Below are 57,060 nucleotides of genomic sequence, written 5' to 3' on the forward strand. Positions count from 1 at the left end.
ATCGCAAGGAATTCCGCGGCGGCGTGGCCGTGTCCTGGAGCCGGATGCCCTGGACGCTGGGATGCTGCTCCATGTGGACCGAGCAGAGCCGCAAGACGCACTACAAGACATTGTGCGCGGTGGACAACCGGATCGTCCTGGCCGGCGAACATGCCTCCTATATCGGCTGCTGGCAGGAAGGCGCGATCCTGTCCTCGCTCGACGCCATCACCCGTCTGCACAAACGCGCGCTGGGAGCTGCCTGATGCGTCCCGCTTTCCTTCTGCTGGCCGGCCTTGTCGCCGGCACGACCCTCGCCACCCAGGCGCGCGCCGACAGCGCCAGCGCCGTCGTCGGCCGCCTGCAGCCCCTGACCGACGGGGCCGCGATCTACCAGCACGTCTGCCAGGGGTGCCATATGCCCGACGGCCATGGCGCGATGGGATCGGGGGCGCGCTTTCCGGCCCTGGCCGGCAACGCCAAGCTGGTCAGCGCGGATTATCCGGCCTACGTCATCCTCAACGGGTTCGGCGGCATGCCGTCGTTCGCCGGGCTGCTGACCGACAAGCAGGTGGCGGACGTCGTGAATTATGTCCGCACGCATTTCGGCAATCACTACACCGACGCCCTGAAGCCCGCTGACGTCGCCGCGCAGCGCCCGACCATCACCCCCGAAGAGGAATAAGAACATGACGACATGCAAAATCGTTCGCGGCGCCGCGCTGGCGGCGCTTCTGGGCACGGCCGCGCTGTCCTCGGCCCGGGCCGAAGGGGTGGTGCGCCATGTCGATCCGGCGAGCCATTTCCCCATCGCCACGGCAATCGAGGTGCCCCCCGGGGCGACCACCATCTATCTGAGCGGCATGGGCGCCCCGCCGGCCGACAAATCGGCCAAGCCCAACACGCTGGCCGCCTATGGCGACACCGAAACCCAGGTCCGTGCGTCGCTGCTGCGTATCCAGGGCGCACTGGCGAAGCTGAAGCTGACCCTGGGCGACGTCGTGCAGATGCATATCTACATGGTGGCCGATCCCAAGCTGGGGAAGATCGACTTCCCGGGCATGATGAAGGCCTATACCGAGTTCTTCGGCACGCCGGCGCAGCCCAGGCTGCCGACCCGCTCGGCCTTCGAGGTCGCGCATCTGGCGAATCCGGGCTGGCTTGTGGAAATCGAGGTCACGGCGGTTCGCGCCCCGTAAGCCTGGCGCAAGCGGTTCCAGCCCCGGCCGGCAGGCGTGTCCCTGCCGGCCGGGCAGGTCGGTCGATCCGGCCGCCGAACATCGAATTATGTCTGGCGGTATGCAACCTTATGTTGATGCGATGCATTAGGGCGGCGGGATAATCGCCGAGGAGACCGTCGGGTGACGGATCTGGTTTCGCGCGCTGCCGCATTCGCGGCCGCGGCACATTTCAGCGTTGGTCAACGCCGGAAATACACGAATAAGCCCTTTATCGTGCATCCGCAGCGCGTTGCCGAACTGGTTGCCGACACCGGCGCGCGCGACGAAGTCGTGGCGGCCGCGTGGCTGCATGACGTGGTCGAGGACACGAACATCACGATGGCTGAGATCAAGGCCGTGTTCGGCGCCGAGATCGCGAATCTGGTGGATATGGTGACGGATGTCGTCCCGCCGGAAGAAGGGGCGCGTGCGTGGTGCCTGAACCGGGACCATCTGGCCCAGGCCTCGGCCGAGGCGCAGACGATCGGCATCGCCAGCCTGATGGACAATGCCGAGCTGATCGCCCGATACGAAGCCGATCAGGTGCAGCGTCATCTGCATGAAAAACTGGAATTCCTGCGGGTTCTGGGCAAGGGCGACGCGGGGCTGTACATGCAGGCGGCCCTGATCGTGGCCTGAGAACCCGACAGGAAACGCGCTGGCGGCGATCCGACGCGCGCTTCCTGCGTTCCGCTCTTGCTCGCCAGCCCACATTTCCGGTCAGGCTCTGACGCAATGCGCCGGTGCCGCAGGCGTGACGGCGCGGGCTGCCGGACGCGCGCAACTTTCCATGCCGGACGATGTTGACGTTCTCATCCCCCAACGGGAGGTCTCGTCATGCAAACAGATGAAAGCGTCAAGCCGGATCGGCCGTCCCTCTCGCGGGACCGCGATCGAACGTGCGCCCCGATCGGCTATCCGCCGGTCGCGGATTCCCTGTGTTTCGAAACCGTGCCCCTGGGCATCCCTCGTTCTCACGACGCACCGCCGTCGTCGTAATGATGTCCTCCCGGACCCGATCGCAGGGCAATCGGGTCCGGGACAAGGGGCCGGATGACAAGGATCTGGATCGCCGTCACAAGAGCGTGTGCGATGCGGTACGATAGGGCTGTCGCGTGCGCTGTATTGCAGGGTCAGAATGCTCCGTAATAAAATGAGATAAATCCTTGTGAAATTTTTATTGGATGTGGCGCGGATCACGCCGGTCCGGACGCCGGAATAATCATCTCTTTTGATGACGTTCTGGCGAGAGTGATGTGTTTGATGAAGCAGATCAGAAAAGCGTCTGTTGCATACTTGAACCTTTATTCCGCCTTTGACGATGTTCCGATGTTGCCTTCCTGTTCCAGGTTTTTGTGAAATCGGCAGGGCCATGGAGTTCCGGACCCTCCGGGACAGGAGCCTTCCGAAGGCAGATCCGTTCCACTACGTGGAGGCCGTCTCCGGGCCGTCATGGCGTAGTCCGCAGCGTTGGTTCAGCCACGATTGGAACGAGGACGGATTTGCGTGACATCGGCCGCACGCCCGACGGATGCGCGCGGGTGCCGGCTGGACCACCTGCGCGACCGACCCGTTTCCGTCCGTGGTCGCGACATATTTTATTCTCTTGACGGAATGGGGTGGGACCTGTTCACGATTCGAAGACGCATGTGATTGACGGAGCACGGATGCTGGCAGGTGGACGGATGACGCGGCATGGCGGGTCGCATCCGGGGCGACCGGGTGTCCGATAGACCGGCCGGTACGGCGATGGCTCGCACCGCGACAGGCGACCGGACCTGCCGGACAAGGGCCGGCCATGCGGGACTGGCCCTGCTGCCTGTCCTGGCCCTGACAGGATGCGGGGGCGGCGCCGCGCCGCTTCTGATTATTTTCGGCGCGTTTTTCCCGGCATGGATCTTTTGCGCCGTGCTGGGCCTGCTGGGCGGGGCAATGCTGCGCCTGGTGCTGGGGCGGCTGGGCGTGCATGCCTATATCCGCCTGCCGGGGTTGTTCTATGCGGCCTGTATGGTGCTGCTGGGGGTATCTGCCTGGCTGGCCTGGTATGGCGGGGCGGCCGCATGACGCCCGAACAGCAGCGGCGATATGAGGCCACCCGGCCCTATGCGCTGGGTCTGCTGGTGCTGGTCCTGCTGGCTGCCTGCCTGACGGTCTGGCTGGCCTGGCAGCGCAACCGCGATTATGCCCGATCCGAGGCGGTGTCGATCGACGCCGAGATCGTGAACATGGCGCCGGAGGTGCCGGGGCGTATCGTCAGCCTTCCGGTCCACACCAATCAGCATGTCCGCAAGGGCGACATCCTGTTCCAGATCGATCCCGAACCCTATCAGATCCGGGTGCGTCAGGCGCAGGCAATGCGCGATGCGGCGGCGGCGCGGCTGGACCAGCGGCGAAGGATCGTGAATGGCGAGGCCGCGAACGCCGATGTCGCGCGGCGGCAGGTGACGCGCGCGCAGGCCAATCTGGATCTGGCGCGGATGACCGTCGCCCGGCTGCGGCCTTTGCTGGGCAAGGGCTATGTCACCGCACAGGCGGTCGATCAGGCCGAAACCGCCCGGCGCGACGCCGAAGTCAGCCTGGCGCAGGCCGAAAGCCAGGCCAGGAGCCTGACGGACAATCTGGGCTCGACCGATGCGGCCGAAGCCGACGACCGGCTGGCGCAGGCGCAGCTTGACCAGGCCCGCCGCGACCTGCGTGAAACCACGGTCCGCGCGCCCTGCGACGGCATCGTCGACGGGTTGAGGACATCGGTCGGCCAGTATGTCGTGACCGGCGTGGCGCTGTTCGCCCTGATCGACAGCGAACAGTGGTATGCCGAGGCCAATCTGCGCGAAACCGACCTGGCGCGGGTTCGTGCGGGCATGCGCGCGACGGTCTGGGTGATGCAGGACCGGACCATTGCGATACGCGGCGAGGTGGACAGCATTGGCGCCGGGGTGCAGGACACCGGCAACATCACCCTGCAGGGCCGCCTGCCGGTGGTGGAGCGCGACCTGAACTGGGTCCGCATCGCCCAGCGTTTCCCGGTGCGGATTCGCCTGCTGGACCCGCCGCAGGCGCTGATGCGCGTCGGGGCATCGGCCGTCGTGGTGATGGATGGGCCGTCATGAGGCGTCGCCTGACGATGACGTCGCGCCTGACGGACCTGCCCCTGTGGTATCGTTTCTATCTGGAACTGCTGCCGTTCCCCGGACGGGCGCGCGCGGCGCTGCTGGTAGCGGCGACCTGCGCGGTCGTGATCGTGCTGTGCGATTCCATCCACTCCATCCTGCCGGCCTACTCGCTGTACATGGTGTTCTTCTGCTGGCAGGAATCGTCGGCCAAATCAGTGGCGATGGCGGGCCTGCTGATCGTCGTCAGCACCATCTGCCTGCTTGGCGCGGGGAATCTGCTGTCGATCCTGGTCGCAGGTTCCGCCGGGTTTCGGATCGGCTGCATCGTCGGGCTGACATTCTGCGGCTTCTTCCTGGCCCGGACGACGAAGCTGGGGCCGGTCGCTTCGGTGATCGCGTTCTTCGAGGTCTATACCCTTAGCCTGATCGACATCCTGCCCGATCCCGCGCTGATAACCCGCATCTACTTCTGGGTGTGGGTGATGATCGTCGTGCCGATGCTGGTGAGCATCGCCGGCAATCTTCTGGCGGGTGAACGACCGTTCGATCTGTTGCGGGACCGGCTGGCCCAGCGGCTGCAGGCCGTGGCGGCAATGGCCGCGCAGCCCGACGTCGGCGGACGGGCGCTGCTGGCGCAACTGGTGCGCGAGGGCGACGAGGCGCTTCTCGATTTCCATAAGCAGGCGACACGGCGGATGGGTGCCGTCCGGGGCGAGGCCTACGGGCAAGCCATCGCGCTGACCGGTCGCCTGGCGACGGTGATGCTGGCCTTGCCCGACGATGCGCGCACGGCGGACGGGCTGGCGGCGCCGCTGGACCGGCTGGCCGCCTGGTGCCGGTCTCTGGCGGCCAGCCTGGGGTCCGGCGACCTGGACGGCGGGCGATTGGACAGCATGCCGGGGATGGTTCCGGCGGCCCTCGCGCCGCCGTTCGGCAGCATCGTAGTCGAGGCAGGGGACATCCTGCGCCGCATCGCCATGGCATTGTCCGGCGACAGGCCGGCCGGGGCCGAAGGCGCACCGCCGCCGCGCGCGCCCGCCGCACCATTCCTGCGTGCCGATGCGTTTTCGAATCCCGACCATGTGCGTTTCGGCCTGAAAGCCACCCTTGCGGTCCTGATCTGCTACGGCACGTTTCGCATTCTGGACTGGAACGATATTTCAACCGCGCTGGTCACCTGCTTCTTTGTGGCGCTCGGCACGCTGGAGGAGACGGTCCACAAGGCGACGCTGAGGATCGGTGGCGCAGTGCTGGGGGGCGGGGCCGGAATTCTGTCCATCCTGTTCCTGATGCCGGCCATGACGGATATCGGCCACCTGGCGCTGCTGATCTTTGCCGGCAGCCTGGTCGCGGGCTGGATTTCGGTGGGTTCGGAACGGATTTCGTATTTCGGATGGCAGGCGGCGCTGGCGTTCTTCATCGTGCTGCTCAGCACCTCGGTCCTGCATCCCGGTGCGGGGCCGACGCTGGACATGCAGACCGCGCGGGACCGCGTGCTGGGGATTGTGCTGGGCAATGTGGTCATGGCCGTCGTGTTCGCGACCATCTGGCCCGTCAGCATCGCCGCCACGGTCGACGATGCGCTGACGCGCGCGCGCGACGCGCTGGCCGAACTGATCGCGTCCGCGCCCGGCGATGAGGATGCCGGTGCCATCGGGGCCTCGCGCCGGTTGCGCGCGGCCCTGGCGGCGGCGAACCGCGCGGCGGATTATCTGTCCTTTCGTCCGCGCGATGTCAGGACGTCGCGTGCGGACGACCGGGCGCTGCGGGTGCTGGAGGCCATCGAAAGCCTGTGGGTTTCCGCGACGGTGCTCGACGGATTGCCGCGTGACCCGGACGGCGCGGGGCGGCCGCTGGCGGCCGCCATGGCCGACGCCGTCCGACGGGGCGGCGGCGCGATCGTCGAGGCGCTGGACCTGTTGCGGGCCGAGCAGGCGATCCGGGGTGACGCCGGCGGACAGGCCCGCCTGTACTGGCATGGGCGCATGGCGCGGGGGCTGGAGGCGCTGGGGATGGCGGAGCGATGAGGCGCGGCGTCCCTTCGCCTGCGTCGGCGCTGGCGTCCATGCTGGCGGTCGGCCTGCTTGCCGGCGGCTGCGCCAGGCCGGCGCCCGACGCTCCGGCCTGGCAGCCCCCCGCGCCGGCGCCGCCCTTGGCCGGCCTGGCGAGGCGGGACACGGGGGACATGGTGCGGATGGCAACGGCACGCGCCGCACCGGGCGAGGGAAATCGCCTGGTCGCGGGCCATGTGTATGACCTGACCGAGCTGATCGACCTGGCCGAAGCGACGAGCCCGCGCACGCGCGGCGCATGGAACCGGGCGCGGAACGCCGCGCAAGGGATCGGGCTGGCGCGTGCGCTGTATCTGCCGCACCTCGCGCTGTCGGTCATGGCGGGGTACCAGACGGCGGCGGTGCCGCTGCCGGCCTATCTGACGGCGGGCCAGGGATGGTTCACGCTGCAGACCGCCGAAATCATCCCGATGCTGACGGTGAACTGGCTGCTGTTCGATTTCGGCAAGCGCGATGCCGAGATGGAGGTGGCGCGGCAACTTGCCTTCGCCTCGGATGCCGGCTTTACCGGGGAACATCAGCGCCTGATGTTCGATGTCTGCCGCACCTATTTCCAGCTCAGCGCCGCGCGCGAGAGGACGCGCGCCGCCGGGCAGGCCGTGGCGGATGCCACGATCGTCGAGACGGCGGCGCGGGCGCGGCAGGGTCAGGGCATCGCGACGTCGATCGAGGTCGCGCAGGCGGTCCAGGCGACGGCCCAGGCCCGTTTCGCCCTGGTCGGGGCGCAGGGGCAGGAAAGCACCGCCTATACCGACCTGCTGCACGCGGCCGGGCTGCCGTATGACACGATGATCGCGGTGCGCGATGCGGCGGATCGTCCGCTGCCATCGGGTGTGGACCAGAACCTGGACCGGCTGGTGCAGAAGGCGGTGGTGATGCGGCCGGACGTCCAGGCGTCGCTGGCGTCGGTGCGGGCCAGCCAGGCCCGGGTGCGTTCCGCCCAGGCCGATTTCCGGCCCAGGATCTTCATGACCGGCAATGTGGCAGGCAATATCGGCTGGTTTTCCGCCCGCCTGCACGGCAACGCCGCGAACGCGCTGGCCGCCCAGGGGCTGTCGCCGTCGGTGCCCGATTACACGATGTCCCAACCCATGGCTGGGGTGATGATGGGGCTTTCGGTCCCGCTTTACGATGGCGGGATGCGGCGCAGCCAACTGGCCTCGGCCCGCGCGCAAGCGGATTCGGCGGCGGCGGACCTGGAGCAGATGCGGCAGAACGCGGCGCAGGAGGTCGTCGGCAGCTATAATGCGTTGCGCACCGGCCTGGCCGCCTTCCGTGCAGCCGAGGCCCTGCTGCGGGCGGCGACCGTGACGCATGACGCCGCCCTGGATGTCTATCGCCACGGTCTGGGCACCATGCAGGATGTGGCGATGGCCACCACCGGGCTGGAAACCGCGCGGCAGGACCGTGCCGATTCTCATGCCGCGGCGTTGACCGCGGCGGCGGCCCTGGCCTTCGCGACCGGCGCTCTGGGGTCGGCGTCGGCCGCCCCTATGGCGCCCGACCCGGCGCCATAGGGGCAGCGCCCCCTGTCGGCCCCCTACAGCGACGCCCGGTCCAGTTCGGGCGTCGTCTGCCGGGTGTGTGGGGCGGCATCCTTTGCCGCCCGCCGCCAGCGGTGCAGCGTGGCCTCGGTATAGCCGTTGGGTTGCACGGCGCCCTTGAACACCAGGTCGGAGGCGGCGCGGAAGGCCGGCCCGGTCATGTTGCGCGACAGGGGGCGATAGCCGGCCTCGTCCCGGTTCTGGTCGTCGACGATGCTGGACATGCGCGCCATCGACGCCCGCACATCGTCCTCCGAGACGACGGCGTGACGCAGCCAGTTCGCCACATGCTGCGAGGAAATACGCAGGGTCGCCCGATCTTCCATCAGCCCGACATCATGCAGGTCCGGCACCTTGGAGCAGCCGATGCCCATGTCCACCCAGCGCACGACATAGCCCAGGATGCCTTGTATGTTGTTGTCCAGTTCCTCGCGGATTTCGGCGGCCGACCAGTCGGGCGTCCGGGCCAGCGGCAGGGTCAGCAACGGTTCGATCGGCGCCGGCGGCACGGTTTGCAGACGCGCCTGGACCGCGGCGACATCGGTGAAATGATAATGCAGCGCGTGCAGCGTCGCCGCCGTGGGCGAGGGCACCCATGCCGTGTTGGCGCCGGCGCGGGGATGCGCCGATTTCTGCGCCATCATGTCGGCCATGCGGTCGGGCATCGCCCACATGCCCTTGCCGATCTGGGCCTTTCCCTTCAGGCCGCAGGCCAGGCCGATGGCCACGTTGCGCTGCTCGTAGGCCGCCATCCAGGGTTCGGCACGCATGTCGGCCTTACGCACGACGGGGCCGGCCTGCATGCAGTAATGGATTTCGTCGCCGGTCCGGTCCAGGAAGCCGGTATTGATGAAGACCACCCGTTCGCGGGCGGCATGGATGCAGGCGGCCAGGTTGGCGCTGGTGCGCCGTTCCTCGTCCATGATGCCCATCTTGATGGTGTTCGGCGCCAGGTCCAGCAGGCGTTCGACCCGTGCGAACAGGGCGTTCGACAGGGCGACTTCCTCCGGCCCATGCATCTTCGGCTTGACGATATAGATCGACCCCGCCCGGCTGTTGGTCGTCCGCGACCCGCCGCGCAGATCATGCAGGCCGATGGCCGCGGTGATCGCCGCGTCCAGTACGCCTTCGGGCACCGGATGGTCGGCCTGGTCCAGGACCGCGTCGGTGAACATGTGATGGCCCACGTTGCGGATCAGCATCAGGCTGCGTCCGGGCAGCGCCAGTGTCGTGCCATCGGGCGCGGTATAATGGCGATCGGGGGCCAGGCGCCGTTCCAGCAGGCGGCCGCCCTTGCGGAACGAGGCCGTGAGCGTGCCCTGCATCAGGCCCAGCCAGTTGCGATAGACCAGGATCTTGTCCTCGACATCCACGGCCGCGACGCTGTCCTCGCAATCCATGATGGTGCTGAGCGCGGATTCGGCGATGACGTCCGACACGCCGGCGCGGTCGCGGCTGCCGATCGCCGAGGAGCGGTCGAAGCACAGTTCGATATGCAGCCCGTTATTGCGGAGCAGGACGACGCGCGGCGCGTGGGCGGGACCCGAGAACCCGGCGAATTGCGCCGGTACGCGCAACCCGGCGGGGGCGGAGCCGTCCCCGAAATCGGCGACCAGCCCGCCGTCCGTGACGTGATAGCGCGTCACGTCCGCGTGGTTGCCGCGCGCCAGGGGCATGATCTCGTCCAGCAGCAGCCTGACGCGACGGATCACCAGGTCTCCGCGTGCGGTGTCGAAGGCGGCGCCGGGAATGCAGCCGCCGGTGTACGGTTCGGCGTCCGTGCCGTACAGCGCGTCATACAGGCTGCCCCACCGTGCGTTGGCGGCATTCAGGGCGTAGCGGGCGTTGGTGACCGGCACCACAAGCTGCGGGCCGGCGATCCGTGCGATCTCGTCATCGACATGCGTGGTCGTGATCGAGAAAGCCTTCGGTTCCTTCGCGATATATCCGACATCGTGCAAGGTCTTGATCTGCGCCCCGATGTCGCCCGGGTCATGCCCGGGCGATGTCAGGATCTGGTCCACGGCCTGCTGCATCAGGCGTCGCCGCGCCAGTGCGTTCAGGATCTTCGGCGTGAAGGTGGCGACGATTTCGGAAAATCCGGTCCAGAAACGGGTGGCGTCGACACCCGTGCCGGGCAGGACCTCCTGCGTGACGAAATCGTCAAGGGCGTGGTCGATACGCAGTTGGCCGATCGTGCGACGGGACATGATGTTTCCCCCAAAAACGTTAGTCTGGACAGTGATTTTCCGAACGTGAAAAGATCAGGCGGGTGCGGTGTTCTTGTCGAACGACACATCGGCGTGGAACTGGTCGGTTTCCGTCGAGCCCGCCATGGCGGCGGTGGAGGTATGCCCACCCCCCGCCACGGTCGCGACGGCGTCGAACCAGCCCGTGCCGACCTCGCGCTGGTGGCGCGTGGCGGTGTAGCCGTCGACCTCGGCCCCGAACTCGGCTTCCTGCAGTTCGGAATAGGCCGCCATGCCGCGTTCCGCGTAGCCGTGCGCCAGCTTGAACATCGAATAGTTCAGGCTGTGGAAGCCGGCCAGCGTCACGAACTGGAACCGGTAGCCCATCGCGCCGATGGTGCGCTGGAATTCGGCGATTTCGCGCGGCGACAGCTTCTTCTTCCAATTGAAGGAGGGCGAGCAGTTATAGGCCAGCATCTTGCCCGGATACTGCTTGTGGATGGCTTCGGCGAACTGCTCGGCCTCCTTCAGGTTGGGCTCCGACGTCTCCCACCACAGCAGGTCGGCATAGGGGGCGTAGGCCAGCGAGCGGGCGATGGCGTAGTCCACGCCCAGGCCCTCGCGGATGCGGAAGAAGCCTTCGCGGGTGCGCTCGCCGGTCAGGAACGGCCGGTCGCGTTCGTCGATGTCCGACGTCAGCAACTGCGCCGCGTGGCTGTCGGTGCGGCAGATCAGCACGGTGGGCACGCCTTCGACATCCGCCGCCAGGCGCGCCGCGTTCAGCGAGCGGATATGCTGGCTGATCGGGATCAGCACCTTGCCGCCCAGATGGCCGCATTTCTTCTCCGACGCCAGTTGGTCCTCGAAATGCACGCCGGCGGCGCCCGCCGCGATCATCGCGCGCATCAGTTCGAAGACGTTCAGCGGGCCGCCGAACCCGGCCTCGGCGTCCGCCACGATCGGGGCCATCCAGTACTGGCCGCGATCGCCTTCCTGGGTCGCGATCTCGTCACAGCGGCGCAGCGCATTGTTGATGCGGCGCACGACGTTGGGCACCGAATTGACCGGATACAGCGACTGGTCGGGATACATCTCGCCCGCCAGGTTGGCGTCGGCCGCGACCTGCCAGCCGGACAGGTAGATGGCCTTCAGCCCGGCCTTGACCTGCTGCATCGCCTGGTTGCCGGTCAGCGCGCCCAGCGCGTTGATGTAGGGCTCGGTCTTCAGCAGGTGCCACAGGCGCGCGGCCCCCATTTCGGCCAGGGTATGGCGGATGCGGAACGAGCCGGACAACCGCGCCACGTCGCGCGCGTCATGGTCGCGCTGGATGCCGGCGAAGCGTTCCGGATCGTTCATGAAGGTTTCGATGGATTCGATGGACATTGACGGACCCCCTTCTTCGATCGTCTTGTTTCATCAGTTAAGGGGGATGCGCTAATATGCGCCATATAAAAGAGGATAGGCGAAGATGAATGCTGTAAATGGTTTTACAAGTCGTTTTGTGTATTTGTAAAACGAGGAAAAATCATGGCCCCTACGCGCATCGGCCGCATCATCCGGCGGCTGCGGACCGAACGGTCGCTGTCCCAGCAGGGACTGGCCACGCGGCTTGGCATATCGTCCAGTTATCTCAACCTGATCGAGCATGACCAGCGCAGCGTGACGGCGTCGCTGCTGATAAAGCTGACGCGGGCGCTGGACGTATCGATCGAAACCCTGTCGGGCGTTGACGAACATCGGCTGGAAGGCCTGTTGCACGAGGCCCTGTGCGACCCGCTGCTGGGCGCGCATGGGGTGCCGGCGCAGGAAATCGCCGTCCTGGCGGCGCAGCCCGACGCCGCGCGGGCGGTCCTGACGCTGCATCAGGCGTTCCGGGCGGCCCATCACGACGCGACGCGCCTGATGCTGCCCACCGGCACGCGCGTGATCCTGCCGCAGGAGGAGGCGCGTCTGGTCTATGACGAGCGCCTGAACTACTTTTCCGAGCTGGAGGAGGCCGCCGAACGGGTGCGTACGGACATGGCGCATGGCGCGCGCCTGCCCGACGCCGATGCGCTGCCGCCGTCGGAAAGCAACCATATGATCGCGACCCGGCTGCGCCGGCATCATGGAATCGTGGTGCGGATCGCGGCCCTGGACGGGGCGTTCCGGCGCTACGATCCCGACAGCCGCCTGCTGCTGCTGTCCGACCTGCTGCCGCGGGAAAGCCGTGGATTCCAGCTTGCGTTCCAGCTGATGCTGATCGAGGGCCGCGACAGCGTGGAGCGCCTGCTGCACGACATCGCGCCCAGCAGCGAGGAGGCACGCCTGTTTATCCGCATCGGCCTGGTGAACTATGCCGCCGCCGCGCTGCTGATGCCGTATTCGGCCTTCCTGTCGGCCGCGACCGCGTTGCGCTACGACCTCGATATCCTGTCCGCCCGCTTCGGAGTGTCGTACCAGCAGGCGGCGCAACGGCTGTCGACCCTGCAGAAGCCCGGCGAACGCGGCGTGCCGTTTTTCTTCGTGCGGACCGATCCGGCGGGCAACATCACCAAGAGTTTTTCCGCCTGCGGTTTTCCGGTGCCGCGCCAGGGAAATTCCTGCCCGCAATGGAACGCCAATACCTGCTTTTCCACGCCCGGCGTCACCCAGGCGCAGGTGGCGCAGTTCACCGACGGCCGGACGTTCCTGTGCTTCTCGCGCACGGTCACGGGCATTTCAACCGGATGGAACGATATCCGCCCGGTGCATGCCATCGCCATGGGATGCGACATCACCCGGGCCGGCGAGATCGTCTATTCCGATCGGCTGAATCTTCAGGCCCCGGCCATACCTGTTGGAATTTCCTGTCATTTGTGCGAATGGACCGAATGCCGGTCGCGTGCGTTCCCCCCTTTGCATCACCGCCTGGCGCCGGACATCAATCGCCGGGATTCGCTTCCGTTCACCTTCACCCCGGTGCCGTCGTCCGGTTCGGGGGATAGCTGATCCCCAAAGCCGGCATGGGAATAAGGCTCGTGTCACGGGGACGAAGCCGTTATATTCGCCAGTGGAAAAGACGCCCAAGAAATCGGATTTCATACCGATCAACCCATACGGATTGAACAGGCCGTGTCAGAATCATCAATTTTCCCCGCTCCCCCATCCTTCGCGGCGCAGGCCGCCGTGGATTCCGCCCGCCTGCGCCAGATGAAGGATGATGCGCTGCATCATCCGGAACGGTTCTGGCTGGAACAGGCCGGACGCATCGCGTGGGCCTCGTTTCCCACCATCGCGTCGTCCTCGTCATTCGAGGGCGACATCGCGATCCGCTGGTTCGCGGACGGCAGGCTCAATGCCAGCGTCACCTGCCTCGACCGCCATCTGGCCGAACGCGGCGACCAGGTCGCGCTGGTCTGGCAGGGCCAGGACGAGGGGCAGGTCGAACGGCTGACCTACCGGGCGCTGCATGAACGGGTCTGCCGGATGGCCAACGTGCTGCGCGACCTGGGCGTGGGGCGCGGCGACCGGGTGGCGATCCATCTGCCGATGGTCGTCGAAGGCGTGGTCGCGATGCTGGCCTGCGCGCGGATCGGCGCGGTTCACGTCGTCCTGTTCGGCGGCTTCTCGGCCGAAGGGCTGGCGGACCGGCTGGTGAACAGCGGCGCCGTCGTCGTCCTGACCGCGGACGAAGGGCGCCGGGGCGGCAAGCGCATCCCCCTGAAGCCGACGATGGACGAGGCCCTGGAGCGCGCCACGGGGCATGATGTGCGGCATGTGCTGGTCCTGGCCGTGACGGGCGCCGAAACGCCGATGCGCGCCGGGCGCGACCTGGCGCTGGCCCCCCTGCTGGCGGCGGCGGCGGCCGACTGCGCGCCCGCCATCATGGAGGCCGAGGCCCCGCTGTTCGTCCTGTATACCTCGGGCAGCACCGGCAAGCCCAAGGGCATGGTCCATACCACCGGCGGCTACATGGTGTGGGCGTCCTACACCCATGCCCTGGTCTTCGACCACAAGCCGGGCGACATCTTCTGGTGCACGGCGGACATCAGCTGGATCACCGGCCACACCTACGTGGTCTACGGACCGCTGGCGAACGGCGGTACCGTGGTCCTGTTCGAGGGGCTGCCGTCCCACCCCGCGCCGGGGCGGTGGTGGGAGGTGATCGACACGCACAAGGTCACGACATTCTATACCGCGCCCACCGCGATCCGCGCCCTGATGCGCGAGGGCGACGATGTCGTCGCCCGATATGCCCTGTCCAGCCTGCGCCTGCTGGGCAGCGTGGGCGAACCGATCAGCGCCGACGCCTGGCTGTGGTTCCACGATGTGGTCGGCCGGGGCCGCTGCCCGGTCGTCGATACCTGGTGGCAGACCGAAACGGGCGGCATCCTGATCGCCCCGGTCCCGGCGGCCGTGCCGCAGAAGCCCGGTTCGGCGACGTTGCCGCTGCCGGGCGTGGAGTGCGTGCTGCTGGACGACAAGGGCCGCATCGTCACGGGCGAAGGCGAGGGCTGCCTGTGCATCGCCCGGTCGTGGCCGGGGCAGGCCCGGACCATCTGGGGCGACCATGCGCGCTTTCGCCAGACCTATTTCTCGTTCCATGAAGGCTATTATTTTTCCGGCGACGGGGCGCGGCGGGACGCGGACGGCTATTACTGGATCACCGGCCGCATCGACGACGTCATCAACGTGTCCGGCCATCGCATCGGCACGGCGGAGGTCGAGGACGTGGTCGCGACCGATCATCGTTTCGCCGAGTGCGCCGCAGTGGGCGTGCCCCACGACCTGAAGGGCCAGGGGCTGGTCGTCTTCGTCGTGCCGCGCGGCGGGGCGGACCCGGCCCTGGCGCAGGAAGCCGCCCTGGTCATCAGCCGCGGGATCGGGCGATACGCGGCCCCCGAACAGGTCTATGTCGTGCCGGACCTGCCCAAGACGCGATCGGGCAAGATCGTCAGGCGCCTGCTACGCAAGATCGCCAGCAACGAACTGGACGCGCTGGGCGACCTGTCGACACTGGCCGACGCTACGATCGTCGAGCGGCTGATCGTGGATGTCGCGGTTGTTGAACAGACTGGCGCAGTACCGTAACGTTTCCCCGGCAATTGACAGGGGGCGAGCAGATGGCCGGACTTTCGCGGCGGCCCGGATCGACCGATCCGGGCAGGCTCAAGACTCGTCATGTCTCGATGATCGCGTTCGGCGGCATCGTCGGCGCGGGCCTGTTCGTGGGCAGCAGCGTGGCCGTGGCGGGGGCCGGGCCCGCCGTCCTGCTGGGCTACATGGCGACCGGCGCGCTGGTCATGGTCGTGCTGCGCGCGCTGGGCGAGATGCTGCTGGCCGTGCCGGGCCGGGGGTCGTTCATCGACTATATCCGGCTGGGCAACGGCGAATGGGCCGGGTTCCTCAGCGGCTGGCTGTACTGGTTCTACTGGGTCATCGTCATCGGCAGCGAGGCGATCGCGGGGGCCATCCTGCTGCGGGACTGGGTGCCGCTGCCGATCTGGATGCTGGCGGTGCTGCTGGTGCTGATGGTCAAGCTCATCAACATGATATCGGTCGATCTGTTCGGCGAATGCGAATTCTGGCTGGCGGCGGTCAAGCTGGTCTGCGTCGTGGGGTTCATCGGGACCAGCCTGCTGTTCGTCCTGCACGGGCTGGGCCACGCCCCCCATGTGATGGCGAACCTGACGGCGCATGGCGGCCCGATGCCGCATGGCGCGCTGGCGATCGTGGGCATGATTCCGACGATCCTGTTCTCGATGATGGGGTCGGAAACGGCGACCGTCGCGGCCGCCGAGACCGAAGACGCCGAGTCCAATATCGCACGGGTCACCCGCACCACCGCCATGCGGATCTCGCTGTTCTATGTCAGCTCGATCGGGCTGATCCTGTGTTCGGTGCCCTGGACGGATATCCTGCCGGGACACTCGCCCTTCGTGACGGCGATGGTGGCGATGGGCATCCCCGGAGCAGCGTTGATTATCCAGTTGGTGGTCTTCAGCGCGATCTTTTCCTGCCTCAATTCCAGCATCTACATCACCTCGCGGGTGCTGCTGGGGCTGGCGGCGGCGGGGGAGGCCCCGCGCTGGTTCGGCGGGGTGTCGGCGCAGGGGGTGCCGACGCGCGCCGTCGTCGTCAGCAGCCTCTCCGGGCTGCTGGTCGCGTTTTCGTCCATCCTGGCGCCGAATACGATCTTCGCCTTCCTGCTGGGCGCCAGTGGGGCGGTGATCCTGCTGGTCTATATGCTGATCGTCACCGCGCATCTTGCGGTGCGGGGCAGGCTGGAACGGGCGGGCCATCGGTTCGCATTTCCCACGCTGCCGTTCTTTCCCTGGCTCAATTACCTCGTGGTGGCGGGGATGGGCGGAATCTACAGCGCCATGCTGCTGGACGTGCGGCAAAGGGCGACCGCCCTGTCCAGCCTGGGCTGCGCCCTGTTCGTGCTGGCGCTGTACGGCGTCCGGCGCTACGTGGCGCTGCGTCGGTCGCGGGACGCCGAGCCCGCGACAGGCGCGGTGCTGGAACCGCGGCAGGTCTGAGACGCTTCGTGTCCACGGCCGCATACCCCCTGTCCGCCGGGGACGCGGGGGCGGACGCTTTCGGGATTGTCCGATGATCTGTTCCAGCCGATTGACCGGATGTGCGGCGCTTCTCCTCGGCATCCTGGCCGCCCCGCCCGCATGGGCGCGGATGGTTGCAAAGCCGGTGGGCTGGGCGCTGGACGGGATGCGGTTCCAGAGCGTCCTGGTCTATGACGACGCGGTCGCGACAAGGCGTCCGGGCCTGGTCATGGTGCCCAACTGGCATGGTGTGAATGCGATCGCCATCGACAAGGCCAAAATGATCGCGGGGCGGGATTACGTCATCCTGCTGACCGACATGTACGGGGCGACGATCCGCCCGGCCGATGACGGGCAGGCGATGGCGGCGGTGAAACCCCTGCTGTCCGATCGCGTGCTGATGCGCGCGCGCGTCCGGCGGGCGCTGGATGAACTGAGGTCCCAGGCCGCGACGGCGCCGATCGACATGTCCCGCCTGGCCGCCATCGGCTTCTGCTTCGGCGGGGCCGCCGTGCTGGATCTGGCGCGCAGCGGGGCGGACGTGAAGGCGGTCGTGTCGTTCCACGGAAACCTGACGACGGACGACCCGGCGCTGGCCCGGCACATCAGGGCGGACGTGCTGGTCATGAACGGCGCCGACGACGCGACGACATCCCCCGACTTCGGCGCCTTCCTGGACGAGATGCGGCAGACGCCCACGGACTGGCAGTTTGTGGTGATCGGCCATGCGGTGCATTGTTTCACCGAGACCGAGGCGACCGCCCCGACCGGCATGTGCCGCTATGACGCCAGGGCGGCGGCGCGGTCCTACGCCCTGATGCGGCAATGGCTGGCCGCGCGCTTTACGCGCGCCCCCTGATCCGGGCCGGCTCGCCCCCGGCGATGGAGGACGAGAACATGAACCATATCTGCATCCAGCCTTCCCGCGTCGCGATCGTGACCGGCGGCGCCTCGGGGATCGGGCTGGCGGCCTGCCGGGCCTTTGCCGGCCTGGGGCTTTCGGTCGTCGTCGCGGATGTGAACGCCGAGGGGCTGGCCCGCGCGGTCGAGGACATCGCGGCGGCGTCGCCCCGCGGGCGCGACGCGGTGCGCGGCCTGCGGTGCGACGTGACGGTGCGCGAGGATCTGCAGATGCTGGAGGCCGAAGCCCGCGACGCCTTCGGCCGGGTCGATATCCTGATGGCCAACGCGGCAGTGCAGCCGGGCAGCGATATCCTGGGGCCCGATGACGCCTGGGACCGGATTCTGGACACCAACCTGCATGGCGTGATCCGCACGGTGCAGGCGGTCCTTCCGGGCATGATCGCGGACGGGCATCCGGGGCTGGTGATCGTCACCGGGTCCAAGCAGGGGATCACGACCCCGCCGGGCGATCCGGCCTATAACGTCGCCAAGGCCGGGGTGAAGGCCTTCGCCGAAGCGGTGCAGCACGACCTGCGGAATCGACCGGGATGCCGGATTTCCGCACATCTGCTGATTCCGGGCTTCGTCTTCACGCCGCTGACGGCCAACGGCCGGACCGAAAGGCCCGCCGGGGCGTGGACCCCCGCCCAGACGGTCGATTTCATGATGCAGGGACTGGCGCGGGGCGATTTCTACATTCTCTGTCCCGACAACGAGGTGACGCGACAGGTGGATGAACGCCGGATGCTCTGGGCCGCGAGCGACATCATCGAGAACCGCCCGCCACTGTCGCGCTGGCATCCGGACTATGCGGATCGGTTCGAGGCATTCCTGCGGGGCGCCGGCTGACGGACGTGAGGGATACGCCCCCCATGGTCCCTGCGCGCATCCTGCGTGCCGTTGTCGCCGGGATGGCGATCTGCGGCATGGCGGCGCAGGCGCCGGCCGCCTGGGCGCAGACGGGATGTGGCCCCGGTGCGTTCGGCTGTGCGCCCAACCCGGCCGACCGCGCCCGGATACGCATGCAGTTGCAGACCGAGATCCAGCAGCGGCAATTTTCTGCCCGCCAGCGGGGCCTGGAACAGGTGGAACGGGATCGCGCCCGGCTCGACCAACTGGGGCAGCAGCCGGCGGGGCCGCCCGGTTCGCCCGCCGAAATGGAGCGGCAACGACAGGCGCAGGCCCTGCGCGAGGATATCGACCGGCAGACGGCCGCCACGCGCGGCCTGTACCAGGCGCAGCCGATGGGGCCGGGGGCATGGAGCATCCGGAACCCGCAGGGCGTGCCGCAGGCGACCTGTCGCGAGGTCGGGCGTGTCCTGGTGTGCTGAGCGCTCGCGGCCGTCGTCAGCTTGACGGGGCCGCCCGGCCGAGCGTGCGGAAATCCACCATCCGGCCGGCGTCCTCGTCCCAGATCCGGTGGCTCCAGACCTCGGCCCAACTGTCCCGCAGGCCCAGCGTCTTCACGTTGTGGAAGACCGGGTTGGCGTGATGGCATGCCTCCAGCAGGTAATTGGGGATGCCGGGGGCGGCATGATGCACATGATGGTAGCCGATCGAGGCGGAAAACCATTGCAGGACGTGCGGAAGCTTGAACAGCGAGCAGCCGGTCAGCGCCGCGTCGAAGGAATTCCAGGTGGCGTCGGCCTCCCAATGCACGCCCTCGAACTTGTGCTGCACCAGGAACAGCCAGATGCCGAAGACGCTGGCCGGGTAGATCACCAGCACCGAGACCATCAGCATGGTCGCATATCCCACCACATGGCCGAGGGTGGCGTAGATCAGCAGGATCGCGACATTGGTCAGGTGCACGCCCAGACGCTCGCGCCACCAGCCCTTCGGGGTGTCGAACGGATAGCGGTAAACAAGGAAGAAGATGATGGGCGGCATGACGAACATCGACAGGAACGGCTGGCTGGCGATGCGGTAGGACAGTTTCTGCATCGTCGACATGGCGCGATATTCCGCCACGGTGATGCAGTCGGAATAGATGTTCGACATCTTTCCCCTGCTGGCGATGTTGTTCCACGATCCATGATGGATCCCGTGGTGACGTCGCCAGTGGTCGTAGGGGGTCAGCGTCAGCACCGAGCACAGCCGGCCGGCCCAGTCATTGGCCCAGGCCGTGCGAAAGAGCGACCCGTGCCCGAAATCATGCTGCAGGACGAATGTCCTGACCGACAGGCCGGACGCTATCGGCGCCAGCAGCAGGACGCTGTAATGCCCATGGTAAATTCCGACGTAAATCAGTGCGTAACATAATAAAAGAAGGAAAATTGTCGTCGAAACCTGCAAAAAACTGCGAATAGTGTCAGATCTCTGAAAATTTTTTATGGATTTCAAGGCGGTATGATTGGATGACACGGTGGCTCCACGAAAATGGCGTGCTTTCAATGATTGTTGGTTAGAGATTGTCATGAAGTGTTTCAAGTTATTATCCATCGTTGACACAATTTAATAAAAATTCTCTATCATTGTTTCGATATGTTATTTGTAACAAAAATTTCTTTAAATCGTGATCTTCGTAGTCCCATCGCCGTTCGACCGAACCTCGCGCGTCACCTGTTCCTTTGTTTCCAAGATCCTGTGCCGGCCCGCATGGTTCGCAGGATGCGCCCGGTGGGATATCCACGGACCGGCCAGGCGCCGTGCGGCGCCGTTTCCCGAAGGATCATCGCATGCTGTTCACGCCCTATCGGCTGGGTCTTCTCGATCTTCCCAACCGCATCGTCATGCCGCCGATGACACGCTCCCGCGCGGGGCAGGGCGACGTCGCGACCAGCCTGATGGCGGACTACTATGCCCAGCGCGCCTCGGCCGGCCTGATCGTCAGCGAGGGGACGCAGATCAGCCCGCAGGGCCAGGGCTATGCCTGGACACCGGGGATCTACAGCCCCGCGCAGATTGCCGGCTGGCGGCGGGTGACCGACGCGGTCCACGCGCGCGGCGGGCGGATCTTCGCCCAGTTGTGGCATGTCGGGCGGGTATCGCACGTGGCGTTGCAGCCGGGCGGGGGCGCGCCGGTGTCGTCCTCGCCGCTGCTGGCCGAGGGGGTGAAGGTGTTCATAGACCCCGACCGGCGCGGACCGGAGGCCGGCGTCGGCGAAATGGTGCAGCATTCCGCCCCCAGGGCGCTGACCGTGGCGGAAATCGCAGGCGTCGTGCAGGAATTCGCCCAGGCGGCGCGCAATGCGCTGGAAGCCGGCTTCGACGGGGTCGAACTTCATGCCGCCAACGGCTACCTGATTAACCAGTTCATCGATTCGCAGGCCAATACCCGGACCGACGCCTATGGCGGGTCGCTGTCGAACCGCCTGCGTTTCCTGCGCGAGGTCACCCAGGCCGTGGCCGAAATCGTGGGCGGGGAGCGTATCGGCGTGCGGCTGGCGCCGCTGACCACCTTGCAGGGGGCGGTGGACGACACCCCGCAGGCGACCTACCTGGCCGCCGCCCGGGTGCTGGACGAGATCGGTGTCGCCTACCTCCATGTCGCCGAGGCCGACTGGGACGATGCGCCCCATATGCCGCCGGCCTTCAAGGAGGCGCTGCGCCTCGTCTATGGCGGCACGCTGGTCTATGCCGGGAAATATACCCTGGCCCGCGCCGAGGATGCCCTTCGCCGGGGCTGGGCCGACCTGATCGGCTTCGGCCGTCCGTTCATCGCCAATCCCGACCTGCCGGCGCGGCTGCAACGCGGCCTGGGGTTGACCGAACCGGACGCCAGCCGGTTCTTCGGCGGCGCGGGGGCGGGGTATGTCGATTATCCGGTCGCCGGCTGATCGCAGGCGCATAAGGAGGAACGCATGAACGATATCCGAACACGGCGCGTGCATCCGGGCGTGCTGGCGCTGGCCGTCACGTCCTTCGCCATCGGCGTCGCCGAATTCGTGGTGGTGGGCATCCTGCCCGCCATCGCGGGCGACCTGAAGGTGTCGCTGGACCGGGCGGGCGAACTGGTCGGGCTGTATGCGCTGGCCCTGGCCGTGGGGACGCCGCTGGTCGTGCTGGCGCTGGCGCGCTTTCCGCGCAAGCCGGTGCTGCTGGGGCTGGTCGCGGTGTTCCTGGCGGGCAATCTGCTGTCGGCGATGTCGGTCGATTATGCCTCGCTGCTGGTGGGGCGGATGGTCACCGCCGTGGCGCATGGCAGCTTCTTCGCCATCGGCGCGACGGTCGCGGCCGGGCTGGCGCCGCGCGACCAGGCCAGCCGGGCGATCGCCATCATGTTTTCCGGCCTGACCCTGGCGATGGTGATCGGCGTGCCGCTGGGCAGCATCCTGGGCAACGGGATGGGGTGGCGCCTGCCGTTCTTCGCGGTCGCGGCCCTGGCGGCGCTGGCCCTGGCGGCGACGGCGTGGTGGCTGCCGTCGATGCCGGCGCCGCGCGTCGGGCGGATGTCCGCCCAGCTTGCGGCGCTGGGCCAGCCGTCGATCCTGGCGATGATGTGTGTGACCGTCCTGGGGTTCGGCTCCAGCTTCGCGGCCTTCACTTTCATCACGCCGATCCTGACCGGGCTGACCGGCTTTTCCTCGACGACGGCCAGCGTGCTGCTGGTGGTGTTCGGCGCCGCGACCCTGGTGGGCAATCTGGCCGGCGGCCGGTTCGCCTCATCGTTGGGGTGGCAGCCGGCATTGCGCCTGCTGTTCGCGTTGCTGGGGGCGGCGCTGGCGGTCATCGGCCTGACCCTGTCCTATCCGCTGCCCATGGTCGTCATGCTGTTCATCTGGGGCGTGCTGGCGTTCGGCATGTCGCCCGGCGTGCAGGCCGCCATGCTGGAAACGGCGGAACGCGATGCCCCGCAGGCGGTGGATTTTGCCTCCGGCCTCAATATCTCGTCATTCAATCTGGGCATTTCGCTGGGCGAGACGGTCGGCGGCGCGCTGGTGGCGCACGGGCATCTGGGCCTGACGCCCTGGGCCGGCGTCGTCAGCGTCGTCGCCGCGCAGGCGCCGCTGGCCTGGATGGGAGCCAGGGCGCGGCGCGCGGGGGCGATCGGGGATATGGCATAGATCGGATCGCAGCGGGGCATCGTGACAGGGCGGATCGTTCCATGCCATTTCGGATGGACGATGATGGCAACCGATCGGCCCCGGAAGGTGCATATCTTGAGTCTGCTCCGGAAACGTTTTCTCGCCCTGTCCCTGACCACCGCGCTGGCCGCCGCGCCGGCGTTCGGCCGGCCCGCCCAGGCCGAGGCCCCCCAGCCCCGGCAACTGGCGCTGCCCGAGTCCGTTCCCGCCCCGCGTGACGTGCCGTTCGGCGGGACCATCAGGCTGGACGTCGATGCGACGGACCTAATGCGGCACATCTTCACCGTCCGTGAAACGGTGCCGGTGCCCGACGCCCTGGCCGCGACGGGCGGGGACCTGACCCTGCTCTATCCGATGTGGCTGCCGGGCAATCATTCGCCGACCGGGACGCTTGACCAGTTCGGCGGCCTGACCGTGCAGGCCGGCGGCGCGCCGGTCGAATGGACGCGCGACACGGTGACGGTCAGCGCCTTCCACCTGAAGGTGCCCAAGGGGGCGCATGCGCTGGATGTCCGCTTCCAGTTGCTGTCCCCGGTCTCGCCCGAGGAAGGGCGCGTGGTCATGACGCCGGACATGCTCAACGTCCAGTGGAATGCGCTGGCGCTGTACCCGGCGGGATATTTCACGCGGCGGATCACGGTGCAGGCCGATTTGCGCCTGCCGGCGGGCTGGCAGTACGGCACGGCGTTGCGCGCACACGGGGCGACGGGCGGCGCGGTTGTCGCGTTCGATGCGGTGCCGTTCAACACGCTGGTGGATTCGCCTTTGTTCGCCGGACGGTATTTCCGCCGCATCGACCTGGCGCCCGGCGCCGCCGCGCCGGTGACGCTCAACCTGGTGGCGGACAAGCCGGCGGAACTGGCGGCGACCGACGCGCAGATCAGGGCCCATCAGGCGCTGGTGACGCAGGCCGGGTTGCTGTATGGCGCGCACCATTACGATCATTACGACTTCCTGCTGGCCCTGACCAATGAACTGGGCCGCATCGGCCTGGAACATCACCGGTCGAGCGAGAACAGCGGCCCGCGCGGCTATTTCACCGACTGGGACAAGACGTTCGCCGCGCGCGACCTGCTGGCGCACGAATATACCCATTCCTGGAACGGCAAGTACCGCCGCCCGGCCGATCTGTGGGCGCCGGATTTCAACACGCCGCAACGTGGGTCGGGCCTGTGGGTCTATGAGGGGCAGACCCAGTACTGGGGCTATGTCCTGGCGGCGCGGTCCGGCCTGATGACCGCCCCGCAGGTGGTCGAGGCGCTGGCCGGGGTCGCGGCGACGTACGACATGCGGCAGGGCCGGACCTGGCGTCCGTTGCAGGACACGACGAACGACCCGGTCATTGCCCGGCGTTCCCCCCTGTCGTGGCGAAGCTGGCAGCGGAGCGAGGATTATTATTCCGAAGGGCAGCTTGTCTGGCTGGATGCCGACACGCTGATCCGCAAGCTGTCGGGCGATACGCGGTCGCTGGACGATTTCGCGCGCCATTTCTTCGGCGGCGACGACGGCAGCTTCGGGACCAGCACCTACGGTTTCGACGATGTCGTGCACGCCTTGAACGACATCCAGCCATACGACTGGGCTGCGTTCCTGCACCAGCGCCTGGACCGGACGTCGACGCACGCGCCGCTGGACGGGTTTGCGCGCGCGGGCTACCGCCTGGTCTATACCGACAGGCCGAACGACTATCTGACGTCCTATGCCGCCATTCGGCATGTGACGGATTTCAGCTTCTCGCTCGGGTTCATGCTGGGCAAGGGCGGCAGCGTGGCGAATGTCGAATGGGGCAGCCCGGCCTGGCGGGCGGGCATGACGCGGGACGAGCAGCTTGTCGCGGTGAACGGCGAGGCCTATGACCCCGACGTGCTGAAGGATGCGGTCGTCGCGGCGCAGGCCAGGGACGCGGCGCCGCTGACGGTGCTGATGCGCGCGGGCGATCGCTACCTGACGCTTTCCATCCCGTATCATGCCGGCCTGCGCTATCCGCATCTGGAACGGGTTGCCGGCACGCCGGACATGCTGGCGGCCATCCTGACGCCGCGCCACTGAGGGCCGGGAGCGGATTACGGCGTTCCGTGCGGGAGAAAGCCATGACAGCGGTGCGGTCGGTGTGTAGGGTCCGCGCATGACCAAGATGGACGGACCCCACCCCCAGGATGCCTCGTCACGCCCGGAACATGTCGCCGAGCGTGCCTTCTTCGCCACGCGCTGGCTGGCGGCCCCGCTCTATCTCGGCCTGGCGGTCGGGCTGATCGTCATCCCGGTCAAGTTCTTCCAGTTGGCCTGGGGGTTGCTGGCCCATGTGTTCGTCCTGCAATTCGACGATGTATTCGTCGGAATCCTTGATCTGATCGATCTGGTGATGCTGGCGAACCTGCTGCTGATCGTCATGTTCTCGGGCTACGAGAATTTCGTGTCGCGGCTGGATATCCGCGAACATCCCGATTTTCCAAGCTGGATCGGGCATGTCACCTTCGGCGATATCAAGCTGAAGCTGATGGCGTCCATCGTCGCCATGTCCGGGATTCATCTGCTGGCCGACTTCATCCGGGTCGATGCCATGACCAACCGCGCGCTGGCCTGGACCGTCGGGATCCATCTGGCCTTCGTCGCCTCGGGCGTGCTGCTGTCGGTGATGGACCGCCTGATGGAGCCGGGCGGGGGACATCCCGCCTCGGCCACCGATCACTAGGGTCCGTTTCGAGTCCGGTGATGCGGATCGGGCTGGGAATGGTCATCCTGTGTGCCGACCTGGCCGGAACGGTGGTGTTCGCCGCCGAGGGCGCGATGGCGGCGATGATGCGGGGGCTGGATCTGTTCGGGATCATGGTCGTGGCATTCGTCGTGGCGCTGGGCGGCGGCATGATTCGGGATGTGCTGATCGGCGCCGTCCCGCCCAGCGCCATCCGCGACTGGCGTTATCCGGTGCTGGCGTTCCTGACGGGCCTGGGGGTGTTCGCCTGCCGCCGCATGCTGCATGTCGCGCCCGGCGGGCATGTGCTGGCGGTGCTGGACGCGGCAGGCCTGTCGCTGTTTGCCGTGGCCGGGGCGGAAAAGGCGTTGTCGCATGGAATCGGGCCGCTGGCGGCGGCCCTGATGGGCATGCTGACCGGGGTGGGCGGCGGCGTGATGCGTGACGTCCTGCTGGCGCGGGTGCCGCTGATCCTGGTGTCCGACATCTATGCCACGGCGGCGCTGGCCGGGGCGTCGGTGGTGGTCGCCGGGCGGCGGCTGGCCCTGCCGGCGGCGGCGGTTGCCGGTGCGGGCGCGATGACCTGTTTCTGCCTGCGGCTTGCGGCCCTGCGCTATGGCTGGCGGCTGCCTGGGGGAATGTAATGACAAAAAGTCGGAACCGCCCTATACTATGGATTGGTAGCATACCAGACATAGTATGGTAGTATACCTGACATAGTAACAGAGGCAGAACGACTATGAAGCTGAGCGCCAGAAACCAGATCGCCGGAAAGGTCGTGACCGTGGAAAAAGGTCAGACCACAGGCCACGTTCACATTGACGTGGGTGGGGGGATCATCATCACCTCCTCGATCACGAACGAAGCGATTGACGAACTGGCCCTGAAGGCCGGCGATGACGCCGTCGCCATCATCAAGGCGTCCGACGTTCTGGTCGGCAAATAAGCGGCATGCGCCCGATCGCGCATTGGGCGCTGGTTGCCGCGTTGTCCCTGTCCGCCGGGACGACATGCCCATCCGCGCGTGCGCGCGCGGATGGGCTGGTCGTTCGCGACACGGCTGGGGTGGCGCATCGCCTGAGCATGGCGGACCTTGCCGCCCTGCCGGTGGTCCGCATCACGGTGCCGCCGGGCAAGGACCACACTGCGCCGCGCGGGTTCGAGGGACCGCTGCTCTGGTCGGTGCTGTCCCGCGCCGGGGTGGTCGGCGGCCCGCCACGCGACCTGGCGGCGCGTGCGATCCTGCTGGAAGGGGCGGACCGCTATCGCGCGGCCCTGGCGATGGGCGAGGTCGCGCCCGATTTCGAGGGCAAGCAGGTCATCCTGGCCCAACGCATGGACGGCGCCGACCTCGGCCCGGCCCATCTGAGGATCGTGGTGCCGGGCGACCGGCGCGGGGCCCGTGGGGTGCATGATCTGACAGGGATTTCGATTGTCGTCCTTTCGCCCGACGCGGCGCAATAACGGGTGTGCGATGCATAGACGCTCATTCCTGCTGGGGGCGTTGGCCGGGGGGATGCCGGCCGTCATCCTGGCCCGTGCCGAAGGGGCGGAAACGGTCAGCGTGCTGTATGCGGGCTCGCTGCTGAGCCTGATGGAAAAGGGCATCGGCCCGGCCTTCGATGCGCGGGGCGACGGCGCCTTCGTGGGATATGCCGGCGGGTCGGGTGCATTGGCGAACCAGATCCGCGGCGGATTGCGCCGCGCCGACATTTTCATCAGCGCCAGCCCGAAGCTGAACGACACGCTGGGCGCCGGGCATGGCGATCGGGTCCGCTGGTATATCGAATTCGCCCGTTCGCCCCTGATGATCGGCTACGACCCGCGCAGCCGCTTCGCCGCCGACCTGAAAACCCGTCCATGGCACGAGGTCCTGCAACTGCCCGGACTCCGCATCGGCCGGACCGACCCGGTGCTGGACCCCAAGGGGGCGTTGACGGTGCAGATGCTGCAACGGGCGGAGGCGGCGTACCATCTGCCCGGCCTGGCGTCCCGGGTGCTGGGCGCGCCCGATAATCCGCAGCAGGTCCGGCCGGAGGAAAGCCTGGTCGGCCGCCTGCAATCGGGTCAGGTCGATGTCGGTTTCTTCTACGCCACGGAAACCGCCGACCTGCATATTCCCGCCATCGCCCTGCCGCCCGACATCGTGGTGGCGGCGCATTATACGGTCACGATCCTGCGCGATGCGCCCAACCCGGCGGGGGCCGAACGATTCGTCGCCTTCCTGCTGGGCCGGGAAGGGCGCGCGATCCAGCGCCGGCATGGGCTGGACACGGTGGGGCCGACCCTGACCGGCGACGCCGCTGCCCTGCCGGACCTGCTGCGTCCGTTCGTCGCCCCCGGTAAATGAGGCGTACGCCCGGGGCGATCCGGATTCTGGGCGGTGTCCTGACCCTGTATCTGCTGGCGCCGTTCGTGGCGGGCCTGTCGCGGATGGGCGACGCGGACTGGCGCGGCGTCGACCGGGCGGCCCTGCTGCACGCGGCGGGCGTGTCGGTGGCCAGCGCCACGGCCGCGACCGCGCTGGTTGCCGTGGCGGGCGTCCCGCTGGGCTATGTCCTGGCGCGCGGGCGCGGCTGGCGGGTGGCGGTGCTGGGGGGCGTGGTGCAGTGGCCGCTGGCCCTGCCGCCGCTGGCCAGCGGTATCCTGCTGCTGTTCCTGCTGGGCTATAACGGGGTGCTGGGCGGGCTGACGCATGGCGCGCTGACCGAATCCTTCGCCGGAATCGTGCTGGCCGAGGCTTTCGTCGCGGCGCCCTTCCTGATCGTCGCGGCCCGCTCGGCCTTCGCGGCGGTCGACCCGGCGCTGGAAGATGTCGCGGCGACCCTGGGGTACGGCCCCGGCGCGGTGTTCCGCCGCATCGGCCTGCCCGTGGCCCGGCGCGCCATCCTGGCCGGGCTGCTGCTGGCGTGGCTGCGTGCGTTCGGCGAATTCGGGGCGACGATGATGGTCGCCTACCATCCGTATTCGCTGCCGGTCTTCACCTATGTCGCCTTCGGGGGCGCGGGGCTACCGGCCATGCTGCCGGTGCTGGCGCCCACCCTGGCGGTGGCCGCCACCGTCCTGGTGCTGGGGCAGGTCGTGGCCGTGCCGCGCCGCCGTGGGCGCGCACCGTCACGCGATGTGCTGCCGCCTGTCGCGGCCGGCCCGGCAGCCACGGGGCCGGGGCGGACATTGGTGCTGGACCTGCGCCAGAACCTGGAGGGTTTCACCTTGCGGGTGGAGTACCGCACCCAGGCCCGGCGGCTGGCGATCCTTGGCGCCTCCGGGTCGGGCAAGTCCATGAGCCTGCGTACCATCGCGGGGCTGGAGCGCGGGGCGGGCTCGGTCGTCCGGTGCGATGGCCGCGATCTGGCCGCCCTGCCGCCCGAGGCGCGCGGCATCGCCTATGTCCCGCAGGGGTATGCCCTGCCGCCGCATCTGACGGTGGCCGAGCAGGTGCGCTTCGCGGTGGACAGCAATCCGGCGCTGGTGGCGCACTGGGTGGCGGCGTTCGGGCTGGCGGACCTGTCGCGACGCTACCCGCATGAACTGTCGCCCGGCCAGAGGCAGCGCGTGGCGCTGGCGCGGGCGCTGTCCCGGCCATCGGCCGGCCTCGTGCTGCTGGATGAGCCGTTCTCGGCGCTGGATGCGCCGCTGCGCGCCCGGCTGCGACAGGACGTCCTGGCGGTGCAGGGCGGGGTGCGGGCGACGACGATCCTGGTTACCCACGACCCGGCCGAGGCGATGCTGCTGGCCGACGAACTGCTGCTGCTGGATGGGGGGCGCGTTATCCGGGCGGGCCCGGTGGACGAGGTCTTCTCCCGCCCCGGGGGCGAGATCGCGGCGCGCCTGCTGGGGGCGCGGACGATCGGCGCGGGAGACGTGCTGTCACCCACACGGATCGACATCGGCGGCGGCGTCGCGCTGCGGGTCGCGGGCGCGCCCCTGACGCCTGGCGCGCGCGTGCGCTGGGCGGTGCGGCCACATCAGGTCCGGCTGGATGGGCGGGGGGAGTATCCGGCCACGATCCTGCATCGTGGGGCGGTCCGCGACGGGCAGCGATCGGTCCGCCTGCGGCTGGGGGAGGCAGTCCTGGATATCGTCGCCGACCCGTCCTGCCCGGACATCGGCCCATGCCGGGTCATGATCGACCCCCTGGCGTTCCAGGTCTGGCCGCACGACGGGCATGGACCCTGACGATCTACCGCCGGTCGTGCAGCAGCAGGATGCCCCCGAACAGGACGAACAGCGAACCGCTGGCCCGCTGCAGGCGCCGCCGCCAGGCCGGGCGGGTCAGCACGGTCGACAGCCGCGCGCCGCCGGTGGCGTAGATCAGCATCCACAGCGTTTCGGTCGCGGCCGAGGTCGCGATCAGCAGGGCGTATTGCGGGGGCTGCGACGCCGACGGATCGACGAATTGCGGCAGGAACGACGCCGCGAAGATGATCGCCTTGGGGTTGCTGATGCCGACCAGAAAGGACGTGGCCAGCGACGCGCCAGCCGAAACGGCGGCCTGCCCGTCGATGGCCGGCCCGTCCGCCGACCGGTCCAGCCATGCCCGCAGGCCAAGCTGGATCAGGTAGAATGCACCGGCATATTTCACGATGCGGAACAGCGTGGGCGATGCCGTCAGCACCGCGCTCAGCCCCGCGGCGGACGCGCTCAGCAGCACGATCAGCGCCAGCAGGCATCCGGCCATGCTGTGGGTGCATCTGCGTAGCCCGTGCCGGGTGCTGAACGTCATGATATGCGTCATGTTTGGCCCCGGAATGGCCGACAGCAGGAACACGGCGTTCAGATACAGCAGCCAACCCTGGAGCGTCATGACGGTCAGGACCCTTCGGGTGACAGGCGCGCGCCCGTGATGTCGCGCAGGTCCTGCACCAGGGCGTCGATCCGCGCCCGGTCGGAATCCCAGGCGAACATGAAGCGCGCGCTGTCGCCGATGAAGTTGTAGAAGACCCAGCCGCGTTCATGCAGCGCCGCCATGACGTCGGGCGGCAGCTTGAGGAACACCGCGTTGGCCTGGACGGGAAACAGGATCTCCACTCCCGGCAGGCCGGCGACCTGAGCGGCGAAATGCCGCGCGCAGGCATTGGCGTGGGCCGCATTGGCGCGCCAGGCGCCGGTTTCGAACATCACGGCCCACGGGGCGGACAGGAAGCGCATCTTCGACGCAAGCTGCCCTGCCTGCTTGCAGCGGTAATCGAACCCGTTGGCCAGCGCGCGGTCGAAGAACAGCACGGCCTCGCCGATCGCCATGCCGTTCTTGGTGCCGCCGAAGCTCAGCACATCCACGCCGGCGCGCCAGGTCATGTCCGCCGGGCTGCATCCCAGGCTGTCGATCGCATTGGCGAAACGCGCGCCGTCCATATGCAGCCGCAGGCCCAGTTCCCGGCAGGTCCGGGCGATGTCGCCGATTTCCTCCAGGCTGTAGAGCTGTCCGGTTTCCGTCGGCTGCGTGATGGTGACGGCGCGCGGGCGCGGGAAATGGATGTCGGTGCGGCCCAGCGCGAACGCGCGGATGGCGTCCGGGGTCAGTTTTCCGCCTTCGCCGCGCGCCACCAGGATCTTCGCGCCGTTCGAGAAGAATTCCGGCGCCCCGCATTCGTCGGTTTCCACATGGGCGGTGTCGGACGCGATGATGCTTTCATAGGACTGGCACAACGCCGCCAGGGCCAGCGAATTGGCGGCCGTGCCGTTGAAGACGAAGAACAGTTCGCAATCGGTCTCGAACGTGGTGCGGAAGGCGTTTGCCGCGCGTACCGTCCACGGGTCGTCGCCGTAGGCCTGGGCCGACCCGCGATTGGCCTGCTCGATCGCGCGCATGGCGTCGGGGCAGATGCCTGCGTAATTATCGCTGGCAAATTGCTGTTGCGTATGGGGCATCGGGTCGCGGGCCTTTCGTCGTCGGTTCATCGCGAACGAAATGACGTGCGGCTCCTGTCCGTTGTTTGCCGGATCGGCCACATCTTCCCGTACGGGAACGCCACCTTGCTCGGATGCAGGTTGGTGTCGGGCGTGAACCCGACTCTGGATGCGGGCCGATTGATAGCGCATGGCCCGCCCCACGACAATCCGGTATCGGAAAGCCTGCGTTGTGCAAAGGGCAACGGCATGGTTCCCTGTCGCCGGCAGGGGGCGGGTGAGGGCCTTGATGAAACTGGTTGCGGATCTTCTGGCTACACTGGGCCTGGGTTTTTTCTTCGGCCTGGCGTTCGAGGAATTCCATCGCAACGATACCCGCACGCGGCCCGGCGGCGTCCGCACCTTTCCGCTGCTGGCGCTGTGCGGTGCGCTGCTGTTCTGGCTGGTCCCCGGCAATCCGCTGCCGTTCTGCGTCGGCCTTCTGGTGCTGGGCGCGTGGCTGGCGCTGTTCTATGCGGCGCGCCTGCGGGGCGAGGGCGATAACGGCATCGTCGTGCTGGTGTGCAACCTGCTGGCCTATCTGCTGGGCGCGGTGGTCATGGCCGGTCCGCGCTGGGTCGCGGTCGGCGGGACGGTGGGGGCGGTGCTGCTGCTGACGGGCCGCGACTGGCTGCACGCGCTGGCCCGGCGCGTGGGCCTGGACGAGATCGTGACCGCCGGCAAGTTCCTGATCCTGACCGGGCTGGTGATGCCGCTGCTGCCGGACACGCCGGTCACCCGCCTGACCGGCCTGACGCCGCATCAGGTGTGGCTGGCGGTGCTGGCGATCTGCACGGTGTCCTATGCCAGCTACCTGCTGCAACGCTATGTCGCGCCGAAGGGAACGGGGGTGTGGGTGGCGCTGCTGGGCGGCCTCTACTCCTCGACCGCGACGACGATCGTGCTGGCGCGCCGTCTGGGGGGCGCCGGGTCCGACCGGCGCCAGACGCAGGCGGGCATCGTCCTGGCCACCGCGATCATGTACCTGCGCCTGACGGTCATCGTGGGCGTGTTCGACTGGCCGCTGGCGCTGCGTCTGGCGCCGCTGGCGATCGGGCTTGCCGCCTGCGGGGGGCTGGTCGCCGCCATCCTGTACCGGCGCGGCGCCCAGGACCCGGCGGCGGCGCAGGCTGCGCCGCGTGGTCCGTCCAATCCGCTGGAACTGACGACGGCGCTGGTCTTCGCGGCGCTGTTCGTCGTGATCTCGGTCGCCACCGGCTGGGCGCGCGCCCGTTTCGGGGTGGCGGGCCTGTATGCCCTGGCCGCCGTCGTGGGGGTCAGCGACATCGACCCCTTCGTGCTGGGGCTGGCGCAGGGCGGCGCGCCGGGCACGCCGGTCGCGGCGGCGGTGCTGGCCATCCTGATCGCGGCATCGTCGAACAATGTGCTGAAGGCCGCCTATACGCTGGGTTTCGCCGGCCGCCGGCATGGCGCGTTGCCGGCCGCCCTGCTGGTGCTGCTGGGGGCGGCGGGGATCGGGGCGGCGGTCATGCTCGGCGGCTAGGTCCCGCAGAATGTCGCCCGGACGCGCTCGGCGACCAGGGGTGGCCGCTCATAGTCGGGATTATCCGCGAAGGGAGCCGTGACCGCCGCGAGCAGCGCCTCGAAAGGCCCGAAATCGCCCTTCTCGGCGGCTTCGATGACGGCCTCGATCCGATGGTTGCGGGGGATGACGGCCGGATTGACGCGCCGCATCTTCACGCGCGCGTCCGGCGGCGCGCACCCTTCCGACGCCAGCCGCGCCTGCCAGCGCGCGCGCCAGGCCGCAAAGCCGTCCAGTTCGGGGAAATCCGGCTCGGGGTCCGCGAGACGACGGAAGCTCCATGTGAAATCGGCGGAGGCGGCCTGCAGCAGGTCCAGCCAGTCCGAAATCAGACGCCGATCGTCCGGCTCGTCCGTTTCCAGCCCCAGCTTGCGGTGCATCAGCACATCGGCCGCCTGCTCGTAGCGTTCGCGGAAGGCCATCAATACCGGCTCGAGACGGTTCACCGCGGCCTGTGGATCGGCGTCGATCAGCGGCATCAGCGTCTCGGCGAGACGGGCGAGATTCCACATGGCGATGTGCGGCTGGTTCGCATAGGCATAGCGGCCGCCCCGGTCGATCGAACTGAACACCTTCGACGGGTTGTACTCGTCGAGGAACGCGCAGGGGCCGTAGTCGATCGTCTCGCCCGAGACCGTCATGTTGTCGGTGTTCATCACGCCGTGGATGAAGCCGAGGCTCATCCAGCGGGCGATCAATGCCGCCTGTGCGCTGACGACGGCATCGAAAAATGCCAGATAGCGGTCCTGCTGGCCCACAAGGTCGGGATAATGCCGCACGATGGCGAAATCGGCCAGCGCCCTCAGCCCTTCCTCGTCCTTGCGGGCGGCGAAATACTGGAAACTGCCGACCCGGATGTGGCTGGAGGCCACGCGCGCCAGAACGGCGCCGGGCTTGAGCGTGTCCCGCGCCACGGTCTCGCCCGTCGCGACGGCGGCCAGGGTGCGCGTGGTGGGCACACCCAGCGCCGCCATGGCCTCGCTGACCAGATATTCGCGCAACACCGGCCCCAGCGCGGCCCGGCCGTCGCCCCGCCGCGAGAAAGGCGTGGGCCCCGATCCCTTGAGCTGGATCTCGTAGGGGCGGCCATGCACATCCACCCCGTCACCCAGAAGAAGGGCCCGTCCGTCGCCCAGCACAGGCACGAACTGCCCGAACTGATGCCCCGCATAGGCGGTGGCGATCGGCGTCACGCCGGCGGGAAAGGCGCTGCCCGCCAGCATGGCGACCCCTTCCGGCCCGGCAAGCCAGTCGGGGTCGAGGCCAAGATCGCGGGCAAGCCCGTCATTCAGCTTCAGCAGGCGCGGGGCGCTGAGCGCGCTGGGGTCGATGCGCGCGAAAAAACGCGGCGGCAGGGTGGCGTAGTTATTGGCAAGCTGCATGGCGCGCCTCCGGGCCGATTGACACTCCCTTCACGTCGCCATCCGGCGCCGCTTCGTCAAGCGTTCCCTCGACCGGGGCCCTGTCGTTATTTCCCCCTTTCCCCCGATGGCGATCCGGCCCGGACCTGCCGCCGCCAGCGCCAGCAGGCCGCCGGCGATGCTGAAGTTCTTGTAGAAATGGATCCACATGTCGTACCGCTGCATGCCGGTAAACGTCCAGTAGTGATGGCCGATGAAGGCGGTGACGATGGTATAGGCGGCCAGGGCAAGCGCCAGCGGCGTGACCAGCACGCCGGCCACCAGCGCCAGCCCGATCCCCAGTTCCACGATAATGGCGATGCCCGCCGACAGGGCAGGGACAGGTGCGCCGGTGCTGGCCATGTAGGCCACGGTCCCCGCATAATCCGTCAGCTTGCCCCACCCCATGAAGACGAACAGGGTTGCGAGCAGGAGACGGGCGGCCAGAAGGACAGGGTCCCGAGGAAGAGAGATGTTCATGACATTTGCTTTCAGAGGCTGATGAGAACCGAATGGGCAGCGGGCACCCCGTTGCCGTTACGCAATCAATACAGCGTGAAGTGAGCGAACAAAATGGAAATCATATAAATGTTATGTTTCCAAATTTTGATTTCTGGTCGCACTCGCGATGGGAGGCGACCGCCTGCTCCACATCCCAACGAAGCGACTCCAATGATTCACCTCTCTCACCGGTAAGCTGAAAAGGAAACGGTAGCGGTCATGCATTCGGATGGACTGGAACTTTTCTGGGGAAAGGCTCGCCCCGTTCCAGATGAAGGTGCGACGGACGACCCGCTCATGCATCCCCTCATCGCGCATATGCTGGATGTCGCCGCCGTCGCCATCCTTCTGCCGGGGAGCGGGAATTGCGGCCTCGATCGCCGCCAGCTTGGCCTGCTGGTTGCGCTGCACGACATCGGAAAGCTCATGCCGGCCTTTCAGGCAAAGGTGGCGAAATGCTGGCCTGAAGCCGTCCTGGGGCCTTTTCGCGCGGAGCATGTGCAATGTCCTCACGATGCAGCCGGGCTGGCGCTTCTGGATCTTATGGTGGATGGCGTCCTTGCCCCGCTGTTTGGGAGCGGTCCGGATGGAAAACGCTGGCGGCCCAGTTTGAAGTTGCAGCTTCTGCGTGCCGTTGCGGGTCATCACGGGCAGCCCGTACCGGCCATAGACAGGGGCATTTTGGAGCAGGGCACGATCGCGCGCGCACAGACGCTCGTGGCCATGCTGTTCGATGTGTTCCGGCCCCCGCCGATCCTGCGTCCCGGTCCCGATACCCTCAGACGGCTCGAATGGATGCTGGCGGGCATCACCGTCCATGCGGACTGGATCGGCTCGCGGCAGGAGTGGTTTCCTTACGTGAATCCGAACACCGTGAGCGAGCCAGCGGAATATTTCTGGAACCATGCCTTGCCCAGGGCGCAGGCGGCCATATTTCGGGCCGGCTTGGGGCCAATGGCGCTGGCGCCGTTCGCAGGCACCGTCCGTCTGTTCGACCATATCCGCGAGCCCTCGCCCGTTCAGGCCTTGCTCGAAGCCGCGGCGCTGCCGTCCGGACCGGTGCTTGTCGTCATCGAGGACATGACCGGCAGCGGCAAGACGGAAGCCGCGCTGGTCCTGGCCCAGAGGCTGATGGCCCAAGGGCGCGGTTCGGGACTGTTCGTCGCGTTGCCGACGATGGCTACGGCAAACGCCATGTATGACCGGCTCGCCATGGCCTATCGCCGGCTTTTCCAGCCCTCGGCGCGCCCCTCACTGGCGTTGGCGCACGGACGTGCCCGGCTGGACGAGCGGTTTGTCGCGGCGCTGGCCCCCGATGACGGTCCGGACGCACTTTCGGCCGTCCGGACCATGGACGAGACGGCCGAGGCCTATTGCGCGGCATGGCTGGGGAGCGAAGCACGACGGGCCCTGATGGCGCAGGTGGGGGTGGGCACGATCGACCAGGCCCTGATGGCGGTATTGCCCGTGCGTTTCGCGACGGTGCGGCAGGCCGGCCTGGCGGGGAAGGTCCTGATCGTGGACGAATGTCATGCGTTCGACCCCTATATGCGACGTGAGATGGTCGCGCTGCTTCACTTTCACGCGGCGATGGGCGGATCGGCGATCCTGCTGTCGGCCACACTGACGCATCGGGTCCGGCAGGAACTGACCGATGCGTTCCGCAAGGGGCTGGGGGTGGCAGACCCCATGCGCCTGTCCGGCATGGCCTATCCGCTGGTCACCCTTGTCGGCAAAAGCGGGGTCGAGGAACGTCCCTGCGCGCCCCGGCCGGGTCTGGCGCGCAGCATCGCCGTCCGGCGCCTTGCCGATGCCGACTCGGCCATGGGCGTGGTGACCGCGGCCGCCGGGGCCGCGGTGGCGTGGATCCGCAACACGGTGGACGAGGTGATCGCAACAGCCCGGTCGCTTCGCGCGCAGGGGGTGGAGGCGCTGGTCTTTCACGCGCGTTTTGCCATGGTGGACCGGCTGATGATCGAACGGGACGTGCTCGCGCGGTTCGGAAAGGACGGCGGGGAGGTAGGGCGCTCCGCCGTTCTGGTGGCATCCCAGGTGATCGAGCAGAGCCTCGACCTGGATTTCGATGTGCTCTGCACCGACCTCGCCCCCATGGACCAGCTCATCCAGCGGGCCGGACGGCTGCGCCGTCATCGGCGTACCGCCCGACCTGTCGATCGGGAGGAATTGCTCGTCATTTCGCCCGAGCCGGTTGCCGACCCCGATCCGCGCTGGATACAGCGCGTGCTGCCGGGAACGGCCTCGGTGTATCGCGATCCGGCACTGCTCTGGCGGACGGCGCGGGTGCTGTTCAGGCATGGGCGGATCGAAAGCCCTGCCGGCCTCCGCACCCTCATCGAGGAAAGCGGCGACGCCAGTGCTCCTGACGCCGTCCCGGAAGGATTGATGGCAGGCAGCATGGACGCCACGGGAAAAGCCCTTGCCGCCGGCGCCGCTGCTGATCGGAACGTGTTGTCGTTTGATGCGGGGTACGCCACGGACGCCGCTCTCTGGGAACGTGAAGCGAGAACGCCGACCCGACTGGAGGATCTGCCCTGCGTGACCGTGCGGCTTGCGGTGATGCAGGACCAAAAGGTGCTGCCGTGGGCTGCCAAAGCCGACAGAAGCCTTGCCCGCGAGAGCGAGCGCCACCGCGCATGGGCATTGTCCGAGGTGTCGGTGGCGCGCTACCGCCTGGCCGGTTGCCCGCCTCCCGTTGGCCTTGAGGTGGCCGTGACTGCCGCGCGCGCCGGGTGGTCACGTTGGGAGCGCGAGGCGGAAGATCAGGTTCTATTGCTTGTGCTTCGGGAAACGGAGGCAGGGTGGCGTGGCGCCGGACGGACAGAGACGGGACATGAAATTGTAATCGGTTACGATCAGATTTATGGTCTTGAGATCTTTCGCGACCAGTAAATCTGAATAATATTCCGGTTGTGGCGTCGTTGTCAGAGTCGCTGAATAGGGGATAGGTATTTTTTCAATGTGCATTCGTACGCAATGCCGAATGAAAACTTCACACTCTACATATAGGCAATGACCTCTCAACCCCTCAATCTCATCACCGATCCATGGCTGCCTGTCCGCCGAAAATCCGGCGCTGTCGCTTTCATCCGTCCGGCGCAGATTGTGGAGGAGATGGCTGACGATCCGGTTATGGCGCTCGACTGGCCGCGACCGGATTTTCGGGTCGCGTCTCTGGAGTTTCTGATCGGACTGCTGGCGACCGCCTTCCCACCGGAGGATGAGGACGCCTGGTGCGAAAGCTGGGAAAAGCCGCCCTCGGTAGAGGTGCTGGACGAAGCCTTCGGCCGTGTGGCTGACGCCTTCTGGCTCGACGGGCCGGGGCCGCGCTTCCTTCAGGATCTGCAAGAGTTGCAAAGTGGTCAGGAACCGGTGGAGCGGCTGCTGATTAATGCGCCCGGCGACAGCACTGTAAAGAAGAACGCGGACCTGTTCGTGCACCGGGCGCACGTCACCGTGCTGGGACGTTCGGCGGCGGCCATGGCCCTGTTCACCCTCCAGTCCTGGGCGCCCAGCGGCGGGGCGGGAAACATGACGGGGCTGCGCGGCGGTGGGCCGCTGGTCACGCTGGTCCTGCCGCGCGAGGGGGCGAGCTTGTGGGAAGTCGCATGGGCGAATACCCCCGTTGGATCTGCGGTGCGGGATGCCGATCTGCCGCGCGTGTTTCCATGGCTTGCGCCGACGATCGGGTCGGGCAAGGACGGAACCAGCGTACGCTCCGGCCACAACGCCCATCCGTTGCAGTGCTGGTGGGGAATGCCACGGCGCATCCGTCTCGATTTCGAGGTGGCGGAAAGCTGCGTGTGCGACCTGACGGGGCGGCCGGATGATGTTCTGGTGCCCGGCTGGCGGCAGCGCCCCTATGGGGCCAGCTACGCCGGATGGACCGGCATGCCCTATGGCGAGGGGGCCGTGATCCATCCGCTTACGCCGCGCTATCGACAGAAGACGGATGCCGAATGGCTCAGTGTGCACCCGCAGCCCGGCGGCATCGGATACCGCCATTGGACGGGACTTGTCGTGAACAGCGGCGACGGACAGCGGCTTCCGGCCAGCGCGGTGCTGACATGGCGCGACGCGCGTGCCCGCGATATCGCGGAGTCGCCTCGACCCCGGCTTCTGGCGGCCGGCTACGACATGGATAACATGAAGGCCCGAGGTTTCGTGGAAAGCGAGATGCCCCTGCCGGGCACCGCCGATCCGGCACGGCAGGAGGTGCTGGATACGCTGGCGCGTGATTGTGTCGCGGCGGCAGATCAGATGGCGGCCGTGCTTCGCGGCTGCGTGCGGGATGCGCTGTTCGGCAAGGGGACGGTTTCGCTGGATGCGACGCTGCTTGCCAATGTGCGCGAACAGTTCTGGACGCGGACGGAAGGGGCGTTCTTCGACCTCCTCCACCAGGCGGCGCGCCTGACCGACGGGGACGATATCGGCCTGAGGAAAGACTGGCTGCACCAGATCGGGCGGGCGGCCATGGCGTTGTTCGACGCGTCGGTGGTTTTGGCCCCGGATACCGGGGCGACCGAGGCGCAGCGATCGGCGCTGGCGCGACGGCGGCTTCGAGTGGCCGTTTCCGGCGGCGGAAAGGAAGGCGGTTCGATCATGGCGGTTCTGAAAATTCCGGTTCCGGTGGCGCGGAAAGCAGCCGCAAGGACAAAGCGGCAATGACGGGGCCAGACCGCAACGCCTTTGCCGAAAAGGCCAGGGACTGGTGGCGTGAATTGCGGCCGGACCCCGGACGCGGAAAACCGGGCGACCGCGCGACGCTGGCGCGGCTGCGACGCTGTGGATGCGTGGCGGATGCACTGTTCGAGCCGGCGGTGCAGGCGCTCGCGCGCCGCTGCGGCGCGCGGCATGAGGATGATCTGGCCCGCGTGGCCCTGGTCGCGGCGGTTCTGGCGCATGTTCGCACGGACGAGGCCTTGCTGTCCGTGGCGCGGCGGATCGGACCGGTCGACGCAACGAACGCGGCGACGGCGCTGTGCAAACCGGTCCGGTTTCGCAGGTTGCTGGACGCGGACACGTTCGACGAGTGTCTCAGGACATTTCGTCGCCTCGTGATTCTTGCCGATAACAAACTGAATGTTTCCGATCTGGCGAGATCGGTTTTTGCGTGGCCCCGGGAAGGCATGTGGGACCATGCGGCGGCGGAGCGAATCCGCGTGCGCTGGGTGTACGAATACTGGAACGCGGGAGAGCCGGACAACGGGATGGCCGCCGGAGAATCCAAGGAATCCGAGAAGGAACGTCAGTCGTGAGCCGATTTCTGCAACTGCATCTGTTGACCTTCTATCCGCCGTCCAACGTCAATCGTGATGACACGGGCAACCCCAAGACGGCGACGGTGGGGGGCGTGACGCGCCTGCGGATCTCGTCGCAGGCGCTTAAGCGGGCCTGGCGTACGTCGGACATCTTTTCCTCGGCGCTTGCCGGGCATATGGGCCAGCGCACCCAGCGCCTGGGGGACGAGATCCGGCAGCATCTTCTGGGCAAGGGTGTGGACGAGCAAAAATCGATCGGGATTGCCCGCGCGATCGCCGGGATCTATGGCAAGGTGAAGGGGGAGAAGGACGACAACGCCTGCTTTACCGAACAGCTTGTCTTCATTTCGCCCGCCGAGCGCGACGCCGCGCTGGCAATGGCGGACCAACTGGCCGCAGGGGAGAAGATCGACCCGGCGAAAGAGAAGGACACGCTGCTGAAACGAACGGACACGGCGGCCGACATCGCCCTGTTCGGCCGGATGCTGGCCAGCGAGCCGTCCTATAACCGGGAGGCGGCGGTGCAGGTCGCGCATGCCATCACGACACATCGCGTCACGGTCGAGGACGATTACTATACGGCGATTGACGATTTGAAACGCCCGGACGAGGACGCCGGGGCCGGCTTTCTGGGCGAGGCCGGGTTCGGGTCAGGTGTGTTCTATCTCTATCTCTGCGTGAATCGCGACCTGCTTCGGAAGAACCTTGGCGGAGACGGCGAAAGCGGCGTGATGGAGGCGGCCCTGGGCGCGCTGGCCGCGGCGGCGGCGACGGTCGCGCCCTCCGGCAAGCAGAACAGCTTTGCCGCCCTTGCCCGGGCGCAGTACATTCTGGCCGAGAAGGGCAACGCCCAGCCGCGCACCCTGGCAGGGGCGTTCGCAAGGCCGGTTGCCGGCCCCGACCTGATGGCAGGCTCGATCGCGGCCCTGACGGACTTCCGCAATGAGCTGGCGCGGGTCTACGGCCGGGCCAGCGACACGGAAGGTGAACTGGAAGTCGGCCGGAAGGACAGCATGACCCTTGCCGACATCGCGGCATTCTGCCGGTCCTGAGCGCAGCCATGGGGCAGTTCCTGACATTCGCCATGGTGGCGCCAATGGCGTCCTTCGGTGCGATCGCGGTCGGCGAGCGGCGTGACGGCTGGGACCGTCCGGCGCGCTCGGCCGTGCTGGGGCTCGTGGCGGCCTGCCTGGGCCTGACCCGCGATGACGAGCAGGCGCAGGCGGCGCTGGCCTCGGATTACGGGGTGGCCATCCTATGTCATGCACCAGGAAGGCTATTGACGGATTATCACACCACGCAGGCGGCTCCGGCGCGGCGCAACTGGCGTCCGGCGACCCGGGCCGAGGAACTGGCCGCGTCGCCAGGCGATCTGGCGACCATCCTGTCCCGCCGCGATTACCGCACGGGGACGTGGCATCTCGGCGCCCTATGGCCACGGCGGGAGTGCGCGCGCTGGACATTGCAGGCGATACAGGCGGCCATGAACGAGCCGGTTTTCACGCCCTCCCTCGGGCGTCGCGCCTGTCCCGCAGGGCTGCCTCTGGCGCCTTGCGTAACGGATGGCTCCGCCGCTGCGGCTGTGCTGCTGGAGCGTCACCGGAACGGGCCCGAGGCACGGCTGCATGTGCGGCGCCGCGTCTTTCGCGAACAGCTTGCCGGGCCGTCGCAGGGTGAAAATCCGCTGCTCGTTCTCGACGTGGCCGATGTGGCCGAGCACGGAGGCGGCTGCACCCTCCTGCGTCGCGAGATACGGCGGGACCAGCCGCTCTCGCGTACGCGATGGCAGTTCGGACTGCGCGAAGAGGCCATGCTGTCATACAGCGAAGGACTCACGGCATGAGCGGCGGCTTTCTCTCACGCGTCACGCTCCGCCAGGATGCGCCGGTGCAGGCTCTGGCCCGGCTTCTTGTCCCCGATGGAGAAGGACCCCGGCATGGCGCGGCCCATCATCTGCTCTGGACTCTCTTTGGCGATGCGCCGGAGCGGAGGCGCGATTTCCTGTGGCGCCAGGTGGAAGCCGGGCACTTCATGGTGCTGTCGGCCCGCGAACCTGCCGATGCCCACTCTCTTTTCGACATCGAGACCCGGTCTTTCGAACCTGCCCTGAAAGAGGGAGACCGGTTGCGCTTTCTGTTGCGGGCGAATGCCACGGTTGACCGGAAGACCCCCGGACGGGCACGCAGCCAGCGGCATGACGTCGTCATGGATATGCTCCATCGCCTGCCACGGCACGAACGGGCGGAAGCCCGTGAAAAGGTGGTGGCGAGCGCCCTGGAATCATGGGTCGGGCGGCAGGGCGCACGCGCAGGCTTCGCGCTGGTGGCTCCGGTCACGGTAGAGGGGTGCGATGTGTGGCGGATTCCGCGTTCCGGTGGGCGTGGTGTGGCATCGTTCGGGGTGGTCGAACTGACGGGGGAACTGCGCGTCACGGTGCCCGAAACATTTCTTGCGACGGTCATGCAGGGATTCGGCCGGGCGCGAGCCTTCGGCTGCGGGCTGATGCTCGTCCGCCGGGCGATCTGAACGAGGGCGGCCATGTCCCATGCCATACCGGGCCTGCCGCCCCCGCGGCCCATTCCGCTGAAAGAACGGTCCTCGGTTCTGTTCGTGGAAAAAGGGCAGCTTGATGTGCTGGACGGCGCCTTCGTTCTGGTCGATCAGAACGGAATCAGGTCGCACATCCCCATCGGTGGTATCGTCTGCCTCATGCTGGAGCCAGGCACGCGCGTCAGCCATGCCGCCGCGGCACTGGCGGCGCGCGCCGGGACGCTGTTGATCTGGGTGGGGGAGGCGGGCGTAAGGCTTTATGCCTCAGGACAGCCGGGAGGGGCGCGGGCGGACAGGCTCCTGCTTCAGGCGCGGCTGGCGCTGGATGACGCCGCGCGACTGAAGATTGTCCGCAAGATGTATGCGCTTCGCTTTGGCGAGGATGCCCCTGAACGGCGCTCGGTCGATCAGTTGAGAGGAATAGAGGGCGCCCGGGTGCGTGAAACCTATCGCCTTCTGGCCAGCACGCATGGCGCGCAATGGGATGGACGACGCTACGATCCGCATGAGTGGGATACCGCCAATCTGGTCAATCGCTGTCTCTCCGCCGCCACGGCCGCCCTTTACGGGATTACGGAGGCAGCGGTCCTGGCGGCGGGCTATGCCCCGGCTATAGGATTCCTGCATACAGGAAAGCCCCAGAGCTTTGTGTATGACATCGCCGACATCGTGAAATTTGAGACCGTCGTGCCCGAAGCCTTCCGGGTGGCGGCGGCCGTTCAGCGCGAGCGCCCGCTGGACGGACAACGGATCTCGAACCCGGTGGCCGCCGTTCGCCATCGGTGCCGTGACCAGTTCCGGCGTACGAACATCCTGGCACGACTAATTCCGCTGATCGAGGAGGTTCTGGCCGCAGGCGGTCTGGACATGCCACCGGCACAGGACGAGGCCATGCCCGTGGCATTCGAAGACCAGAAAGGATTGGGCGATGCTGGTCATCGTGGTTGAGAACGCGCCCCCGCGCCTGCGCGGGCGGTTGGCGGTCTGGCTTCTGGAGGTGCGTGCCGGCGTCTATGTCGGCAATTACGGCCGGCGCATCCGCGAGATGATCTGGGGCCAGGTGTGTGCTTATATCGAGGATGGCAATGCCGTCATCGCCTGGGCTGCTCCGAACGACGCCGGGTTCGAGTTCGATACCTGTGGCCGGAACCGGCGTGTCCCTGTTGACTTCGACGGATTCCGACTGGTCTCATTCGGGCCGGAAGCCGCCCTTCCGGTGCAGCCGGGACCAGCGGCCGCCACACCTCCGCGCCGGCGGGGGCGTGGGTGATAAAACAGGCCTTCAGTCGGTAGGATCTTTGACAACAAAATAGATGTTTAATATCAATGCGCTCCAGGAAGTGTGTTCCCCGCATGCGCGGGGATGAACCGGCGGCCTATCGCTGGGCGTTCGGCTGGCTGGGGTGTTCCCCGCATGCGCGGGGATGAACCGGCGAACGCCGGGCTGGCGAGATTGGGACGAACGTGTTCCCCGCATGCGCGGGGATGAACCGACATCTGAGCATTCGCCCACGGCTGAGTGGCCGTGTTCCCCGCATGCGCGGGGATGAACCGTCTTCCAGCAACCTACGCAGACGCGGGCTGGTGTGTTCCCCGCATGCGCGGGGATGAACCGGAGGGGCATCGTCCCTGGAAACCTGGCTCAGCGTGTTCCCCGCATGCGCGGGGATGAACCGACGGGCTCCGGGGTAGTACGCGTTCGCGATCGGTGTTCCCCGCATGCGCGGGGATGAACCGCTGGCGAGAACGGCGAGAAGCATTGGCACGAAGTGTTCCCCGCATGCGCGGGGATGAACCGAGGAATTTTTCTTCCATCGCGAATTGCCTGCCGTGTTCCCCGCATGCGCGGGGATGAACCGACCCAATAGGCCGTCTCCCCGTCGTCGTCCTCGTGTTCCCCGCATGCGCGGGGATGAACCGGAAATCGCGCTGCTGGGCTTCGACGCGCAAGCGTGTTCCCCGCATGCGCGGGGATGAACCGGCGGTCGCCGCCTGATCCCACCGTGGGGACCGGTGTTCCCCGCATGCGCGGGGATGAACCGAAATTGCCCGGCTCGGCGGCCGGGGCCGGGGCGTGTTCCCCGCATGCGCGGGGATGAACCGCCCTCGGACCAATGGAGCCCCTGCCCCTGCGCGTGTTCCCCGCATGCGCGGGGATGAACCGCTGGCCTGGCGCGAGGAAAGCGGGGACGATTGGTGTTCCCCGCATGCGCGGGGATGAACCGTTCACCACGACGGCGACCCAGCGCCGCCGCATGTGTTCCCCGCATGCGCGGGGATGAACCGGCCCTGCGCGCCAACGAATGTCAGAACCCCATGTGTTCCCCGCATGCGCGGGGATGAACCGGTGACCGACCCGGCGCACTGGTAGGTGTTCCCGTGTTCCCCGCATGCGCGGGGATGAACCGAGCTTTCGAGAACGATTGCGGAAATTAACCGTGTGTTCCCCGCATACGCGGGGATGAACCGTGTCATACCAGCCCGTAACCGGTGTCGGCTGGGTGTTCCTCGCATGCGCGGGGATGAACCGGCCTGTGGGATGGCGAAACCCTGACGGACTGCGTGTTCCCCGCATGCGCGGGGATGAACCGACGAACGTCCATCCTTTCGAACTGGCAGTCTGGTGTTCCCCGCATGCGCGGGGATGAACCGGCGGGACTGGAACAGTCGCTGGATGGACGGGCGTGTTCCCCGCATGCGCGGGGATGAACCGGGTGCTGATACGGTGCCGCCGGAAACTCGACCGTGTTCCCCGCATGCGCGGGGATGAACCGTCCGCGCACAGTTGCGGGCGCTCGGCGGTCACGTGTTCCCCGCATGCGCGGGGATGAACCGGTCGTCATTCTGGAACTGGTCCAGCCCGAACGGTGTTCCCCGCATGCGCGGGGATGAACCGACCTGCATCGGCCGGGCATTGCCGGTGACGGCGTGTTCCCCGCATGCGCGGGGATGAACCGTCCTGGGCGACGTCACCCTGCCCGACATGAATGTGTTCCCCGCGTGCGCGGGGATGAACCGACGGCCGACGATTTCAGCGACCGCGCCCGCGCGTGTTCTCCGCATGCGCGGGGATGAGTGGAGCGGGGCGGCCGTTTTTCAAGCTGAGGTGCTGCGGGTCCACGCGTTGGAGGATGCCGAAAGGCGCCCTGCGAACAGGGTGAGGCAACTGGTAGCTGCATGCCGCCATCCGGCGGTCAGGAGGCGTCCCGATCCGGCATCGCTTCGCGTAGGAAGCGGAACAGGCGCGGGTCGTTGGCGTGGATGACGTTCAGGCGCATCCAGGGTGTTTCGGCCTGGTCGGGCCGAAACAGGCAGCCGGGGGCCAGCATGATGTCTTGCGTTGCCGCGTGTTCGGCCAGAGCGCGCATATCCATCGGTCGTCGGGGGGCGGCCCAGACGAACATTCCGCCGTCCGGGCGGCAGAACAGGTCCAGCCCGGCCGCATCCAGCGCGTCGCACAGCGATTTGCGCGCCGTGGCCAGCCTGTCGCGCACGCGGGCCAGGTGCAGGCGATAGCGGCCTTCGGTCAGGATGGTGTGGACGATGCTTTCGCCCAGGCCCGAACTGGTCAGGCTGCCGGCCATTTTCAGGCGCAGGACATGCTGGGCCAGGTCGGGCCGGCAGGCCAGGAACCCCACCCGCAGGCCGGGCGAGATCGTCTTGGAAAAGCTGCTGACGTGGATGACCCGCCGCAACTGGTCCAGCCGGGCCAGGGTGACGGTGTCCTCGGGCGCCAGGCCGGCGAAGATGTCGTCCTCGACGATCAGGAAATCATGCCGCTCCGCCAGCATCAGCGCCTGATGCGCGACCGGCGCGGAATAGCTGGTGCCCGTGGGGTTGTGCAGCCGCGTGTTGGTGACGAACAGCCGCGCGGCGTGGTGGCGCGCCAGCCGGTCCAGATGCTCCAGGCACGGTCCGTCCTGCAGGCGCGGCACGCCGACGATCCGCGCGCCCAGCGATTGCAGGGTGGGGTAGAGGTTGCTGTAGCCCGGATCGTCCACCAGCACCGTGTCGCCGGGGCGGATCACGCAGCGGATGGCCAGTTCCAGCGCCTGGCTGGCGCCATGCGTCAGGATGATCGAACTGTCGCTGCAGGCAATCTGCTGCTGGGCCAGCAGCAGGCGGATGCTCTGGCGCAGCCCCGGATGCCCGTAGGGATTGCCGTAGCGCATGATCGCCGGATCGGGCCGGCGGGCCTGGACGGCCAGCGCGTGGCGGATGGCGTCGGTGAACAGATACTCCTCGGGCAGCCATCCGCCGCCGGCCTTCAGCAGCGGCGAGTTTTCCTCGTAGGCCCGTTGCAGCAGCCACAGCGAATCGACCGAGGTGGCGACCGGCGCCGGCACGTCGCGGGCCGGGTGGCGGGGGCGGGCCGCCACGAAATAGCCGCGGGCGGGCCGGGCCTCCAGCGCGCCGTCGGCGACCAGGCGGTTATAGGCGTTGGACACCGTCAGGGTGCTGACCCCGCACTGTGCCGCCAGCCGTCGGACCGAGGGCAGGCGGCTGCCCGGCGGCAGGCTGCCGTCGCCGATCCGCCCGGCCAGCATCTGGACGATCTGGCTGACCAGCGGACGCGGCTGCGCGGGATCGAGGTGGAAGGGGAAGGAAAAAACCATCACGAAGGCGCGGCCCGGTTCTGGTCCCGGCGGAACGGGAGGATCGTTCCCGTCTAGATCCGGCCGGCGGTCCTGGCAATGCGCGCGGTCATGCCCGGTAGCGGCTCAGGGCCAGGTCGTCATGCGCGATGTCGGGGGTGCGGCCCGACATGACGTCGGCCAGCACCCGGCCCGACCCGCAGGCCATGGTCCAGCCCAGCGTGCCATGGCCGGTGTTGAGGAACAGATTGCCGATGTCCGTCCGCCCGACGATCGGCGTGCCGTCCGGCGTCATCGGGCGCAGGCCGGTCCAGAACGTCGCGGCCGGCACGTCGCCCGCGCCGGCGAACAGGTCGGTCAGCGAATGTTCCAGGGTGGCGCGGCGCGGGGCGCGCAGCGACGTGCTGAACCCGGCCAGTTCGGCCGTGCCGCCCACGCGGATGCGGTCGCCCAGCCGGGTGATGGCGATCTTGAACGTCTCGTCCATCACGGTGGACACCGGCGCGCGCGCCGCATCGACGATCGGCGCGGTGATGGAATAGCCCTTGATGGGATAGATCGGCAGGTCCAGCCCCAGGGCCAGCACCATCGCGGGCGAGAAACTGCCCAGCGACAGCACGTAGGCATCGGCTTGGTAGGTGCCGGTGTCGGTCACGACGGCCGAGATGCGCGCGCCGTCGCGTTGCAGCGACCGGATGGTGCTGTTGTACAGGAACGTCACCCCCTGGCGGACCGCCAGCGCGGCCAGGTTCTGGGTGAACTGGAACGCATCGCCGGTTTCATCCCCCGGCAGGCGCAGGCCGCCGACGATCTTGCCCTCGGCCTGGGCCAGCCCCGGTTCCGCCCGGACGCAGGCCGCCGGGTCCAGAAGATCGTAGGGGACGCCGTAGCGGTCCAGGATCCGGGTGTCGTCGGCGATGTGGTCCAGTTGCTTCCGGGTGCGGAACACCTGCAACGTGCCCTGCTGCCGGTCGTCATAGCTGATGCCAGTGGTGGCCCGCAGGTCGCGCAGCACGTCGCGGCTGTATTCCGCCAGGCGCACCATGCGCCCCTTGTTGCGGTCGTAGGCGGCGGTGGTGCAGTTTTCCAGCATCTGCGCCAGCCAGCGCCATTGCTTCGGGTCCGGCATCGGCCAGAAGACGAAGGGGCGGTTCTTCATCATCAGCCAGCGGATGGCCTTCAGCGGCACGCCCGGCCCCGCCCACGGGGAGGAGTAGCCCGGCGAGACCTGTCCGGCATTGGCGAAGCTGGTTTCCAGCCCCGGGCCGGGCTGGCGGTCGATGACCGTGACCTCGTGGCCGGCCTGCGCCAGGTACCAGGCGGACGTCACGCCCACGACGCCGCTGCCGAGAATGATGATTTTCATGTTTATCCGCTTTTCTGGCCGCTTTTCAGGGCCGGTGGCTGTGGGGAATGTCAGAGGTCGGCTGGGGCGTGGTCGGCGACGTAGGCACGGTGATAGCGGCGACCCAGCGAGGTCAGGATTTCGTAGCCGATGGTGCCGGCCGCCCGCGCCACGTCATCGACGCCGCGCCGGGTATCCAGCAGATCGACCGTGGCGCCGGGGCGGATCAGCCGTTCGGGCGCGTCGGTGACGTCGATGGTCATCGAATCCATCGAAATCCGGCCCAGGACCGGCAGGCGCACGCCGTCCAGCCACGCGCAGCCGTCCCCGGCGCCGCAACGCATGAACCCGTCGGCATAGCCGACGGCGATGGTCGCGATCCGTCGTGGCGACGCCGGACGGTAGGTCAGGCCGTACCCCACCCCGTCGTCGGGGCCGACCACGCGGGTCTGCAGGACGCGCGCCTGAAGCCGCACCACCGGATGCAGCGGATTGGGCCGCGTCGCATCGGGCGCCACGCCGTACAGGGCGGCGCCAGGACGGACCAGGTCGAAATGGAAATCCGGGCCAAGGAAGATACCCGACGAGGCCGCCAGGCTGGCCGGCGCGCGGGGCAGGGCCCCCCGCAGATGCAGCAGCCGCGCGCGCTGCCGGTTGCTGGCCGGGTCGTCGGGGTCGTCGGCGCAGGCCAGGTGGCTCATGACCAGGCACACGTCTATGCCGCGCAGGGCGTCGGGGTCCTCGGCGATGGCGCCGACGTCGCGTTCGGACAGGCCGAAGCGCGACATGCCGGTATCCAGTTGCAGGACCGCCGGCAGCGGGCGCGCCAACGTGGCTGCCAGCACGCGCCAGCGCCGCAACTGGTCCAGGTCGTTGATGACCGGGACAAGGTCATGCCGGACGCATTCGTCCTCGGTCTCGGGCAGGGCGCCGTGCAGGACGATGATCCGCGCGCCGGGCGAGACATGACGGCGCAGGGCGATGCCCTCGTCGATATGGGCGACGAAGAAGGTCCGCGCCCCTTCGGCCTCCAGCGCCGGGGCCACCTGGGCCGCGCCCAGCCCGTAGGCGTCGGCCTTGACCACCGCGGCGCATTCCGCGCCTTCGGCCCGGGCGCGCAGCAGCCGGTAGTTGGCGCGGATGGCCGCAAGGTCGATGGTCAGGACGGCGCCGGCCCGCGCGCGGGGCCAGCCTGTATCGATAGCGCAAGGAACGGGCATGCGGCGCTCCGGTTCGGGGGACTGGCCCGATCCTACCGGACAGCGGGCGGCATTTCCTGCCATTCAATCGCATGATATGCCGCGCAGGGACGAAATATCGCGTCCTCATGCGACGGGATGGTGGAATGTGGCCTCATGACTGCTGACAAGGTGACCGAGGCGATTCTGCGGCATCTGGGTCAGGATGGACGGATGACCAATGCCGACCTGGCGCGGAAGGTCGGCCTGTCGCCGTCGGCCTGCCTGCGCCGGGTCCGGCAGTTGGAACAGGACGGCGTGATTCGCGGCTATCGCGCGGTCATCGACGAACGGTCGCAGCATGGCGGCACCACCGTGATCGTGCAGATCACCCTGGAACGCCAGACCGAGGAATGCCTGCGCCGGTTCGAGGCCCGGGTGCGGGAATGCCCGGATGTGCGCGAATGCTATCTGATGACGGGCGACGCGGATTACCTGCTGCGCGTGGTGGCGCGCGACGCCGCCGATTACGAACGCATCCACAAGGAGGAACTGTCGCGCATGCCCGGTGTCGCGCAGATCCAGAGCAGCTTTTCGATCCGGTCGGTCGTGGGGAAATAGTACCGTCCGGCCGCGCGATCTGTACAGGTCCGCCGACCGGTACAGCTTCATGCGGAATGCCGCGAACTGTATATATGCGGATGCGAAACGACGCCCGATACTGACCGGGCGCGTATCGCTTTCCGGCATCCGGACCGGGACGGCGCGCGTCACCTGGTATCAGGATACGGGATCGCACAATGACGCAGCTTTCCGACGATTTCGACTGCCCGGCCGCCGTGGCGGAGGGGGCGTACTGGCTTCCGTTTTCCGCCAACCGCCGGATGAAGGCCAACCCCGCGCCGCGCATCATCGCGCGGGCGAAAGGCCCCTTTTATTATACCGAGGCGGGCGAGGAACTGTTCGACACGCTGTCGGGCCTGTGGTGCACCCCGCTGGGCCACGGCCATCCCCGGATCGTCGAGGCGCTGAAGACCCAGGCCGAGACGCTGGATTACTGCACGGCCTTCCAGGTGACCAACCCCGTCACCGTCCGTCTGGCCGGGCGGATCGCCGAGCGGGCGCCCCAGGGCCTGAATCATGTCTTCTTCGCCAATTCCGGGTCTGAATCCGTCGATACGGCGCTGAAGATCGCGCTGGGCTATCACCGCCTGCGGGGCGAGGGAAACCGCTTCCGCATGATCGGGCGGGAAAAGGGCTATCACGGCGTGGGATTCGGCGGCATGTCGGTCGGCGGCATTGTGCCGAACCGCAAGATGTTCGCCAGTGGCATGATCCCCGGTGTGGACCACATGCGCCATACCCACGACCCCGCCCACATGGCGTTTTCACGCGGGCAGCCGACCTGGGGCGCCGATCGCGCGGACGATCTGGAACGCCTGGTCGCGCTGCATGACGCCTCGACCATCGCGGCGGTCATCGTCGAGCCGATGCAGGGGTCGTCCGGCGTCATCGTGCCGCCGGTCGGCTATCTGCAGCGCCTGCGCGAGATCTGCACCCGCCACGGCATCCTGCTGATCTTCGACGAGGTCATCACCGGTTTCGGCCGTATGGGCGCGAATTTCGCGGCCGAGCGTTTCGGCGTGACGCCCGACATGATCGTCTTCGCCAAGGCGATCACCAACGGCGTGGTGCCGATGGGCGGCGTGATCGTCAGTGACGAGATCTACAACACTTTCATGGCCGGTCCGCCCAACGCCATCGAATTCTGCCATGGCTACACCTATTCCGGCCATCCGCTGGCGGCGGCGGTGGCCCACGCCGTGCTGGACGTGATGGAGGAGGACGCGGTGCTGGAGCGCGTGCGCGCGCTGGAACCGGTGCTGGAGGAGGCGGTGCACGCCCTGCGTGGACTCAACCTGGTCGCGGACATCCGCAATATCGGCCTGGCGGCGGCCATCGACGTTGCGCCGGTTGATGGCGCGCCTGGCGCGCGGGGGCTGTCGATCTTCGAGAAGGGGCTGGAATCGGGCCTGCTGCTGCGTTGCACCGGCGACACCATCGCCTTCGGCCCTCCGTTCATTTCCACACCGGAGCAGATCCACGCCATGGTCGATGGCGTGCGGCGGCTGATCCAGGCCATCGACTGACCCGGCCTCCCTCACGTTTGACCAAAGAAAGAAAAACCGATGCCCTTGCTGCATTTTCACCTGATCGAAGGCCGTTCCGACGCCGAGGTCAGGACGTTGCTGGACGCCGCGCACGAGGCGATGCTGGAGGCCTTCCAGGTGCCGGCCGGCGATCGCTACCAGATCGTGTCCGAGCACAAGCCTTCGCGCATGATCGTCGAGGACACGGGGCTGGATATCCCGCGCACCCGCGACGTGGTCCTGGTGCAGATGTTCAGCCGGCCGCGCGGGGACGAGAAGAACGCCCTGTTCTATCGCCTGCTGGTCGAACGGTTGCAGCACGCGTGCGGCATCGCGCCGTCCGACGTCATGATCTCGGTGGTCGAGAACCAGGACGCCCACTGGTCCTTCGGCCATGGCCGGGCGCAGTTCCTGACCGGGGAATTGCCCGGCCCGGCCAAGCCGGCGGCCTGAGGCTTTGCCCCCCAATCCCGGATAAAACGACTGGGTTTCCAAAGGGCTATGCCCTTTGGTGGGTCAAGGGCAAAGTCCCATAGGCGCGAAGTTAATATTTTCTGAGGACTTGAGCTTGTGAGCTTCGTTTCCGGGGTGATTGTGCCTGTCTTCGTCGAAAGCGCTGGATGACGTCATGCCTGTCGAGCCAGATGGGAGGGAGGATGGCATATCTGAGGATTTCGCGCGCTTTTTGCCATGCGGCCCAGAGGAGACTGTATGTGGGCTTGGGTCTGCCCTCAGGCTGAGGGGGAAACGCCGACGATCTCGCTGGCGAGATCATCGGTCATCACGGCGGCGATGAGATGCGCCAGCAGCCATGTCCTGGCCAGTGCGGGATTTGCGGCAGGCAGGCGGTCAATGCCTCCGAGGGTTTTCAGTCGTTTGAAACCGATTTCGACCTGCCAGCGGTGACGGTAGAGGGCAATGATCTGCTCGGCCGGGTGCTTGTCGCGTGAGAGGGATGTGAGCAGGATCAGAAAGCCTGCGGCCTCGGCAGTGCGAGGGTCGAGTTTATGGCCGTTCCTGCTGGCCTTGCGTGCCTTCTTGCGACGCGCCGTCCCGGCGCCCTCGGCAGGCAGGCGCTGGATCACCAGACGCAGCGGCTGTGCTATCCCCTTGACGTGAACGTCGCGATCGCACGGTAAATCGTCATTAGGCAATGTCGTCATCACATCGAGCTTTTGACCCGAGGCATCGTGCAGGCGCACAGCGCGCCATCCCATCCTGGTGATGAAGTCGCTGCCCTGGCTCAGCACGTCGTGAAAATTACGGACCCGGGCGTAGCCCCGATCGGTGATGACGGTGCGTCCCGCACCGACCGGCGTATGGGCCGTTTCCTCGGCGATCCTGTCGGTTGTCAGTTGCAGACTGGTGAAACGGCCTCGGCCGGGGTCGTAGCAGGCATGCAGCTTCCACCGTCCGCCACGGCCTGGAGCGCAGATCACCGAACCGTCCACCAGCGACAGGGTCAGTCCGGCTTCGTCGGAGGGGGAGGGCACCCCAGCGCGCGAGGCCAGCAGGCATCCGAGGATATGAGACAGCCAATCGCCCATCCCACGCAAACGGCCCTCCACAGCCTTGTCGCTCAGTTCCGCAATGCCCGCATCGCCAGCACGGGCCGCCGCCGCCCGCAGGGACTGGCCTCCCGGGCCATACATAAGTGCCAGGCGCAAAAGACCCTCCGCACTCCTGACTTTGCGGACACGCCGTAGAGCACCAGTTGTCCGGCTCGTCGCCTCAAGATCCACCACCGCGCCAATCACGCGAACAACAGACCGCCAATCCCCGCGAAGAAGAGATACAGAACTCATCCCTCCCTTGAATCACAATCCAAACACTGAACTCAATCAATTATCTTCGCGCTCATGGGGCAAAGTCCTTGCCTTGGGTCAGCGCGGCATTTCGGTCTCGATCCAGTCGGTGACCGAATGCCGTGTCGGCGCCCAGCCCAGTTCGCGGCGGGCTTTGCCGGCGCGGACGCGGCTGTTCGACCCCAGGGCGAAGACCGCCAGTTCACGGCCCCAGCGGGCCACGGCCTCCGCCGCCGGCCAGGACTGCGCCGGCCCCAGGCCCAGCGCGCGGGCGATGGCGCCCACCAGCGCGCCGAACGATTCCTCGCCGTTCTCGACATAATAGAAACTGCCGGCCGGGGCTTTTTCCAGCGCCAGCAGGTACAGCTCCGCCATGTCGGCGATATGGACGTTCGACCAGATGTTCAGCCCGCGCCCGATATAGCGGGCGATGCCGCTTTCCTTCGCCTGCGCCACCAGGGGCGGGATCTGCACGCTCTGCGCGGGCGCGCCCAGAGTGGTGCCGTAGATCAGGCTGTTGCACAGCACGACCGTGCGAACGGCGGGGGCGGCCGCGACGATCAGCCGGTTCAGGGCGACGCGATGTTCCTTGTCGGGCGCGGGCGTGACGGGCGTGTCCTCGGTGAAGATGGCGTCCGACGGCTCGCCCATCGCCTCGTCGCCGACCAGGCTGGTGCCGCTGGTGTGGATGAAGGGCTTGCCGCTGCCCGCCAGGCCGGCCAGCAACGCCAGGACCGCGCCCTGATGGTCGCTGTCGGCGGCGTTGATGACGGCATCGGCGGCGCGGGCTTCCGCCATCAGCAGGGCCGCGTCGTCCAGCGTGCCCATGACGGGGATGATGCCGTGGGCCGCGACGCCCGCCGCCTTGTCCGGCGAACGGACCAGACCACGGACCTCATGCCCCTTGCCAGCCAGCAGGGCGGCGACCGAACCGCCGATATAGCCGCTGGCGCCGGTGACGAAGATCTTCATGGTCATGCACTTTCCTGCTGGTAGGTGGGATAGTCGGTGTAGCCACGCGCGCCGCCGCCGTAATGCAGGCCGCGGTCGGCGGGGCGGAGCGGCCAGCCCTGTTCCAGCCGCGCCACCAGGTCGGGATTGGCGATGAACGGCTCGCCGAAGGCGGCGATGTCGATCAGCCCCGCGTCGATCAATGTTTCGGCGCGGTCGCGGGTCATGCCCCCGGCCAGGATCAGCACGCCCGTGTAACGCGCCCGGAACCGGGCGAGGAAATCGGGCGGGATGGCCACGCTGCCGCGTGATTTCTGGTCCATCAGATGGACATAGGCGAGGCCGCGTCTGCTGAATTCGTCCGCCAGGAACAGATAGGTGTCCTCGATCTCGGGATAAGGCTGCATGTCGAACAGCCCGCCATAGGGCGAAAGGCGGATGGCGGTCCGTTCCGCGCCGATGCGGGCGATGACGGCGTCGATCGCGTCCAGCACGAAGCGGGTGCGCCCCTCCAGCGTGTCGCCGCGATAGGCGTCGGTGCGGTCATTGACGGTCGGGTTCAGGAACTGCTCGATCAGGTACCCGTTCGCGCCGTGCAGTTCGACGCCGTCGAACCCGGCCGCGATGGCATTGGCGGCCGCCTGCGCGAAATCGGCGATCACGCCGCGCACTTCGTCGGTCGAAAGCGCACGGGGCCGTGACACATCGACCGCGCCCGGCACGCCGTCTTCCGTCATCCCCCAGGCCTGGCTGTCGCGGGCGATCCGCGCCGTCGAACTGACCGGTGCGACGCCGCCGGGCTGGTTGCTGACGTGGCTGACCCGCCCGACGTGCCACAACTGGGTGAAGATCACGCCGCCCGCGTCATGGACGGCATCGGTGACTTTGCGCCAGCCCGCGACCTGGTCCGCGCGGTACAGGCCGGGAATGCACAGGAAGCCTTCGGCGGTCGCCGAGATCGGCGTGCCTTCGGTAATCAGCAGGCCCGCCGTGGCGCGTTGCGCGTAATAGAGGGCGGTCAGATCATCCGGCACGCCGTCGGGCGTCCGCGCACGGGTCATCGGCGCCATCGCGACGCGGTTGCGCAACGTATGGCCGGCCATGCGGAACGGCTGAAAGAGACGATCCATCGAAACGGGTTCCTTGCAGGACGATCGCAGGCGTCTGCCTGCCATCCGGGTGGCGTGGTCCGTGAAATCTGGTCCGGATGGCGGCGCTTGATAATTCGGCGAAAGGGCACATCATTTATGAGGATGTTTCACAGATCGGATGGATAGATGGATAACCGGGCCGGCGAGATGATGGTCTTCACCCGGGTGGCCGAGGCCGGCAGTTTTTCCGAGGCGGCGCGGCAGACGCGCATGACGCCCTCCACCGTCAGCAAGCTCGTCGCCCGGATCGAGGACAGGCTGGGCGTCCGGCTGGTGGAACGATCGACCCGGCGGCTGTCCCTGACCGACGAGGGGCGGCTCTATTACGAGCGCAGCGTGGCCCTGCTGTCGGAGCTGGACGCGATCGAGGGCGAACTGACCCATGGCGCGTGCAATGCCGGCGGCACGGTGCGGATCAATGCCTCGGTGGGGTTCGGCGTGCGGGGGATCGAGCCGTTTCTGCCGGAATTCTGGCGGACCTATCCCAACATCGTGGTCGATCTGTCGCTGTCGGACGAGATCGTGGATCTTTACCTGGATCGGACCGACATTGCGTTTCGGGTCGGGCCGCTGGCCGATTCGGGTCTTGTGGCCCGCAAGCTGGGCACCGCGCGGCGCATGATCGTGGCCGCGCCGGATTATCTGGCCTGTCGCGGGACACCGCGCACCGTTGCGGATCTGCCGGCCCATAATTGCCTGGGCTTCAATTTCCGCCGCGCCGCGCCGGTGTGGCCGCTGCGCGACGGGGGGCGCGCCGTCGAGCGGGTTGTCGGCGGCACCCTGCTGGCGAACAATGGCGAAACCGTCCATCGCATGGTGCTGGCGGGTGTCGGGCTGGGCCGCCTTGCGGATTTCCATGTCCGTCACGATATCCGGGCCGGTCGTCTGGTGGAGGTGCTGGCCGAGGCCGGACAGGGCGAAATGGAGGATGTCCATGCCCTGTATCTGGGCGGGCCGCGCGTGCCGCAGCGCATTCGCCTGTTCCTCGATTTCATGGCGCCGCGGATGCAGGCCTTCCTGCGCGATGCCGCGACGGCGTGATGGCGGTCCGGGGCGGTCGCGCAATTGGCAGTAGATGACGCGGCCGCTTGCCGTTAGGGTTGACGGGGAACCCTTGGGAACGGAAGGGGATCATGCCCGACATAGTGGTGCCTGCCATTCCTGACAGCCTGAAGGCCGGGCCGGTCGTGCTGGGTCATGGGGATACGGTGCGGACGGCCGCGTGCACCATCATCGCCGCGATCCATGCCCATCTGGCCGCCAATCTGGATGCCGCCATCGACGGGCGCAATCCGGAGGGGGTGCATCAGGTGCGGGTGGCGCTGCGCCGCTTTCGCGTCCTGGCCGGGCTGTTGCGGCGCGACAGTCCCAACGTGGTGCTGGACGGGGCGTCGGGTCATGCCCGCACGCTGGCCCATGGGTTGAACGACGCGCGCAACTGGGACGTGTTCACGATCACG

50 protein-coding genes, 1 CRISPR repeat array and 1 riboswitch (2 of these 52 running past the window's edge) are annotated in these 57,060 nt (G+C 67.5%); of the genes, 37 read left to right on the plus strand and 13 right to left on the minus strand.

The genetic code is table 11. The annotated features are described in order from the left end of the window. The 8 genes from HLH21_RS04035 to HLH21_RS04070 form a co-directional block, all read left to right on the plus strand. Positions 1-245: the end of a flavin monoamine oxidase family protein gene (locus HLH21_RS04035; protein WP_182941556.1), read on the plus strand. Its footprint begins 1,357 nt before the window's first position; the window shows 245 of its 1,602 coding nt (coding positions 1,358-1,602); the start codon falls outside the window, past its left edge; it ends in the stop codon at positions 243-245. Next, on the plus strand, positions 245-664 hold the full coding sequence (locus HLH21_RS04040) for a c-type cytochrome (protein ID WP_182941558.1): 420 nt from the start codon (positions 245-247) through the stop codon (positions 662-664). The genes HLH21_RS04035 and HLH21_RS04040 overlap by 1 nt, the downstream gene beginning before the upstream one ends. 4 nt (positions 665-668) lie before the next feature. Then, positions 669-1,178 (plus strand): RidA family protein, encoded by a 510-nt coding sequence (locus HLH21_RS04045; RefSeq protein WP_182941560.1) that lies wholly within the window; start codon positions 669-671, stop codon positions 1,176-1,178. 162 nt (positions 1,179-1,340) lie between these two features. Continuing rightward, on the plus strand, positions 1,341-1,838 hold the full coding sequence (locus HLH21_RS04050; RefSeq protein ID WP_182941562.1) for an HD domain-containing protein: 498 nt from the start codon (positions 1,341-1,343) through the stop codon (positions 1,836-1,838). A gap of 1,056 nt (positions 1,839-2,894) precedes the next feature. Next, complete coding sequence (locus HLH21_RS04055; protein WP_182941564.1) at positions 2,895-3,263, plus strand: YtcA family lipoprotein; 369 nt, start codon at positions 2,895-2,897, stop codon at positions 3,261-3,263. Continuing rightward, positions 3,260-4,309 carry a multidrug transporter subunit MdtN gene (mdtN, locus tag HLH21_RS04060; protein WP_182941566.1) on the plus strand — a complete coding sequence of 350 codons (1,050 nt, stop codon included), beginning with the start codon at positions 3,260-3,262 and terminating at the stop codon, positions 4,307-4,309. Before HLH21_RS04055 ends, mdtN begins: the two co-directional genes overlap by 4 nt. Beyond that, positions 4,306-6,339, plus strand: coding sequence for an FUSC family protein (locus HLH21_RS04065; RefSeq protein WP_182941568.1), 2,034 nt, complete (start codon positions 4,306-4,308; stop codon positions 6,337-6,339). Before mdtN ends, HLH21_RS04065 begins: the two co-directional genes overlap by 4 nt. Further along, positions 6,336-7,901: a TolC family protein gene (locus tag HLH21_RS04070; protein ID WP_182941570.1), complete on the plus strand. Its 1,566-nt coding sequence runs from the start codon at positions 6,336-6,338 to the stop codon at positions 7,899-7,901. Before HLH21_RS04065 ends, HLH21_RS04070 begins: the two co-directional genes overlap by 4 nt. A gap of 23 nt (positions 7,902-7,924) precedes the next feature. Here the strand turns inward: HLH21_RS04070 and HLH21_RS04075 are convergent, their stop codons facing one another. Then, complete coding sequence (locus tag HLH21_RS04075; RefSeq protein ID WP_182941572.1) at positions 7,925-10,138, minus strand: malate synthase G; 2,214 nt, start codon at positions 10,136-10,138, stop codon at positions 7,925-7,927. A 54-nt stretch (positions 10,139-10,192) separates the two neighbouring features. After that, positions 10,193-11,500, minus strand: coding sequence for an isocitrate lyase (aceA, locus tag HLH21_RS04080; RefSeq protein WP_182941574.1), 1,308 nt, complete (start codon positions 11,498-11,500; stop codon positions 10,193-10,195). A gap of 144 nt (positions 11,501-11,644) precedes the next feature. Between aceA and HLH21_RS04085 the strand changes: the two genes are divergently transcribed. From HLH21_RS04085 to HLH21_RS04110, 6 genes are all read left to right on the plus strand, one after another. Then, positions 11,645-13,087: a helix-turn-helix domain-containing protein gene (locus HLH21_RS04085; protein ID WP_182941576.1), complete on the plus strand. Its 1,443-nt coding sequence runs from the start codon at positions 11,645-11,647 to the stop codon at positions 13,085-13,087. A 123-nt stretch (positions 13,088-13,210) separates the two neighbouring features. Next, positions 13,211-15,169 (plus strand): acetate--CoA ligase, encoded by a 1,959-nt coding sequence (acs, locus tag HLH21_RS04090; protein ID WP_182941578.1) that lies wholly within the window; start codon positions 13,211-13,213, stop codon positions 15,167-15,169. A gap of 32 nt (positions 15,170-15,201) precedes the next feature. Next, positions 15,202-16,620 (plus strand): amino acid permease, encoded by a 1,419-nt coding sequence (locus HLH21_RS04095; RefSeq protein WP_182941580.1) that lies wholly within the window; start codon positions 15,202-15,204, stop codon positions 16,618-16,620. 73 nt (positions 16,621-16,693) lie between these two features. After that, positions 16,694-17,500, plus strand: a complete 807-nt coding sequence (locus HLH21_RS04100; RefSeq protein ID WP_182941582.1) for a dienelactone hydrolase family protein — start codon at positions 16,694-16,696, stop codon at positions 17,498-17,500. Next, positions 17,467-18,393, plus strand: coding sequence for an SDR family NAD(P)-dependent oxidoreductase (locus HLH21_RS04105; RefSeq protein WP_220789666.1), 927 nt, complete (start codon positions 17,467-17,469; stop codon positions 18,391-18,393). Before HLH21_RS04100 ends, HLH21_RS04105 begins: the two co-directional genes overlap by 34 nt. A gap of 23 nt (positions 18,394-18,416) precedes the next feature. Then, positions 18,417-18,875, plus strand: coding sequence for a hypothetical protein (locus HLH21_RS04110; RefSeq protein WP_182941584.1), 459 nt, complete (start codon positions 18,417-18,419; stop codon positions 18,873-18,875). Between the two features lie 16 nt (positions 18,876-18,891). Here HLH21_RS04110 and HLH21_RS04115 read toward each other — a convergent pair whose 3' ends face one another. Further along, complete coding sequence (locus HLH21_RS04115; protein WP_182941586.1) at positions 18,892-19,839, minus strand: fatty acid desaturase family protein; 948 nt, start codon at positions 19,837-19,839, stop codon at positions 18,892-18,894. A 383-nt stretch (positions 19,840-20,222) separates the two neighbouring features. On the opposite strand from HLH21_RS04115, the gene HLH21_RS04120 reads away from it, so the two are divergent. The 9 genes from HLH21_RS04120 (at position 20,223) to HLH21_RS04160 (ending at position 29,442) form a co-directional block, all read left to right on the plus strand. Continuing rightward, positions 20,223-21,323, plus strand: coding sequence for an alkene reductase (locus HLH21_RS04120; protein WP_182941588.1), 1,101 nt, complete (start codon positions 20,223-20,225; stop codon positions 21,321-21,323). 24 nt (positions 21,324-21,347) lie between these two features. Next, the gene (locus HLH21_RS04125; protein WP_182941589.1) at positions 21,348-22,550 is read left to right on the plus strand and encodes an MFS transporter; all 1,203 of its coding nucleotides are present in this window, start codon (positions 21,348-21,350) and stop codon (positions 22,548-22,550) included. A 63-nt stretch (positions 22,551-22,613) separates the two neighbouring features. Further along, positions 22,614-24,620, plus strand: a complete 2,007-nt coding sequence (locus tag HLH21_RS04130) for a M61 family metallopeptidase (RefSeq protein WP_182941696.1) — start codon at positions 22,614-22,616, stop codon at positions 24,618-24,620. An 85-nt stretch (positions 24,621-24,705) separates the two neighbouring features. Continuing rightward, a complete protein-coding gene (locus HLH21_RS04135; protein WP_373319659.1) occupies positions 24,706-25,263 on the plus strand; it encodes a TIGR00645 family protein in 558 nt (185 codons plus the stop codon). 38 nt (positions 25,264-25,301) lie between these two features. After that, complete coding sequence (locus HLH21_RS04140; protein WP_246379192.1) at positions 25,302-25,907, plus strand: trimeric intracellular cation channel family protein; 606 nt, start codon at positions 25,302-25,304, stop codon at positions 25,905-25,907. Between the two features lie 95 nt (positions 25,908-26,002). After that, complete coding sequence (locus tag HLH21_RS04145; protein ID WP_182941593.1) at positions 26,003-26,209, plus strand: TOBE domain-containing protein; 207 nt, start codon at positions 26,003-26,005, stop codon at positions 26,207-26,209. Between the two features lie 5 nt (positions 26,210-26,214). Next, the gene (locus HLH21_RS04150) at positions 26,215-26,727 is read left to right on the plus strand and encodes a molybdopterin-dependent oxidoreductase (protein ID WP_182941595.1); all 513 of its coding nucleotides are present in this window, start codon (positions 26,215-26,217) and stop codon (positions 26,725-26,727) included. A 10-nt stretch (positions 26,728-26,737) separates the two neighbouring features. Continuing rightward, entirely contained in the window at positions 26,738-27,613 is an 876-nt protein-coding gene (locus tag HLH21_RS04155) for an extracellular solute-binding protein (protein ID WP_182941597.1), read from the plus strand. Then, the gene (locus HLH21_RS04160; protein WP_182941599.1) at positions 27,610-29,442 is read left to right on the plus strand and encodes an ABC transporter ATP-binding protein/permease; all 1,833 of its coding nucleotides are present in this window, start codon (positions 27,610-27,612) and stop codon (positions 29,440-29,442) included. Before HLH21_RS04155 ends, HLH21_RS04160 begins: the two co-directional genes overlap by 4 nt. Positions 29,443-29,446: 4 nt before the next feature. On the opposite strand, the gene HLH21_RS04165 is transcribed toward HLH21_RS04160, so the two are convergent. Beyond that, on the minus strand, positions 29,447-30,070 hold the full coding sequence (locus tag HLH21_RS04165; RefSeq protein WP_182941601.1) for a LysE family translocator: 624 nt from the start codon (positions 30,068-30,070) through the stop codon (positions 29,447-29,449). A gap of 5 nt (positions 30,071-30,075) precedes the next feature. Beyond that, positions 30,076-31,134 carry a threonine aldolase family protein gene (locus HLH21_RS04170; RefSeq protein WP_182941603.1) on the minus strand — a complete coding sequence of 353 codons (1,059 nt, stop codon included), beginning with the start codon at positions 31,132-31,134 and terminating at the stop codon, positions 30,076-30,078. A gap of 51 nt (positions 31,135-31,185) precedes the next feature. Beyond that, a riboswitch (SAM-I-IV-variant riboswitch) is annotated at positions 31,186-31,291 on the minus strand. Positions 31,292-31,402: 111 nt separating this feature from the next. Here HLH21_RS04170 and HLH21_RS04175 point away from each other — a divergent pair. Further along, positions 31,403-32,656, plus strand: coding sequence for an MgtC/SapB family protein (locus tag HLH21_RS04175; protein WP_182941605.1), 1,254 nt, complete (start codon positions 31,403-31,405; stop codon positions 32,654-32,656). Here the strand turns inward: HLH21_RS04175 and HLH21_RS04180 are convergent. Together HLH21_RS04180 and HLH21_RS04185 are read right to left on the minus strand one after the other, a co-directional pair. Then, entirely contained in the window at positions 32,653-34,077 is a 1,425-nt protein-coding gene (locus HLH21_RS04180; RefSeq protein ID WP_182941607.1) for a protein adenylyltransferase SelO, read from the minus strand. The two genes, HLH21_RS04175 and HLH21_RS04180, sit on opposite strands and share 4 nt — an antisense overlap. A gap of 30 nt (positions 34,078-34,107) precedes the next feature. After that, the gene (locus tag HLH21_RS04185; RefSeq protein ID WP_182941609.1) at positions 34,108-34,575 is read right to left on the minus strand and encodes a DoxX family protein; all 468 of its coding nucleotides are present in this window, start codon (positions 34,573-34,575) and stop codon (positions 34,108-34,110) included. Positions 34,576-34,815: 240 nt separating this feature from the next. Between HLH21_RS04185 and cas3 the strand changes: the two genes are divergently transcribed. The 8 genes from cas3 (at position 34,816) to cas2e (ending at position 43,695) form a co-directional block, all read left to right on the plus strand. Next, the gene (gene cas3, locus HLH21_RS04190; RefSeq protein ID WP_182941611.1) at positions 34,816-37,506 is read left to right on the plus strand and encodes a CRISPR-associated helicase Cas3'; all 2,691 of its coding nucleotides are present in this window, start codon (positions 34,816-34,818) and stop codon (positions 37,504-37,506) included. A 120-nt stretch (positions 37,507-37,626) separates the two neighbouring features. Next, complete coding sequence (gene casA / locus HLH21_RS04195) at positions 37,627-39,282, plus strand: type I-E CRISPR-associated protein Cse1/CasA (RefSeq protein ID WP_182941613.1); 1,656 nt, start codon at positions 37,627-37,629, stop codon at positions 39,280-39,282. Continuing rightward, positions 39,279-39,872 carry a type I-E CRISPR-associated protein Cse2/CasB gene (gene casB / locus HLH21_RS04200; RefSeq protein WP_182941615.1) on the plus strand — a complete coding sequence of 198 codons (594 nt, stop codon included), beginning with the start codon at positions 39,279-39,281 and terminating at the stop codon, positions 39,870-39,872. The genes casA and casB overlap by 4 nt, the downstream gene beginning before the upstream one ends. Then, on the plus strand, positions 39,869-40,927 hold the full coding sequence (cas7e, locus tag HLH21_RS04205) for a type I-E CRISPR-associated protein Cas7/Cse4/CasC (RefSeq protein WP_182941617.1): 1,059 nt from the start codon (positions 39,869-39,871) through the stop codon (positions 40,925-40,927). Before casB ends, cas7e begins: the two co-directional genes overlap by 4 nt. An 8-nt stretch (positions 40,928-40,935) precedes the next feature. Next, a complete protein-coding gene (cas5e, locus tag HLH21_RS04210; protein ID WP_182941619.1) occupies positions 40,936-41,718 on the plus strand; it encodes a type I-E CRISPR-associated protein Cas5/CasD in 783 nt (260 codons plus the stop codon). Then, positions 41,715-42,401 (plus strand): type I-E CRISPR-associated protein Cas6/Cse3/CasE, encoded by a 687-nt coding sequence (cas6e, locus tag HLH21_RS04215; RefSeq protein WP_182941621.1) that lies wholly within the window; start codon positions 41,715-41,717, stop codon positions 42,399-42,401. Before cas5e ends, cas6e begins: the two co-directional genes overlap by 4 nt. A gap of 12 nt (positions 42,402-42,413) precedes the next feature. Next, positions 42,414-43,373, plus strand: coding sequence for a type I-E CRISPR-associated endonuclease Cas1e (gene cas1e, locus HLH21_RS04220; protein ID WP_182941623.1), 960 nt, complete (start codon positions 42,414-42,416; stop codon positions 43,371-43,373). Beyond that, positions 43,354-43,695 carry a type I-E CRISPR-associated endoribonuclease Cas2e gene (gene cas2e / locus HLH21_RS04225; RefSeq protein ID WP_182941625.1) on the plus strand — a complete coding sequence of 114 codons (342 nt, stop codon included), beginning with the start codon at positions 43,354-43,356 and terminating at the stop codon, positions 43,693-43,695. The genes cas1e and cas2e overlap by 20 nt, the downstream gene beginning before the upstream one ends. Positions 43,696-43,767: 72 nt before the next feature. Further along, positions 43,768-45,504: direct repeats of the CRISPR family, unit length 29 nt; unit sequence GTGTTCCCCGCATGCGCGGGGATGAACCG. A gap of 115 nt (positions 45,505-45,619) precedes the next feature. Here the strand turns inward: cas2e and HLH21_RS04230 are convergent. The 3 genes from HLH21_RS04230 to alr form a co-directional block, all read right to left on the minus strand. Beyond that, on the minus strand, positions 45,620-47,041 hold the full coding sequence (locus HLH21_RS04230) for an aminotransferase-like domain-containing protein (RefSeq protein WP_182941700.1): 1,422 nt from the start codon (positions 47,039-47,041) through the stop codon (positions 45,620-45,622). An 88-nt stretch (positions 47,042-47,129) separates the two neighbouring features. After that, positions 47,130-48,386 (minus strand): D-amino acid dehydrogenase, encoded by a 1,257-nt coding sequence (locus tag HLH21_RS04235; protein WP_182941627.1) that lies wholly within the window; start codon positions 48,384-48,386, stop codon positions 47,130-47,132. Between the two features lie 50 nt (positions 48,387-48,436). Continuing rightward, positions 48,437-49,585: an alanine racemase gene (alr, locus tag HLH21_RS04240; RefSeq protein WP_182941632.1), complete on the minus strand. Its 1,149-nt coding sequence runs from the start codon at positions 49,583-49,585 to the stop codon at positions 48,437-48,439. A 135-nt stretch (positions 49,586-49,720) separates the two neighbouring features. Here alr and HLH21_RS04245 point away from each other — a divergent pair, with 135 nt between their 5' ends. The 3 genes from HLH21_RS04245 (at position 49,721) to HLH21_RS04255 (ending at position 52,146) form a co-directional block, all read left to right on the plus strand. Then, positions 49,721-50,164: an Lrp/AsnC family transcriptional regulator gene (locus HLH21_RS04245; protein ID WP_182941634.1), complete on the plus strand. Its 444-nt coding sequence runs from the start codon at positions 49,721-49,723 to the stop codon at positions 50,162-50,164. A gap of 179 nt (positions 50,165-50,343) precedes the next feature. After that, positions 50,344-51,693 carry an aspartate aminotransferase family protein gene (locus HLH21_RS04250; RefSeq protein WP_182941636.1) on the plus strand — a complete coding sequence of 450 codons (1,350 nt, stop codon included), beginning with the start codon at positions 50,344-50,346 and terminating at the stop codon, positions 51,691-51,693. Positions 51,694-51,732: 39 nt separating this feature from the next. Further along, the gene (locus HLH21_RS04255; protein WP_182941638.1) at positions 51,733-52,146 is read left to right on the plus strand and encodes a tautomerase family protein; all 414 of its coding nucleotides are present in this window, start codon (positions 51,733-51,735) and stop codon (positions 52,144-52,146) included. Positions 52,147-52,424: 278 nt separating this feature from the next. Here the strand turns inward: HLH21_RS04255 and HLH21_RS04260 are convergent, their stop codons facing one another. The 3 genes from HLH21_RS04260 to HLH21_RS04270 form a co-directional block, all read right to left on the minus strand. Further along, positions 52,425-53,498 (minus strand): IS4 family transposase, encoded by a 1,074-nt coding sequence (locus tag HLH21_RS04260; RefSeq protein ID WP_246379193.1) that lies wholly within the window; start codon positions 53,496-53,498, stop codon positions 52,425-52,427. 78 nt (positions 53,499-53,576) lie between these two features. Then, the gene (locus HLH21_RS04265; RefSeq protein WP_182941702.1) at positions 53,577-54,470 is read right to left on the minus strand and encodes an NAD-dependent epimerase/dehydratase family protein; all 894 of its coding nucleotides are present in this window, start codon (positions 54,468-54,470) and stop codon (positions 53,577-53,579) included. Positions 54,471-54,472: 2 nt separating this feature from the next. Next, positions 54,473-55,579, minus strand: coding sequence for an alkene reductase (locus HLH21_RS04270; protein ID WP_182941642.1), 1,107 nt, complete (start codon positions 55,577-55,579; stop codon positions 54,473-54,475). A 147-nt stretch (positions 55,580-55,726) separates the two neighbouring features. On the opposite strand from HLH21_RS04270, the gene HLH21_RS04275 reads away from it, so the two are divergent. Together HLH21_RS04275 and HLH21_RS04280 are read left to right on the plus strand one after the other, a co-directional pair. Then, complete coding sequence (locus tag HLH21_RS04275; RefSeq protein ID WP_182941644.1) at positions 55,727-56,641, plus strand: LysR family transcriptional regulator; 915 nt, start codon at positions 55,727-55,729, stop codon at positions 56,639-56,641. Positions 56,642-56,733: 92 nt separating this feature from the next. Continuing rightward, on the plus strand, positions 56,734-57,060 hold the 5' end (the start) of the coding sequence (locus HLH21_RS04280) for a CYTH and CHAD domain-containing protein (RefSeq protein WP_182941645.1). 630 nt of this gene lie beyond the right edge of the window; only the first 327 of its 957 coding nucleotides appear in the window; its start codon is at positions 56,734-56,736; its stop codon lies beyond the right edge, outside the window.

Source organism: Gluconacetobacter johannae (genome assembly GCF_014174305.1).
Lineage (GTDB): Bacteria > Pseudomonadota > Alphaproteobacteria > Acetobacterales > Acetobacteraceae > Gluconacetobacter > Gluconacetobacter johannae.

Excerpts from the sequence above, each read along its gene's own strand:
- HLH21_RS04040 (WP_182941558.1), top strand. The coding sequence starts at position 245 with ATGCGTCCCGCTTTCCTTCTGCTGGCCGGCCTTGTCGCCGGCACGACC.
- HLH21_RS04045 (WP_182941560.1), top strand. The coding sequence starts at position 669 with ATGACGACATGCAAAATCGTTCGCGGCGCCGCGCTGGCGGCGCTTCTG.
- HLH21_RS04055 (WP_182941564.1), top strand. The coding sequence starts at position 2,895 with ATGGCGGGTCGCATCCGGGGCGACCGGGTGTCCGATAGACCGGCCGGT.
- mdtN (WP_182941566.1), top strand. The coding sequence starts at position 3,260 with ATGACGCCCGAACAGCAGCGGCGATATGAGGCCACCCGGCCCTATGCG.
- HLH21_RS04065 (WP_182941568.1), top strand. The coding sequence starts at position 4,306 with ATGAGGCGTCGCCTGACGATGACGTCGCGCCTGACGGACCTGCCCCTG.
- HLH21_RS04070 (WP_182941570.1), top strand. The coding sequence starts at position 6,336 with ATGAGGCGCGGCGTCCCTTCGCCTGCGTCGGCGCTGGCGTCCATGCTG.
- HLH21_RS04075 (WP_182941572.1), bottom strand. The coding sequence starts at position 10,138 with ATGTCCCGTCGCACGATCGGCCAACTGCGTATCGACCACGCCCTTGAC.
- aceA (WP_182941574.1), bottom strand. The coding sequence starts at position 11,500 with ATGTCCATCGAATCCATCGAAACCTTCATGAACGATCCGGAACGCTTC.
- HLH21_RS04085 (WP_182941576.1), top strand. The coding sequence starts at position 11,645 with ATGGCCCCTACGCGCATCGGCCGCATCATCCGGCGGCTGCGGACCGAA.
- HLH21_RS04095 (WP_182941580.1), top strand. The coding sequence starts at position 15,202 with ATGGCCGGACTTTCGCGGCGGCCCGGATCGACCGATCCGGGCAGGCTC.
- HLH21_RS04100 (WP_182941582.1), top strand. The coding sequence starts at position 16,694 with ATGATCTGTTCCAGCCGATTGACCGGATGTGCGGCGCTTCTCCTCGGC.
- HLH21_RS04105 (WP_220789666.1), top strand. The coding sequence starts at position 17,467 with ATGGCTGGCCGCGCGCTTTACGCGCGCCCCCTGATCCGGGCCGGCTCG.
- HLH21_RS04110 (WP_182941584.1), top strand. The coding sequence starts at position 18,417 with ATGGTCCCTGCGCGCATCCTGCGTGCCGTTGTCGCCGGGATGGCGATC.
- HLH21_RS04120 (WP_182941588.1), top strand. The coding sequence starts at position 20,223 with ATGCTGTTCACGCCCTATCGGCTGGGTCTTCTCGATCTTCCCAACCGC.
- HLH21_RS04125 (WP_182941589.1), top strand. The coding sequence starts at position 21,348 with ATGAACGATATCCGAACACGGCGCGTGCATCCGGGCGTGCTGGCGCTG.
- HLH21_RS04130 (WP_182941696.1), top strand. The coding sequence starts at position 22,614 with ATGGCAACCGATCGGCCCCGGAAGGTGCATATCTTGAGTCTGCTCCGG.
- HLH21_RS04135 (WP_373319659.1), top strand. The coding sequence starts at position 24,706 with ATGGACGGACCCCACCCCCAGGATGCCTCGTCACGCCCGGAACATGTC.
- HLH21_RS04140 (WP_246379192.1), top strand. The coding sequence starts at position 25,302 with ATGGTCATCCTGTGTGCCGACCTGGCCGGAACGGTGGTGTTCGCCGCC.
- HLH21_RS04145 (WP_182941593.1), top strand. The coding sequence starts at position 26,003 with ATGAAGCTGAGCGCCAGAAACCAGATCGCCGGAAAGGTCGTGACCGTG.
- HLH21_RS04150 (WP_182941595.1), top strand. The coding sequence starts at position 26,215 with ATGCGCCCGATCGCGCATTGGGCGCTGGTTGCCGCGTTGTCCCTGTCC.
- HLH21_RS04155 (WP_182941597.1), top strand. The coding sequence starts at position 26,738 with ATGCATAGACGCTCATTCCTGCTGGGGGCGTTGGCCGGGGGGATGCCG.
- HLH21_RS04160 (WP_182941599.1), top strand. The coding sequence starts at position 27,610 with ATGAGGCGTACGCCCGGGGCGATCCGGATTCTGGGCGGTGTCCTGACC.
- HLH21_RS04165 (WP_182941601.1), bottom strand. The coding sequence starts at position 30,070 with ATGACGCTCCAGGGTTGGCTGCTGTATCTGAACGCCGTGTTCCTGCTG.
- HLH21_RS04170 (WP_182941603.1), bottom strand. The coding sequence starts at position 31,134 with ATGCCCCATACGCAACAGCAATTTGCCAGCGATAATTACGCAGGCATC.
- HLH21_RS04175 (WP_182941605.1), top strand. The coding sequence starts at position 31,403 with ATGAAACTGGTTGCGGATCTTCTGGCTACACTGGGCCTGGGTTTTTTC.
- HLH21_RS04180 (WP_182941607.1), bottom strand. The coding sequence starts at position 34,077 with ATGCAGCTTGCCAATAACTACGCCACCCTGCCGCCGCGTTTTTTCGCG.
- HLH21_RS04185 (WP_182941609.1), bottom strand. The coding sequence starts at position 34,575 with ATGAACATCTCTCTTCCTCGGGACCCTGTCCTTCTGGCCGCCCGTCTC.
- cas3 (WP_182941611.1), top strand. The coding sequence starts at position 34,816 with ATGCATTCGGATGGACTGGAACTTTTCTGGGGAAAGGCTCGCCCCGTT.
- casA (WP_182941613.1), top strand. The coding sequence starts at position 37,627 with ATGACCTCTCAACCCCTCAATCTCATCACCGATCCATGGCTGCCTGTC.
- casB (WP_182941615.1), top strand. The coding sequence starts at position 39,279 with ATGACGGGGCCAGACCGCAACGCCTTTGCCGAAAAGGCCAGGGACTGG.
- cas5e (WP_182941619.1), top strand. The coding sequence starts at position 40,936 with ATGGGGCAGTTCCTGACATTCGCCATGGTGGCGCCAATGGCGTCCTTC.
- cas6e (WP_182941621.1), top strand. The coding sequence starts at position 41,715 with ATGAGCGGCGGCTTTCTCTCACGCGTCACGCTCCGCCAGGATGCGCCG.
- cas1e (WP_182941623.1), top strand. The coding sequence starts at position 42,414 with ATGTCCCATGCCATACCGGGCCTGCCGCCCCCGCGGCCCATTCCGCTG.
- cas2e (WP_182941625.1), top strand. The coding sequence starts at position 43,354 with ATGCTGGTCATCGTGGTTGAGAACGCGCCCCCGCGCCTGCGCGGGCGG.
- HLH21_RS04230 (WP_182941700.1), bottom strand. The coding sequence starts at position 47,041 with ATGGTTTTTTCCTTCCCCTTCCACCTCGATCCCGCGCAGCCGCGTCCG.
- HLH21_RS04235 (WP_182941627.1), bottom strand. The coding sequence starts at position 48,386 with ATGAAAATCATCATTCTCGGCAGCGGCGTCGTGGGCGTGACGTCCGCC.
- alr (WP_182941632.1), bottom strand. The coding sequence starts at position 49,585 with ATGCCCGTTCCTTGCGCTATCGATACAGGCTGGCCCCGCGCGCGGGCC.
- HLH21_RS04245 (WP_182941634.1), top strand. The coding sequence starts at position 49,721 with ATGACTGCTGACAAGGTGACCGAGGCGATTCTGCGGCATCTGGGTCAG.
- HLH21_RS04250 (WP_182941636.1), top strand. The coding sequence starts at position 50,344 with ATGACGCAGCTTTCCGACGATTTCGACTGCCCGGCCGCCGTGGCGGAG.
- HLH21_RS04255 (WP_182941638.1), top strand. The coding sequence starts at position 51,733 with ATGCCCTTGCTGCATTTTCACCTGATCGAAGGCCGTTCCGACGCCGAG.
- HLH21_RS04260 (WP_246379193.1), bottom strand. The coding sequence starts at position 53,498 with ATGAGTTCTGTATCTCTTCTTCGCGGGGATTGGCGGTCTGTTGTTCGC.
- HLH21_RS04265 (WP_182941702.1), bottom strand. The coding sequence starts at position 54,470 with ATGAAGATCTTCGTCACCGGCGCCAGCGGCTATATCGGCGGTTCGGTC.
- HLH21_RS04270 (WP_182941642.1), bottom strand. The coding sequence starts at position 55,579 with ATGGATCGTCTCTTTCAGCCGTTCCGCATGGCCGGCCATACGTTGCGC.
- HLH21_RS04275 (WP_182941644.1), top strand. The coding sequence starts at position 55,727 with ATGGATAACCGGGCCGGCGAGATGATGGTCTTCACCCGGGTGGCCGAG.